The sequence below is a fragment of the Paenibacillus albiflavus genome (assembly GCF_004344915.1).
GTDB classification, from domain to species: Bacteria; Bacillota; Bacilli; order Paenibacillales; family NBRC-103111; genus Paenibacillus_AM; species Paenibacillus_AM albiflavus.
On the sequence record NZ_SKFG01000038.1, the window covers coordinates 1 to 49,426 of the forward strand.

Annotated in this window: 54 protein-coding genes, 4 tRNA genes and 1 other annotated feature; of the genes, 38 read left to right on the top strand and 20 right to left on the bottom strand. The window is 41.9% G+C overall.

Annotation, left to right across the window (positions count from 1 at the left end; translation table 11 throughout):
* The 6 genes from E0485_RS22075 to ftsZ form a co-directional block, all read left to right on the top strand.
* A partial coding sequence (locus tag E0485_RS22075; RefSeq protein WP_268957623.1) for a UDP-N-acetylglucosamine--N-acetylmuramyl-(pentapeptide) pyrophosphoryl-undecaprenol N-acetylglucosamine transferase occupies window positions 1-514 on the top strand: 514 nt, incomplete at its 5' end.
* A gap of 229 nt (window positions 515-743) precedes the next feature.
* The gene (gene murB, locus E0485_RS22080) at window positions 744-1,649 is read left to right on the top strand and encodes a UDP-N-acetylmuramate dehydrogenase (protein ID WP_132420232.1); all 906 of its coding nucleotides are present in this window, start codon (window positions 744-746) and stop codon (window positions 1,647-1,649) included.
* A gap of 15 nt (window positions 1,650-1,664) precedes the next feature.
* On the top strand, window positions 1,665-2,933 hold the full coding sequence (gene murA / locus E0485_RS22085; protein WP_132420233.1) for a UDP-N-acetylglucosamine 1-carboxyvinyltransferase: 1,269 nt from the start codon (window positions 1,665-1,667) through the stop codon (window positions 2,931-2,933).
* Between the two features lie 103 nt (window positions 2,934-3,036).
* Entirely contained in the window at window positions 3,037-3,825 is a 789-nt protein-coding gene (locus E0485_RS22090) for a cell division protein FtsQ/DivIB (RefSeq protein ID WP_165921263.1), read from the top strand.
* Between the two features lie 507 nt (window positions 3,826-4,332).
* A complete protein-coding gene (gene ftsA, locus E0485_RS22095; protein ID WP_132420235.1) occupies window positions 4,333-5,577 on the top strand; it encodes a cell division protein FtsA in 1,245 nt (414 codons plus the stop codon).
* Window positions 5,578-5,693: 116 nt separating this feature from the next.
* On the top strand, window positions 5,694-6,833 hold the full coding sequence (gene ftsZ, locus E0485_RS22100; protein WP_132420236.1) for a cell division protein FtsZ: 1,140 nt from the start codon (window positions 5,694-5,696) through the stop codon (window positions 6,831-6,833).
* A gap of 95 nt (window positions 6,834-6,928) precedes the next feature.
* On the opposite strand, the gene E0485_RS22105 is transcribed toward ftsZ, so the two are convergent.
* The 4 genes from E0485_RS22105 to E0485_RS22120 form a co-directional block, all read right to left on the bottom strand.
* On the bottom strand, window positions 6,929-7,720 hold the full coding sequence (locus tag E0485_RS22105) for an ABC transporter permease (protein ID WP_132420237.1): 792 nt from the start codon (window positions 7,718-7,720) through the stop codon (window positions 6,929-6,931).
* Window position 7,721: 1 nt separating this feature from the next.
* Window positions 7,722-8,501: an ABC transporter permease gene (locus E0485_RS22110; protein ID WP_132420238.1), complete on the bottom strand. Its 780-nt coding sequence runs from the start codon at window positions 8,499-8,501 to the stop codon at window positions 7,722-7,724.
* Window positions 8,498-9,484 (bottom strand): ABC transporter ATP-binding protein, encoded by a 987-nt coding sequence (locus E0485_RS22115; RefSeq protein WP_132420239.1) that lies wholly within the window; start codon window positions 9,482-9,484, stop codon window positions 8,498-8,500. Before E0485_RS22115 ends, E0485_RS22110 begins: the two co-directional genes overlap by 4 nt.
* A 244-nt stretch (window positions 9,485-9,728) precedes the next feature.
* Window positions 9,729-10,793, bottom strand: coding sequence for an ArsR/SmtB family transcription factor (locus tag E0485_RS22120; protein WP_132420240.1), 1,065 nt, complete (start codon window positions 10,791-10,793; stop codon window positions 9,729-9,731).
* A 181-nt stretch (window positions 10,794-10,974) separates the two neighbouring features.
* Here E0485_RS22120 and spoIIGA point away from each other — a divergent pair, with 181 nt between their 5' ends.
* The 11 genes from spoIIGA (at window position 10,975) to ileS (ending at window position 21,077) form a co-directional block, all read left to right on the top strand.
* The gene (gene spoIIGA, locus E0485_RS22125) at window positions 10,975-11,895 is read left to right on the top strand and encodes a sigma-E processing peptidase SpoIIGA (protein WP_132420241.1); all 921 of its coding nucleotides are present in this window, start codon (window positions 10,975-10,977) and stop codon (window positions 11,893-11,895) included.
* Between the two features lie 50 nt (window positions 11,896-11,945).
* The gene (sigE, locus tag E0485_RS22130) at window positions 11,946-12,668 is read left to right on the top strand and encodes an RNA polymerase sporulation sigma factor SigE (protein WP_132420242.1); all 723 of its coding nucleotides are present in this window, start codon (window positions 11,946-11,948) and stop codon (window positions 12,666-12,668) included.
* Window positions 12,669-12,809: 141 nt separating this feature from the next.
* Window positions 12,810-13,592, top strand: coding sequence for an RNA polymerase sporulation sigma factor SigG (gene sigG / locus E0485_RS22135; protein ID WP_132420243.1), 783 nt, complete (start codon window positions 12,810-12,812; stop codon window positions 13,590-13,592).
* 88 nt (window positions 13,593-13,680) lie between these two features.
* Entirely contained in the window at window positions 13,681-13,992 is a 312-nt protein-coding gene (locus tag E0485_RS22140) for a YlmC/YmxH family sporulation protein (RefSeq protein WP_132420244.1), read from the top strand.
* Window positions 13,993-14,111: 119 nt separating this feature from the next.
* Window positions 14,112-14,942: a peptidoglycan editing factor PgeF gene (gene pgeF / locus E0485_RS22145; RefSeq protein WP_132420245.1), complete on the top strand. Its 831-nt coding sequence runs from the start codon at window positions 14,112-14,114 to the stop codon at window positions 14,940-14,942.
* Between the two features lie 43 nt (window positions 14,943-14,985).
* Window positions 14,986-15,660, top strand: coding sequence for a YggS family pyridoxal phosphate-dependent enzyme (locus E0485_RS22150; RefSeq protein ID WP_132420246.1), 675 nt, complete (start codon window positions 14,986-14,988; stop codon window positions 15,658-15,660).
* A gap of 19 nt (window positions 15,661-15,679) precedes the next feature.
* Entirely contained in the window at window positions 15,680-16,153 is a 474-nt protein-coding gene (locus tag E0485_RS22155) for a cell division protein SepF (RefSeq protein WP_132420247.1), read from the top strand.
* 23 nt (window positions 16,154-16,176) lie between these two features.
* Window positions 16,177-16,437, top strand: coding sequence for a YggT family protein (locus tag E0485_RS22160; RefSeq protein WP_235857671.1), 261 nt, complete (start codon window positions 16,177-16,179; stop codon window positions 16,435-16,437).
* 10 nt (window positions 16,438-16,447) lie between these two features.
* Window positions 16,448-17,233, top strand: coding sequence for a YlmH family RNA-binding protein (locus tag E0485_RS22165; RefSeq protein ID WP_132420248.1), 786 nt, complete (start codon window positions 16,448-16,450; stop codon window positions 17,231-17,233).
* Between the two features lie 223 nt (window positions 17,234-17,456).
* Complete coding sequence (locus E0485_RS22170) at window positions 17,457-17,942, top strand: DivIVA domain-containing protein (protein WP_132420249.1); 486 nt, start codon at window positions 17,457-17,459, stop codon at window positions 17,940-17,942.
* 54 nt (window positions 17,943-17,996) lie between these two features.
* Window positions 17,997-18,251: a binding site (T-box leader), on the top strand.
* A 57-nt stretch (window positions 18,252-18,308) separates the two neighbouring features.
* Window positions 18,309-21,077 carry an isoleucine--tRNA ligase gene (ileS, locus tag E0485_RS22175; RefSeq protein ID WP_132420250.1) on the top strand — a complete coding sequence of 923 codons (2,769 nt, stop codon included), beginning with the start codon at window positions 18,309-18,311 and terminating at the stop codon, window positions 21,075-21,077.
* 152 nt (window positions 21,078-21,229) lie between these two features.
* Here the strand turns inward: ileS and E0485_RS22180 are convergent, their stop codons facing one another.
* Window positions 21,230-21,958: a TraR/DksA C4-type zinc finger protein gene (locus tag E0485_RS22180; RefSeq protein WP_132420251.1), complete on the bottom strand. Its 729-nt coding sequence runs from the start codon at window positions 21,956-21,958 to the stop codon at window positions 21,230-21,232.
* A gap of 96 nt (window positions 21,959-22,054) precedes the next feature.
* Here E0485_RS22180 and lspA point away from each other — a divergent pair, with 96 nt between their 5' ends.
* The gene (gene lspA / locus E0485_RS22185; protein ID WP_235857672.1) at window positions 22,055-22,585 is read left to right on the top strand and encodes a signal peptidase II; all 531 of its coding nucleotides are present in this window, start codon (window positions 22,055-22,057) and stop codon (window positions 22,583-22,585) included.
* The gene (locus tag E0485_RS22190; RefSeq protein ID WP_132420253.1) at window positions 22,578-23,558 is read left to right on the top strand and encodes an RluA family pseudouridine synthase; all 981 of its coding nucleotides are present in this window, start codon (window positions 22,578-22,580) and stop codon (window positions 23,556-23,558) included. Before lspA ends, E0485_RS22190 begins: the two co-directional genes overlap by 8 nt.
* A 1-nt stretch (window position 23,559) precedes the next feature.
* On the opposite strand, the gene E0485_RS22195 is transcribed toward E0485_RS22190, so the two are convergent.
* On the bottom strand, window positions 23,560-23,772 hold the full coding sequence (locus E0485_RS22195) for a hypothetical protein (RefSeq protein WP_132420254.1): 213 nt from the start codon (window positions 23,770-23,772) through the stop codon (window positions 23,560-23,562).
* A 56-nt stretch (window positions 23,773-23,828) separates the two neighbouring features.
* Here E0485_RS22195 and pyrR point away from each other — a divergent pair, with 56 nt between their 5' ends.
* The 8 genes from pyrR (at window position 23,829) to E0485_RS22235 (ending at window position 33,877) form a co-directional block, all read left to right on the top strand.
* Window positions 23,829-24,374, top strand: coding sequence for a bifunctional pyr operon transcriptional regulator/uracil phosphoribosyltransferase PyrR (gene pyrR / locus E0485_RS22200; protein ID WP_132420255.1), 546 nt, complete (start codon window positions 23,829-23,831; stop codon window positions 24,372-24,374).
* A 2-nt stretch (window positions 24,375-24,376) separates the two neighbouring features.
* Entirely contained in the window at window positions 24,377-25,294 is a 918-nt protein-coding gene (locus E0485_RS22205; RefSeq protein WP_207911037.1) for an aspartate carbamoyltransferase catalytic subunit, read from the top strand.
* Between the two features lie 22 nt (window positions 25,295-25,316).
* The gene (locus E0485_RS22210) at window positions 25,317-26,603 is read left to right on the top strand and encodes a dihydroorotase (RefSeq protein ID WP_132420256.1); all 1,287 of its coding nucleotides are present in this window, start codon (window positions 25,317-25,319) and stop codon (window positions 26,601-26,603) included.
* A gap of 35 nt (window positions 26,604-26,638) precedes the next feature.
* Entirely contained in the window at window positions 26,639-27,811 is a 1,173-nt protein-coding gene (gene carA / locus E0485_RS22215; RefSeq protein ID WP_132420257.1) for a glutamine-hydrolyzing carbamoyl-phosphate synthase small subunit, read from the top strand.
* Entirely contained in the window at window positions 27,798-31,010 is a 3,213-nt protein-coding gene (carB, locus tag E0485_RS22220; protein WP_132420258.1) for a carbamoyl-phosphate synthase large subunit, read from the top strand. Before carA ends, carB begins: the two co-directional genes overlap by 14 nt.
* Before the next feature lie 126 nt (window positions 31,011-31,136).
* Window positions 31,137-31,874, top strand: a complete 738-nt coding sequence (pyrF, locus tag E0485_RS22225) for an orotidine-5'-phosphate decarboxylase (protein ID WP_132420280.1) — start codon at window positions 31,137-31,139, stop codon at window positions 31,872-31,874.
* Between the two features lie 29 nt (window positions 31,875-31,903).
* A complete protein-coding gene (gene pyrE / locus E0485_RS22230; RefSeq protein ID WP_132420259.1) occupies window positions 31,904-32,548 on the top strand; it encodes an orotate phosphoribosyltransferase in 645 nt (214 codons plus the stop codon).
* 144 nt (window positions 32,549-32,692) lie between these two features.
* Entirely contained in the window at window positions 32,693-33,877 is a 1,185-nt protein-coding gene (locus tag E0485_RS22235; RefSeq protein ID WP_132420260.1) for an S-layer homology domain-containing protein, read from the top strand.
* Window positions 33,878-33,944: 67 nt separating this feature from the next.
* Here E0485_RS22235 and E0485_RS22240 read toward each other — a convergent pair whose 3' ends face one another.
* The 3 genes from E0485_RS22240 to E0485_RS22250 form a co-directional block, all read right to left on the bottom strand.
* A complete protein-coding gene (locus E0485_RS22240; protein WP_132420261.1) occupies window positions 33,945-34,196 on the bottom strand; it encodes a hypothetical protein in 252 nt (83 codons plus the stop codon).
* 18 nt (window positions 34,197-34,214) lie between these two features.
* On the bottom strand, window positions 34,215-35,591 hold the full coding sequence (locus E0485_RS22245; protein WP_132420262.1) for a dipeptidase: 1,377 nt from the start codon (window positions 35,589-35,591) through the stop codon (window positions 34,215-34,217).
* A gap of 95 nt (window positions 35,592-35,686) precedes the next feature.
* A complete protein-coding gene (locus E0485_RS22250) occupies window positions 35,687-36,202 on the bottom strand; it encodes a 2'-5' RNA ligase family protein (RefSeq protein ID WP_132420263.1) in 516 nt (171 codons plus the stop codon).
* 180 nt (window positions 36,203-36,382) lie between these two features.
* Between E0485_RS22250 and E0485_RS25250 the strand changes: the two genes are divergently transcribed.
* The 4 genes from E0485_RS25250 to E0485_RS22265 all read left to right on the top strand — a co-directional run bounded on the left by E0485_RS25250 (window position 36,383) and on the right by E0485_RS22265 (window position 36,915).
* A complete protein-coding gene (locus E0485_RS25250) occupies window positions 36,383-36,547 on the top strand; it encodes a hypothetical protein (protein ID WP_165921264.1) in 165 nt (54 codons plus the stop codon).
* A gap of 74 nt (window positions 36,548-36,621) precedes the next feature.
* Window positions 36,622-36,698, top strand: a tRNA-Met gene (locus tag E0485_RS22255).
* 53 nt (window positions 36,699-36,751) lie between these two features.
* Window positions 36,752-36,828 (top strand) — tRNA-Ile (locus tag E0485_RS22260).
* Window position 36,829: 1 nt separating this feature from the next.
* A tRNA-Leu gene (locus E0485_RS22265) sits at window positions 36,830-36,915 on the top strand.
* A 178-nt stretch (window positions 36,916-37,093) separates the two neighbouring features.
* Here E0485_RS22265 and E0485_RS22270 read toward each other — a convergent pair.
* Window positions 37,094-38,266 (bottom strand): hypothetical protein, encoded by a 1,173-nt coding sequence (locus E0485_RS22270; RefSeq protein WP_132420264.1) that lies wholly within the window; start codon window positions 38,264-38,266, stop codon window positions 37,094-37,096.
* Window positions 38,267-38,390: 124 nt separating this feature from the next.
* On the opposite strand from E0485_RS22270, the gene E0485_RS22275 reads away from it, so the two are divergent.
* Complete coding sequence (locus E0485_RS22275; RefSeq protein ID WP_132420265.1) at window positions 38,391-39,743, top strand: Na+/H+ antiporter NhaC family protein; 1,353 nt, start codon at window positions 38,391-38,393, stop codon at window positions 39,741-39,743.
* Between the two features lie 28 nt (window positions 39,744-39,771).
* Here E0485_RS22275 and E0485_RS22280 read toward each other — a convergent pair whose 3' ends face one another.
* The 8 genes from E0485_RS22280 to E0485_RS22315 all read right to left on the bottom strand — a co-directional run bounded on the left by E0485_RS22280 (window position 39,772) and on the right by E0485_RS22315 (window position 42,787).
* Window positions 39,772-40,029, bottom strand: coding sequence for a phosphatidylinositol kinase (locus E0485_RS22280; protein WP_235857673.1), 258 nt, complete (start codon window positions 40,027-40,029; stop codon window positions 39,772-39,774).
* 221 nt (window positions 40,030-40,250) lie between these two features.
* On the bottom strand, window positions 40,251-40,493 hold the full coding sequence (locus tag E0485_RS22285) for a 3-dehydroquinate dehydratase (protein WP_132420267.1): 243 nt from the start codon (window positions 40,491-40,493) through the stop codon (window positions 40,251-40,253).
* 214 nt (window positions 40,494-40,707) lie between these two features.
* Window positions 40,708-40,893 carry a cysteine-rich KTR domain-containing protein gene (locus E0485_RS22290; RefSeq protein ID WP_456238551.1) on the bottom strand — a complete coding sequence of 62 codons (186 nt, stop codon included), beginning with the start codon at window positions 40,891-40,893 and terminating at the stop codon, window positions 40,708-40,710.
* Window positions 40,894-40,927: 34 nt separating this feature from the next.
* Window positions 40,928-41,170: a hypothetical protein gene (locus tag E0485_RS22295; RefSeq protein ID WP_132420269.1), complete on the bottom strand. Its 243-nt coding sequence runs from the start codon at window positions 41,168-41,170 to the stop codon at window positions 40,928-40,930.
* A 10-nt stretch (window positions 41,171-41,180) separates the two neighbouring features.
* A complete protein-coding gene (locus E0485_RS22300) occupies window positions 41,181-41,417 on the bottom strand; it encodes a hypothetical protein (RefSeq protein ID WP_132420270.1) in 237 nt (78 codons plus the stop codon).
* 53 nt (window positions 41,418-41,470) lie between these two features.
* Entirely contained in the window at window positions 41,471-42,058 is a 588-nt protein-coding gene (locus E0485_RS22305; RefSeq protein ID WP_132420271.1) for a TetR/AcrR family transcriptional regulator, read from the bottom strand.
* A 259-nt stretch (window positions 42,059-42,317) separates the two neighbouring features.
* On the bottom strand, window positions 42,318-42,509 hold the full coding sequence (locus E0485_RS25825) for a DUF6199 family natural product biosynthesis protein (protein ID WP_132420272.1): 192 nt from the start codon (window positions 42,507-42,509) through the stop codon (window positions 42,318-42,320).
* Window positions 42,510-42,715: 206 nt separating this feature from the next.
* Window positions 42,716-42,787, bottom strand: a tRNA-Val gene (locus E0485_RS22315).
* Between the two features lie 120 nt (window positions 42,788-42,907).
* Here E0485_RS22315 and E0485_RS22320 point away from each other — a divergent pair.
* The 4 genes from E0485_RS22320 to E0485_RS22335 all read left to right on the top strand — a co-directional run bounded on the left by E0485_RS22320 (window position 42,908) and on the right by E0485_RS22335 (window position 45,284).
* Entirely contained in the window at window positions 42,908-43,468 is a 561-nt protein-coding gene (locus tag E0485_RS22320) for a superoxide dismutase family protein (RefSeq protein WP_235857674.1), read from the top strand.
* A 195-nt stretch (window positions 43,469-43,663) separates the two neighbouring features.
* Entirely contained in the window at window positions 43,664-44,110 is a 447-nt protein-coding gene (locus E0485_RS22325) for a GNAT family N-acetyltransferase (RefSeq protein ID WP_407944872.1), read from the top strand.
* Window positions 44,111-44,224: 114 nt separating this feature from the next.
* The gene (locus E0485_RS22330; RefSeq protein WP_132420274.1) at window positions 44,225-44,878 is read left to right on the top strand and encodes a stalk domain-containing protein; all 654 of its coding nucleotides are present in this window, start codon (window positions 44,225-44,227) and stop codon (window positions 44,876-44,878) included.
* 100 nt (window positions 44,879-44,978) lie between these two features.
* Window positions 44,979-45,284, top strand: a complete 306-nt coding sequence (locus E0485_RS22335) for a DUF1292 domain-containing protein (RefSeq protein WP_132420275.1) — start codon at window positions 44,979-44,981, stop codon at window positions 45,282-45,284.
* A gap of 54 nt (window positions 45,285-45,338) precedes the next feature.
* Here E0485_RS22335 and E0485_RS22340 read toward each other — a convergent pair whose 3' ends face one another.
* The gene (locus tag E0485_RS22340; protein WP_132420276.1) at window positions 45,339-45,758 is read right to left on the bottom strand and encodes a DUF1885 family protein; all 420 of its coding nucleotides are present in this window, start codon (window positions 45,756-45,758) and stop codon (window positions 45,339-45,341) included.
* Between the two features lie 133 nt (window positions 45,759-45,891).
* A complete protein-coding gene (locus E0485_RS22345; protein ID WP_132420282.1) occupies window positions 45,892-47,361 on the bottom strand; it encodes an aminotransferase class I/II-fold pyridoxal phosphate-dependent enzyme in 1,470 nt (489 codons plus the stop codon).
* 232 nt (window positions 47,362-47,593) lie between these two features.
* Between E0485_RS22345 and E0485_RS22350 the strand changes: the two genes are divergently transcribed.
* Window positions 47,594-48,616: an IS1595 family transposase gene (locus E0485_RS22350; protein WP_132420277.1), complete on the top strand. Its 1,023-nt coding sequence runs from the start codon at window positions 47,594-47,596 to the stop codon at window positions 48,614-48,616.
* Window positions 48,617-48,891: 275 nt separating this feature from the next.
* Window positions 48,892-49,338 carry a GNAT family N-acetyltransferase gene (locus tag E0485_RS22355; RefSeq protein ID WP_132417142.1) on the top strand — a complete coding sequence of 149 codons (447 nt, stop codon included), beginning with the start codon at window positions 48,892-48,894 and terminating at the stop codon, window positions 49,336-49,338.
* Window positions 49,339-49,426 lie beyond the last annotated feature (88 nt).

Below are 49,426 nucleotides of genomic sequence, written 5' to 3' on the forward strand. Positions count from 1 at the left end.
AGCGAAGGCGCTTAGCGAGGCGATGCAAGGCCTCGCGAGGCAAGTGCAGAAACTGCCGCAGCTGCAGTTTCTGTTCATCACGGGCGCCCCGTACTACGAGGCGACCGTTAGCGCAATCGAAGCGCTCCCAAGCGAGGAGCGCACGAATTTGCATGTTGTGCCATATGTGCACAACATGCCGGAGGTGCTCGCGGCGACGAAGCTAATCGTCTCGCGAGCAGGAGCATCCTTCATTGCGGAAATTACCGCTCTCGGCATTCCATCGATTCTGATTCCATCACCTTATGTGACGAATAATCATCAAGAGCATAATGCACGTAGGTTGAAGGATGAAGGCGCAGCAGATATGCTGCTGGAGAAAGAGCTAAATGCGGAGAGCTTATTTGCTGCGATCCAGAAAATTATGGATGCTCCTATGCGATGGGAGAGCATGTCAAATAGCTCACGAAAGCTAGGGCAGCCAGATTCGGCAGCGCTTGTTGTTAATGAGATTAAAGCGATATTGAATAAATAAAACGTGACTTCTTCATGCGCCTTTTATAGGCATTTGTCACACTCTATCTGATTTCACATAAACTACACTATAACCGTGACAGACATTGAAGCCGGGCAAGAGGAACTGGTATTCCTGCTTAAGCACAGTGAAACTTTTTCTTCTTGAGTTAATCAAACAGATGTAGGGAAGCTTATCTGCTCTGATTAACGAATAACTCCCCTTGTGATCTGTAAAGGAGGTTTTTTCCATGCACTCGTTCATTGCTGAATTACAAGCCATCTCTAATCTTGAGATCCGATTTGACGAAATGATGTCAAACCATACCACATGGAAAATCGGCGGCCCCGCCGATATTATGATTATTCCGCAGAATAAGGAGCAGCTCATTCAAGCTGTTCGTGTGCTGCATAAGCATGAGATTCCATGGATCGTGCTTGGTAGAGGCTCGAATATGCTAGTGAGTGATAAGGGTATTCGCGGCGTAACGATTAAGCTCGGGGGCACGTTCGACGAGATTCATTTTGACGGGACGGAAGTTACGGCTGGCGGCGCGTATTCTTTTGTGAAGCTGGCAGTTCAGGCTGGTAAGAAAGGATTAACGGGACTTGAATTCGCGGGAGGAATCCCAGGATCGGTTGGAGGAGCCGTTTACATGAATGCGGGGGCTCTAGGCTCTGATGTGTCACGAATACTCAAACAGGCTGAAGTGCTCTTGAACACAGGTGAAGTCATCACCATGCAGAACAACGATTTACAATACGCATATCGGCATTCGCTCCTTCAGCAGGAGTCTGGTATCGTACTTGATGCTATTTTTCAACTGGCACCTGGCAATCGTGAGGAAATTACTGCTTCCATGGCAGCGAATAAAGATCGACGATTGCGCACACAGCCGCTCAAAATGGCTTCATGTGGATCTGTTTTTCGTAATCCCGAAGGTACCTTTGCAGCTAAGCTAATTGAAGAGGCTGGTCTTAAAGGATTGCGAGTAGGTGGCGCAGAAGTATCTACGATGCATGCTAACTTTATCGTGAATATCGGGAATGCAACAGCTGAAGATGTGCTCGCCCTCATAAAGAAGATACAAGATATTATCTTGGAGTCAAATGGCATTGTTCTTGTGCCAGAGGTTCTGGTTTTAGGGGAGCGGTAAATCGGAGGTGAAAAATTGGAGAAGTTGGTTATCGAAGGCGGGAGACCTCTATCGGGAGCCATCCGTATCCATGGCGCTAAGAACGCCGCGCTGCCTATCCTTGCAGCTAGCATCATGGCGGAAGGAACACATACGATACACAATGTTCCCGAACTGCTCGACATTGGGGTCATGCTTCAAATTCTGGGCCAAATCGGGTGTTCATCCGAACAATTTGGCAACATGATTACGATTGATACATCTACGATCCATACGACACATGTTCCTGAACAATTGATGCGGCAGATGAGGTCCTCCATTTTCCTAATGGGGCCGCTGCTGGCTAGATTTGGGACTGTACAATTGTATCAGCCTGGAGGCTGCGCAATTGGTGAACGGAAAATTGATTTGCATCTCAAAGGACTTGAAGCTTTAGGCGTAACGATTAAAGAATGCGGCAGTACGATTAACTGTTATACGGATGGTATGCGCGGAGCTGAGATTTATCTGGATTTTCCTAGTGTTGGGGCTACAGAAAATATCATGATGGCAGCTACGATGGCCGAAGGCGTCACGACATTAATTGGAGCTGCAAGAGAACCAGAAATTCAAGACTTGCAAAACTTCCTTAACAGCATGGGTGCTGACATAATCGGAGCAGGAACGGACACCATAACGATTCATGGCGTCAAAAAATTAAAACCTAGCAATTATCGCATTATCCCAGATCGGATTGTCGCGGGTACGTGTATGGTCGCTGCTGCAGCTACTCGCGGGGCCATAACGATTGAAGGCGCACATCCTACGCATCTTACATCGCTTATTCACGTGCTGAAGCGAGCAGGTGTGCAAATTCAAGTATCTGATGATATAATACATGTAAGTTGTTTGACGAGACCAAAGTCGATTGAACGAATCGTCACTGCGCCGCATCCAGCCTTTCCTACTGATTTGCAATCACAGGTAATGGTTCTGCTATCGCTAGCAGATGGACTTAGTATAATCAAGGAGACGATCTTTGAGGGAAGATTCAAGCACGTAGATGAGCTGTGTAGAATGGGTGCAGACATTCGTGTAGACTTGAATTCGGCAATTATTCGAGGTGTTCCTAGACTCTATGGGGCGACAGTAGAAGCGACGGATTTAAGAGCTGGTGCAGCACTTGTAATAGCTGGCTTAGCTGCACATGGCACGACAATTGTGGAAAATATCCATCATATTGATCGCGGATACGATCATATAGAAGTTATGCTATCTAAGCTTGGTGCTTCCATTCATCGAGATATCCCTGTTCCTAGTGAATAAGCGAATGATCATCATGTTCTATCATAATCCCTTTCTGCTCTAGCAGGAAGGGATTTAAGAATTTAGTAGGAAATTTCACATAGCTAAGTGGAGGTGCCGCTGCTTGCCCGAACAATTGAGAATACCCAAAATACCTGCTCCTAAGCCCAAGAAGAAGAAGGGACGTAAGCTCGTATTCTTTTTGTTTATTTTTTTTGTAGCGGTACTCATTGTACTTTTCTTCCGATCTTCCTTTAGTCGGATCACGCAGATTGAAGTAGCAGGCAACAAGCTTGTCACCTCAGAACAAATTGAACAAACCTCTGAGGTTTTGATTGGAGATCAGTTTTTTGGCGTTTCGACTGCTGATGTAATGGACAAGGTGAATCATATGAAAATGATTCTTTCTTCTGAAGTAACCAAGTCTTTTCCAGGCAAACTGAAAATAGTCGTACATGAACAACCGAAGGTTGCGTTTGAAGTGTCAGAGGATGGGCGACAGCAATATGTTCTGGCTGATGGCTCAACCTATCCTGTGCAGGGGTTATCCGTCATGATCGATAAACCGATACTGTCAGGTTGGTCTGCTTCTGATCCGAATAAAGCGGCGCTTGCCAAAACGATGGCAACTATTTCACAGGATTTGTTCGATGAAATATCCGAGATCAGGCCATTCCCTTCAGAGTCTTACAGCGATCGGATTAAGCTATACACACGGAGCGGCTTTGAAGTGATTACGACGATTGAGTATTTGCCCGATAAAATTTTATATCTTTCAGCCTATATTGAGAACCTCAAAGAGAACGATATCAACAATGGCGTATTGACCTTGCTTGAGGTTGACAGTCATCAGGCACTTAATGCAGATCCTGAAGGAGACGATACAGCCGCGAAGGATGAGCCAAAAGGGTAATTCTCATCGCCATAGAATATGCACAAGCCATAATGAATTGATCCTAACCCAGAGTATTGAGCTCTGGGTTTCTTCGTATATTTGACAACAAAAAATAGTTGCATTTACAATTAGATACAGGGGAAACAAACAATACAAAACTTTTCATTCTTTTTTTTGCCACAAATGACTAGGATAATTTCACTTAGTGTGTCTTAAGACTCATATGCTTCGATTCATTAAATTTAGTATAATTTGATTTGTATGTTTGATTGTGGATGGTTATATGAAAATACCGATTTTGCAGTTGAAATACTACTCATTCCTATGAAATAATGATAGAATGGGAATTATGGAATGTGTAAACTAACTTCTGGAATCCATATAACCGATTTGAGCCTCGAATCAACAAAAAAATTGTTGAAAAAAGAGGGAATGTAGTAAAAGTGTTGAATACATTAGTTAATGTAAACAGGAAAGATCTATTTTTAAAATTTTCACTTGTATAAGTGCAGGAGGTGCCAAGGCTTGAGCGGCAATGACATCATTGTGAGTTTGGACATCGGTACATCCAAAGTTCGTGCTATTATTGGGGAAGTTACTAACGGAGCCATTAATATAATAGGGGTAGGGTCAACCGATTCTGAAGGTATTCGTAAAGGAGCCATCGTTGATATAGACCAGACGATTCAATCAATTCGTAATGCGATCGAGCATGCTGAGCGAATGGTAGGTATCCAAATATCTGAGGTTTATGTTGGTATTACCGGTAGTCATATTTCTTTGCAGAGTTCTCATGGCGTAGTGGCTGTGCAGAAGGAAGACAGAGAGATCGGCGATGAAGATATCGAACGTGTAATTCAAGCTGCCAAAGTCATCGCTTTACCACCCGAGCGTGAAATTATTGGAGTCGTACCCAAGGAATTTGTAGTAGATGGTCAAGAAGGGATTTCAGATCCTCGCGGCATGATTGGTGTGAGACTTGAAGTTCATTCGACTATCATTACAGGTGCCAAGACGAGTATACATAATTTGATTCGTGTAGTTGAAAAATCCGAATTAAAAGTTGCGGGCCTCATCCTTATGCCAATTGCATCAGGATTTCTCGCTTTATCTAAGGATGAAAAGAGCATTGGAACAGTATTAGTTGATATTGGAGCAGGCGCTTCAACTATCTCTGTGTTTGAAGAGGGCAATATAGTTGCTACCTCAACTCTACCTATTGGTGGGGAATACGTCACAAGTGATATCTCAATCGGTCTTCGTACACAGATGGAAATAGCTGAGAAAATCAAGCTTAAGTACGGATGTGCTCTAATCGAAGATTCGGCTGCAGATCAAATATTTAAAGTGGCACGAATTGGTAGCAATGTGGATAAAGAGTTTTCTCAAATTGACCTAGCTAATATTATCGAGCCTCGCGCGCAAGAGATCTTCCAATTGATTCGTGCAGAGGTAGAGCGTATTGGTTATGGTCATTTAACGGGCGGTTATGTCTTGACTGGTGGTACGGTATCCATGCCAGGCATGCTGGCTGTTGCTCAGATGGAGCTTCCTTCATCAGTTCGTATTGCTACTCCTGACTTTATTGGTGTTCGTGATCCAAGCTATACCAATGGTGTTGGGATTATCCAGTATGTGCATAGGCACATGAAGAATCGCAATTCATCCTTTTCCAAGTCTGGCAATAAATCTACTAAAGTCCAGTCGACCAGTACGAAAAAAGCAGGTTGGTTTGATAAAGTGAAAGAGTGGATTAAGGAGCTTATTTAGTGAGATGGAATTTATAGTGTTCGGTCATAAATTCTAAGTATCACCTTACTTTTTGACTAAAATTAATATCCACATTTCGATGGATGAGCGAATGCTATGTTAGGGGGAATACACTGATGTTCGAATTTGATATGGAATTAGATCAACTCGCACAGATTAAAGTTATTGGTGTGGGCGGTGGCGGTAGTAATGCCGTTAATCGAATGATTGAAAATGGTGTACAGGGTGTCGAGTTTATTACAGTGAATACGGACGCTCAAGCTTTACATACGGCTAAATCAGAACACAGATTACAAATTGGGGATAAACTTACTCGTGGTTTAGGAGCAGGGGCTAATCCTGATGTAGGTAAGAAAGCTGCTGAAGAGTCACGCGAGTTGATAATGAATACACTTCGCGGTGCGGACATGGTGTTCGTTACTGCGGGTATGGGTGGCGGTACAGGTACGGGTGCAGCTCCTGTAATTGCAGAGATTGCTAAGGAATGTGGAGCGCTGACGGTTGGTGTTGTAACACGTCCGTTTACATTTGAAGGACGCAAACGTCAGCTTCATGCAGAGCAAGGAATTGCTGCACTTAAGGAAAAGGTTGATACGTTAATTGTAATTCCTAATGACAGATTGCTAGAGATTGTGGATAAGAAGACCCCAATGCTCGAAGCGTTCCGTCAAGCGGATAATGTATTACGTCAAGGTGTACAAGGAATTTCTGACTTAATCCAAGTTCCTGGTCTAATCAATCTTGACTTTGCTGACGTTAAGACGATTATGACAGAGCGTGGCTCTGCATTAATGGGGATCGGTGTTGCAACTGGTGAGAACCGTGCAGCAGAAGCAGCGAAGAAAGCGATCTGCTCCCCACTTCTTGAGACTTCAATCGAAGGTGCAAAAGGCGTGTTAATGAATATTACAGGTGGCAATAATTTATCCCTGTATGAAGTAAATGAAGCAGCAGATATCGTACACTCAGCTTCTGATCTTGAAGTGAACATGATCTTTGGTGCTGTGATTAACGAGAATTTGAAGGATGAAATCATGGTAACGGTGATTGCAACTGGATTTGAAGACACACCTGCACCTAAGCAACCACAGCTTAATCGGCGTCCGGGCCAAGCTCAGCCTCAGGCATCAAGTCAACCTGAAGCTCAAGAGCCTCGTTTGAATAATTTGAAACCGTTTGGAGGCAATCAGCCTTCAAGTGATCAACTAGACATTCCAGCGTTCATGCGCAACAATCGCAATCGCACATTTGATTAATCATTGATGCATAGCGTACAAACTAAAAGGTGAATGAGGATTACCCTCATTCACCTTTTTTGGCATTCTAGAATTGATAACATTTGTTTCATAAATTAGCTCAAATCCATCGTACCTTTAACGCGTGCTAAATATTCAGCGTATCGGATAAAGAGCAGGCTGATGATGAAATAACCGCATCCAAGCAGCAATTCTTGTCCGAGATAAGGTAGGACATGATTATACTTGCCTTCGTTTAAGATTTCCTTCGTTAACTGCACACCTCTTGTTAACGGTAGAAATTGTGCCAATATACTGAATATCTCTGGCATCGCGGTTTTGGGATAACTCGCTCCACTCAGCAATAGTAAGGTGCTTGCAAGCACATTCGAAATGAGATGCATGGATGGCGTCCAAAGACATAAGCAGCCGACAATAAGCCCAAGTCCACAGGCAGAGAAGATGGATATGATCCAGATCAGCAGCAGGGGCAGAATTGCCTCTAGTGGAATGGCGATTTGGAACATGAGGATGCCGAATAAGAATCCAAGCAATGCAGTTACGACGCCATTTGCAACATGCGCTACGGATCTTGCGAGGAATAGCCCCATTTTATTGACAGGTGTCGTCATAACGATTTGCAGGGTGCCCATATAACGATCAGAAGTAATAACCGACATGATGCCAAAAACCGTATTCATCACGCATAACAGAAGCGCATTGGAACTCATGTAACCTGCTAGTCCGACTCCACCGTAAACATACTTGGCAAGCATAGTGAAAAATAGAAGCTGACTAAGTGGCTGTAACACCATTACGAGAAAATAGACTTTCGGGTCCAGCCAACCGAACAATGCTTTGTAGGATAGTAAGCTGTGCCGCCAAAATCGCATGAACACTTCTTTCATTCTAATACACCCCCAATTTGCCAATCACTCTGGCTTTTCTTAGAACTGCGCGATAACAAAGCATACCTAAAATGAAATAGATGACAGTTATGAGCAGTAAAGCATAAAGTGTCGTGTTAAAGGCTGCTGATACCTGCTCTGTTGCTGCTTGTCTCAATAATTCAATCGCCCATGTGGGAGGTAGTAGGTAGGAGAGAGGCTGAACCCAGTTAGGCAGGATTGTTACTGGGAACATAAATCCGCAAATGAGATAGATCGGGTATTCAATGAAATTCATGAGTGCTTCTGCTTGTCTAGATAAGGTAAACGCTAGTGATAGAAAGAAAGAGAACACGGATAATGCAACTAGAACGAGAATAAACGAACCGCCAAAGAGAAGCGGATGCTGAATCGTCAGATCAACGCCAAAGATTACGATCAAATAAACGCAGGATAAAAGCATAGAGAGAAGGCCCCATAGGGTATTGCCGCAAATTTTCCCCAACAAAGTAATGGCAAACGATGTTGGCGAGACAAAGATGATTTCTAAAGTGCCGTAATATCTTTCACGATTTACGTCACTGGCCGAAGAGTATACGATGGATGTCCATAGTGCCATGAATCCAGAACCGAGTACGACATAGTTGAATATGCGATCAGGTGCTGAAGCTCCATAAATAAAGATTGCAAGCGTTGACAGGAAAAATGGAGACAGCCAGATGACAAATTGGAACATCGGCCTTGCTATGGATAAGCCCATATGCACCTTGATGGTATGGATAAAAGCGCGAAACGACCTCATGCGTTCTTACCTCCTCCGATCACCTGAAGATAGACGTCCTCAAGTGTTGGTTTGGTAATGGCCAAATCTAGAACTTCTGCGCCTTGCAGGCTTTCAAAAATAGACGACACAGCAGCTTGTGGCGATAAGGTATGAATGCGAAGGAGTGAGAAGTAATCCTGTCGTTCGACTTGGATATGCTCAATAAAGGAAAGCTTGTGCAATGCATCTAGATTCAATGGATCTGGTCCTGCAAGCTTACATTCGATAATGGATAAATGGTTCGAACTTGCTTTCAAATTGTTTGGACTGTCAATGGATACCAGCTTGCCTTTGTCGATAAAAGCAATACGATCGCATAGCTCATCTGCCTCATACATGTAGTGGGTTGTTAATAGAATTGTTGTTCCAGTTTCCTTTAATTGACGTAGAATGTCGCGCAGCTTTCTAGCGCTATAAGGATCGAGTCCAATCGATGGTTCATCTAGGAATAAAATTTTCGGCTCATTAATCAGCCCTCTTGCGATTTGCAGACGCTGCTTCATTCCTTTCGAGAAGGTTTCCACTTTCTGATGAGCTGCATCCGTTAGTTCTACCAGATCTAGTAAATCGGCAATTCTCTTCTTTTGCTGTTGCCGAGGGATTTGGTACAAATCAGCGAAATAAGCCAAGTTCTGATAGGCGGTTAATCGCCAATAGAGGTTACGCTCACCGCCTAGAATAAAATTAATTTGCGGTCTAAGCTGAGCGTATTCGGTTACAGGGTTAAGTCCAAGAATCGATACCTTGCCTGAAGTTGGGATCAGCATCGTGGTCATAATTTTGATCATCGTTGTTTTGCCAGCGCCGTTCGGTCCTAAGAGTCCGAAGATTTCGCCTTCCTGTACGTTAAAGCTGATGCCTGATAACGCTTCAATTTCTTTTGTGGCTGATTTCCATAGACCTGTAGTCGTTTTGTACGTTCGTTTGACATCTACTACGTCAATGATTGGTTGGATCTTCATCGTATAACCTCCAATATTAGATGACTATCTTATAATATAATTATCTAATTATAGAGCATCTTTTCGTTTTGTCAAACAATTTTGAATAGAATCAATTTCATAATACCTTTAGCTGCTTCAATCAAGAGTATATATAGATCCAAACGGTTCAATTGGTCTATATATAGTTTCAATTACATTTGTTCAATCAGTTATGAAATTGATTCAATAAAATAAAAATCCAATCTACATCTAGTAGACTGGACTAAGGCTTGCGGATCAGAAAGTGCTGGGTTCGGTCTAACACCTGAGTTGTATGCTCCTGGTCGCAAGTAAAGTATTTAATCGTTCCTATTTTCTCTTCTTTGACAAAGCCGGCTTTTTTTAATAAATCGAGATGATGAGAGACGGTGGCCGTCGTAATTCCGAGGTATTCTGCTAGTTTGGCGCCGTATTCTCGCTTTCCACTGAGCATTCGAAGGATCATTAATCGATTCCGATCCGATAACGCTTTAAGCTCCAGCTCTAATTGAGCGCTCTCATCTCTCGTATCTGTTAAAGGGACTGCACAGCCATAAATGACGATACACATCTCGGTATCAAAAATTCGAACTTTAGCAGGTGTAATGTAATAGGATGGGATGAAGTAATAGGCTTTGTATGGACTAATCCGTCTAAACGTCTTGCCCATGACATACTGAGCTAGTGCCAGTGGTTCCATCGATACCGTTTGCAGCTTTGCAATTGCAGGATCGATAAGCGCTGTACTAGCTAAGATCCGCTGCTCTAGCTGAGTGGAACTAAACACTGTCTGCAATATATTCGAAATGATGGTCCGATATCGTGAAATGTCAGACAGGAATTGAATCATGTACGCTAGCTTTTCAGGATTTTCCCATAGAATATGTACGGGCATGGTAGACAGCTTCGTTGGTTGCTCCAATAGTTCCCGAATGATTTTGAGTTCGATTGCACCAGCCCAAAACTGGTATACATATTGATCATGGCTTAGCTGCTTGATTTGCGTCAGGAAAAGCTCGCTATCATAAAAGTTTGGATAAAGCAAAAGAAACTCCAGCGGATGGTAAAATTCCAAACCTGTTGTGGTAGCCCACTCATCTATGAATGCAAGTGCTTCACTTGATAATCCTTGTAGAATGGCATCGGCATCTTCCTGTGTTAATCGATCAGGTTTTGACTTGAAGAGGGCTGCTGTCAGCATGATGCCTTCTACTACAGGGGAATAGAAATGCTGAACAACGACCTCACTTCCAAGCTTTAATTCTCCATAGTCCAATGGCACATGACCACTCCTTATACTTCTGTACATTGGGATTATACTCCCTCGCGTCAATAGAACCACAATCCAAGTGATTGGTCAAGCATCTTCTAATAACGACAAAAATAGTGATGGACGACTCCTAAGTTTAGACAGACTTTGAAAATCGCATTCCTTATACTGAGATTATCTGTTTGGGAGCCTATGATCCTGTCACGCTGGAGGTATACAGATGATCGTATATGTAGATTTAATCTTTCTTTTTAACCTCCTAATGGATGGGGCTATGCTATATACCTGTGGGAAGATTCGCAAGATTAAGCTGCAGTGGTGGAGACTGCTATTATCGTCAAGCATAGGAGCTTCCTATGTCGTGATGCTGTTTTTCCCTCAGCTATCCTTCTTATTTACGTTTCTAGTGAAAATTGGCTTGTCGTTGCTGATGATTGCTGTTGCGTTCAGATATGTCAGCTTGCGTAATTATTTACTGAATCTTGGAGTCTTCTATGTCGTTAATTTTGTCGCTGCAGGCGGTATTCTTGGAATTAAATATTTACTGCAGAATTCAAGCGATGTCGTAAATGGCATACTCTACACACATGCTGGAGGATCAGGTTCAGCAATTCAGGTTGGGATTACGTTCGTCGTTATTGTCTCTTGCATCATGTTGATTCTAATTCGCAAATTATTTGCTAGTCAAAAGAAACAGGATCAGATCACAACCTATTTAGCAGAGGTAGAAGTTAAGATTGAACAATTTCGCAAGACTTGCACAGGCATGATTGATACAGGCAATCAATTGTATGATCCACTAACACGCACGCCAGTTATGATTATGGAAGCAGCTTTATTTGAAGGCGTTATTCCAGATGATTGGGTCCATCATATTCGGTCAGCCAAAGGAGATCAGTTAATTACGGATATGGCTCTGGAAGTCAACACTTGGCAGGATCGACTGAGATTCGTTCCATATAGGGGGGTGAATCGAAGTACGACTTTTATGCTGGCGATTAAACCTGACGAGGTCACGGTTTCTTATCATAATCGTGAATTAACAGCACATAAAGTTCTGATAGGTTTGGACGGTGGACAGTTAAGCCGTGATCGTACATATCAAGCTATCATTCACCCCGCAATGATAGCTGAGGAATAGTCATTATATGCCCAGAATTTAGCAAATAATGTATTCGGGAGGAGTGCAACATGCTTATTAAATGGAAATTATGGTTACAAATTCGATATTATCGCTTGTTGATCTTATTACGTATTCGTGGAGATGAAGTCTACTATATAGGTGGTAGTGAAGCATTGCCTCCTCCGCTAAGTAAAGAAGAAGAGGAATATCTTCTAGAAAAGCTGCCAACAGGTGATACTGCCATTCGCGCCATGCTAATTGAGCGTAATTTGCGTCTTGTTGTCTATATTGCTCGTAAGTTTGAGAACACGGGCATCAATATTGAAGATCTGGTCTCCATCGGAGCAATCGGTTTAATTAAAGCCGTGAATACGTTTGACCCGGAGAAGAAAATTAAGCTTGCCACATATGCGTCCAGATGTATTGAGAACGAAATTCTGATGTATTTGCGCCGCAATTCCAAAATACGGACGGAGGTTTCTTTTGACGAGCCTTTAAATATTGATTGGGATGGCAATGAGCTGCTGCTATCTGATGTGCTTGGAACGGAGAATGATACGATTTATCGCAATATCGAAGAGCAGGTGGATCGCAAGCTATTGCAAAAAGCACTTGATAAATTGACAGAGCGTGAGCGGGTCATTATGGAGCTGCGATTTGGTTTGCAGGATGGAGACGAGAAGACGCAGAAGGATGTTGCTGATCTTCTAGGGATATCGCAATCCTATATTTCGCGTCTGGAAAAAAGAATTATTAAGCGGCTGCGAAAAGAATTTAATAAAATGGTGTAAGCGAATCCAAGCAGGCCTTATAGAAAGGTAAGCGTTTGCAAACGGTTCATGAAGGAAGAAAAGTAGCCAGATATTTGCGCATAAAAAAAACCTCCTAGGAGATAATTAACATTAATGTTTCTCCTTGGGAGGTAGTTGCTTGTGACACGTAATAAAGTCGAGATCTGCGGTGTAGATACGGCCAAGCTGCCTGTACTAACAAATGCTGAAATGCGCGTATTATTCACCGACCTACAAACGAAACATGATCGAAGTGCAAGGGAGAAATTAGTTAACGGTAATCTGAGATTGGTGCTTAGCGTTATCCAGCGCTTTAATAACCGTGGCGAATTTGTTGATGATTTATTTCAGGTAGGTTGTATTGGACTTATGAAGGCAATCGATAATTTTGATCTAAGCCAGAATGTAAAATTCTCGACGTATGCAGTCCCGATGATTATCGGTGAGATTCGACGCTACTTAAGGGACAATAATCCGATCCGAGTTTCCCGCTCTCTTCGCGATATTGCTTATAAAGCACTGCAGGTCCGTGATTCGCTCACGAACATGAATTCTCGTGAACCAACGATATATGAAATATCTGAGGCACTTGGAGTACCAAAAGAGGATGTAGTTTTTGCGCTTGACGCGATTCAAGATCCTGTATCTTTGTTCGAACCGATTTATCATGACGGTGGTGATCCCATCTATGTGATGGATCAAATATCGGATGAACGAAATAAGGATATGTCTTGGATTGAGGGGATTGCACTCAGAGAAGCTTTGCATAAGCTTGGAGATCGTGAAAAGTTGATTTTATCGATGCGGTTCTTTGATGGCAAAACGCAAATGGAAGTTGCCGATGAAATTGGAATTTCTCAGGCGCAAGTATCCAGATTAGAGAAGTCAGCGATCTCGCAAATGCAAAAGCATGTGAAGACCTAACAAATATTAAGGCATTTTGCCTAATTTCCACATATACTAATAGAGAAGAGAAAAGCTTTCCAAATCTCTAGGATATGTGGTGAAAGCCTTGAAAATATCAGATTTTCAAACGAAGGATGTCATTAATATCATTGATGGTAAGAAGCTGGGTCAGGTCAGCGATTTGGAACTTGATCTAAGACTTGGGAGAATCGATGCCATTATTGTGCCTACGCAAGGAAAGTTTTTTGGCTTGTTCGGCAGTAGTGCAGACGTCATTATTCCATGGAAGAATATTGTGAAAATTGGACTCGATGTCGTTCTGGTCAAACTAGATGAGGGCAGACTAAACCGTTCGAATGAAGAGTCTGATTCAGTTTCTTCTAGTTATGATTACGATAACAAGAAGCAATATCGATAAGCATGGTATAAAGCACCTTAAGAGCAGGACTATTCTACTGCTCTCTCGTGTGCTTTTTTGTGTTACACTGTATATGTTAAAATAGTTGCAGTTAAGCATCTAGGAAATGGAGGACAAGCATGAGACAGGCAGAACCATTTGTTAGAACGGAACAATCCAATCATATAGCCTTGTTCCAGCTTCAAGCATGGATTCAGCAATTTCCATTTCTTACAGCTGGTATGACTTCAAGACACGGCGGTATCAGTAAAGCACCTTATGATTCACTAAATTTAGGATTGCATGTTGGCGATGCTGCAGAGGATGTTGTTGCGAATCGATCGGCGCTTGCAGCCGCGATAGGGTTGCCTTTTGAAGCATGTACATTTGCTGAGCAAGTGCATGGTAATGAAGTTTCCATGGTATCATCCGTTGAGCGAGGAAAGGGCAGAACGGATAAAGACGATTCCATACGTAACGTAGATGCTTTAATTACGGCTGAACCTGATACGTGTTTATGCTTGATGTATGCAGACTGTGTGCCATTATATTTTATCGATCCAATTCGTCAAGTGATTGCCGTATCCCATGCTGGATGGAAAGGGACTGCGCAGAATATTGTCGGAACTACCATCAATAAGATGGTTGAACATTACGGCTGCGACCCATCAGATATAAAGGCAGCAATCGGGCCATCTATAGGCGAATGCTGCTATGAAGTGAATCAAGAAGTTGTGGATAAGATGGCAGTTCATATTTCACCTGTTGTTCGGCCTTCGAGAAATCCAGATAAATATATGATGAATTTGCAAGAAATTAACCGCTTGTTTATGATAAAAGCAGGAATTCTGTCATCCAATATCGAAATATCTAAGTTATGTACCAGCTGCCATAAGGATGATTTCTATTCATATCGTGCTGAAGGTGGTACAACAGGTAGAATGATCGCCTGGCTCGCTATTAGAGGATGACGAATCAACAGGATGAAGTCAGTCTGATTGAGGAGTTGCAAGAATGGATTTACAGAATCGAATTAATCAAGTGAAAGAACGAATGAATGCTGCTTGCATAAGATCGGGCCGCAAGATGGATGATGTTCAACTTATTGCAGTTACGAAGTATGTAGGAGTAGAGGAAACAAGAGCTGTGATGGATCATGGACTTTTGCATATCGGTGAGAATCGGTGGCAGAATGCCAAAGAGAAATGGGAGCAATTACACAACAGGGGAACATGGCATTTTATCGGGCATTTACAGACGAACAAAGTGAAAGATGTCATTGGAAAGTTTACATACATTCATTCATTAGATCGAGTCGCATTAGCGGACGAAATTGAGAAGAAAGCAGCAGCTCTAGATATTACACAGCAATGCTTTATTCAATTAAACGTGGCTGGCGAGGAATCTAAATACGGACTAGATCCAGAGCAATTGTTTGAACTTGCTCGTCATGTAAGTCAATTGCCTCATCTCCAAATTGTTGGTCTTATGACAATGGCACCGCTTGAGACAGATGCAGAAGCAACGCGTCCTGTGTTTCGAGAGCTTCGGAGATTGCGTGATGAACTGAATGATTCGGGCATATTAAATTATGAAGTCCTGCACCTTTCTATGGGGATGTCTGGCGATTATGAAGTGGCGATTGAGGAAGGAGCAACTTGGATACGAGTAGGCAGCGCTATATTATAGGCAAGGGAGAGATTAATTTATGGGCGTTTTCAAAAAGGTAATGAATTATTTGGGACTACAGGAAGAAGAAGAGGAGTTTGTGGAACAAGAGACTAAACGACCTGTACAACAAAACCAATTTCAAGCTAGAGCTGATCAATTAATTGAGGAAGAATATGAAACCCAGCAATTTGAACCACGTACTACTAAGAATAAAAACAATGTGGTTTCTATTCATTCACAGAAGAATTCAAGAGTAATCTTATTCGAACCGCGTTCATTCGATGATGCGCAGGAATTAGCGGATCATTTGCGCTCAAGACGTGCGGTTGTAGTCAATATGCAGCGGATTCGTCCTGAAGTTGCTATTCGCATTGTGGACTTTTTGAGTGGGACTGTGTATGCTTTGAATGGTTCAATTTCCAAGCTTGGGCCAAGTATTTATCTGTGTACACCTGATTCTATGGAAATTCAAGGCTCAATCTCAGAGATCATGAGTGATTTGCAAAACTAAAGACATAAATTTGAGGTGAGTATGTGGGATTAATTGAACAAGTAGTCTTGCTTCTGTTAGACATTTACAACTATCTGATTATTGCCTATGTCTTAATGTCATGGGTACCTAATGCAAGGGATAGTTATATCGGTGAATTATTAGGTAAATTGGTTGAACCCTATTTATCGATTTTCCGCAAAATCATTCCCCCTCTAGGGATGATTGATATATCTCCAATTGTTGCGTTTGTAGCACTTAGGTTTATCAGAATCGGTGTCGTACAAGTGCTTTCGTACTTCTAGGTGGGACCCTGTGAATAACGATATCTACAATCATTTCCATCCGGATGAGCGGCATTTTGTTGATCGTGCGGCAGATTTAGTCGCGCAAGCTGCTTATGGTCACGCAGTCAAAAAAACGGATTTTCTCGATCCAAGACAAGCCTTCATTCTAACGACGCTTGTTAATCGAGAGCCTGATGTTCAGTGCCGATTTGATGGAGGCTATGCAGAAGCAGAACGTAAACGGGCGATCATTGCTCCTGATTATGCCTATTTGGACGATGAAGACATCGGAATTGAAGTTCTGTCGATTACATCAGCTGACAGTAAATTTGATAGCCTTGCGCATGGTGATTTCTTAGGAGCATTACTTGGTCTTGGCATGAAGAGAGATAAGGTAGGCGATATTCACGTTGGTGATTCGACCTGCCATGTTCTCATTGCATCTGAGGCTATCAATTACATGCATCTGCAATTATCACAGGTACATAGAGCACATGTGCAGACGGAAGTCTTGCCGCTATCTATGCTTCAATGTGTTAGTCCTAAGCTGGAAGAGTCCAGCTTTACTGTCGCTTCACTTCGTCTGGATGGTATCGTTGGCGATGCTTTTCGCTTATCAAGAGCGAAAGCACTTATTCCGATTCAAGCAGGTCGTTGCCGTGTTAATTGGAAGCCAGAGCTAAGTCCAAGCAAGGAGCTCAAAGCTGGGGATGTCGTATCCATGCAAGGATTTGGTCGATTCAAGCTGCTAGAAGTAGAGGGATTGACGAAAAAAGGAAGAATTCGCGTGACAATAGGGAAGTATTCGTCTTAATTTATTTTAATTCTGGTTATATAAAAGGATTTTATTCATTTCTGTCGAATTTTTAACCGATAGATATTATACTGTTTCTTCTAAATGTATTACAGAATTTATAACATGCGTGTCATGAAATTCTGAGTAATACCTTAAGAAACGCATCCGTCCTTTTAGACGGTGAAACCGTTTCTTCTCGGAATAGTTAATTTGGGAGTTTTATTATGCAGGAGGTGCACCGATGTCGTTAACACCATTAGATATTCATAATAAAGAATTTGCAAGATCCTTTAGAGGCTATGATGAAGATGAAGTTAATGAATTTCTGGATCAGGTTATTAAGGATTATGAAACACTAATTCGAGAAAATAAAGAATTGCAGACGCAGCTCATCTCAGTAGAAGAGCGTCTTGGACATTTTGCTAACATTGAAGAGACGTTAAGCAAAACCATTATTGTCGCTCAAGAAGCAGCGGATGAAGTAAAAAACAATTCGAAGAAGGAAGCGCAGCTTATCATTAAAGAAGCCGAGAAGAACGCTGATCGTATCATTAATGATGCTTTAGCTAAATCACGTAAGGTTGCAGTTGAGACGGAGGAACTGAAGAAGCAAGCATCCATCTTCCGTATGAGATTCCGTACGCTGCTAGAAGCTCAGATGGAGATTATCGGAAGCGAAAGCTGGAATTCTTTTGAAGAAGCTGCAGCAACACGTGAGGAAATCTAGTCTTTATTGACTATGCATGTGTAATTCGTTATACTCCTGTTTAGTTGAACTTCTCACAAAGCGTTGACTGGAACGAGTATTCTGTATCAAGCAATGTCAGCGAGTTAGGATATTGGTGTGAGCCTAACCTTTGCCTCAGATGAAAATCCTCCAGGAGCATCTCTTGAAACGTACAGTAGGGAGAATCGGGTAATTCCGTTATCAATTATGAGGTGGAAACGAAATTTAGCTGCTGTTCTGATCAAGGACTGCAAAGCTTTATCGTTTTTTAACTAGGGTGGTACCGCGAGCTAACTTCTCGTCCCTTTGGGATGTAGAAGTTTTTTTGTTTTTGTAAAAGCTTATTGATTAAGGAGTGGACGAGTAATGGAGTATGGTAAAACACTGAACCTGCCTGTAACAGATTTCCCGATGCGTGGTAATTTGCCGCAGGCTGAGCCCAAAATGCAAGCATGGTGGGATGAAATCGACATTTATAAGCTTGTACAGGAAAGTCGTAAAGGCAAACCTAAATACATCTTGCATGATGGTCCTCCATATGCGAATGGGAACATTCATATCGGTCATGCGATGAACAAAATTTTGAAGGATTTTATCGTTCGCTATAAATCCATGATGGGTTATGATGCACCGTATATTCCAGGCTGGGATACGCATGGTTTGCCAATTGAACAAGCGATTGCGAATTCAGGCAAAGTGGATCGCAAGCAAATGAGTGTTGCTGAATTCCGTGAATATTGCAAAGCGTATGCACTAGATTGGATTGCCAAGCAGAAGGAGCAATTCCAGCGTCTTAGTGTTCGTGGAGATTGGGAGAATCCTTATATCACCCTTCTACCAGAGTACGAAGCACAGCAAGTGCGCGTATTTGGTGAAATGGTACGCAAAGGATACATTTACAAAGGTCTTAAGCCTGTATATTGGTCACCTTCATCTGAAAGTGCGCTTGCAGAAGCTGAAATCGAATATCGTGAGAAAACATCCTCATCTATTTATGTTGCGTTTGATGTACGCGATGGTAAAGGCAAGCTTCCAGAAGATGCTGCAATTATTATCTGGACAACGACACCTTGGACATTGCCAGCTAACTTAGGCATCTCGGTACACCCTGAATTTGACTATGTGGTTGCTCAGGTCGGAGCTAAGAAATTTGTTGTAGCAGAAGGCTTATTAGCCGCTGTGACGAAACAATTGAATTGGGAAGACGTGACAGTCTTATCGAAGGTTAAGGGAGCGGAGCTGGAGTATATCACTTGTAAACACCCGTTCTATGATCGTGATTCGCTAGTGATGACTGGTGAGCATGTAACGCTTGATGCAGGTACGGGTTGTGTTCATACTGCACCTGGTCATGGTGAAGATGACTTTGTGATCGGGCAGCGCTATAAATTAGGCGTATTATGTCCTGTTGATGACCAAGGTCATATGACAAGTGAAGCACCTGGATTTGAAGGTGTGTTCTACGAGAAAGCGAATAAACAAATTATTGAAGCATTGACTGAGTCGGGGCACTTGCTTGCTCTTTCACAAATGCAGCACCAATATCCGCATGACTGGAGAACGAAGAAGCCTGTTATTTATCGTGCAACTGAACAATGGTTTGCTTCCATTGATAAGTTCCGCGGCCAAATGCTTGAGCAAATCAAGGAAGTCAAGTGGACACCTGAATGGGGCGAAACGCGTCTACACAACATGATTGCCGACCGTGGAGATTGGTGTATTTCAAGACAACGTGTATGGGGTGTACCGATTCCAATTGTGTATTGCAGAAAATGTAATCACCCGCTCGTTAATGAAGCAACGATTGAGCATACTGCTAACTTGTTTGCTGAAGAGGGCTCTAACGCTTGGTTCATCCGTAATGAGAAGGATTTATTGCCAGAAGGAACAGTGTGCTCGGAATGTGGTCACGACGAGTTCCGCAAGGAAACGGATATTATGGACGTTTGGTTCGATTCTGGTTCCTCGCATTATGGCGTACTGAAGGCTCACCCAGAATTGCAATGGCCTGCAGATTTATATCTGGAAGGTTCTGACCAATACCGTGGTTGGTTTAATTCATCGTTAATTACAGGTGTAGCTGTAGAAGGCTCAGCTCCTTATAAAGCGGTTCTGTCACATGGCTTCACACTCGATGGAGAAGGCAATAAAATGTCCAAGTCAATCGGTAATACGGTTGACCCGATTAAGGTATGCGGCAATTTAGGTGCTGATATTTTACGATTATGGGTATCCTCAGTAGACTATCAGTCAGATGTTCGGATCTCAGATAATATCTTGAATCAGATTAGTGAAGGTTATCGTAAAATCCGTAATACGCTACGCTTCTTGTTAGGTAACTTAACTGGATTCAATGCGGAGACGGACAGAGTTCCTTTTGAACAAATGAATGAACTTGAGCGCTACACGACGATCCGATTGCATAAAATGACGGAGAAAGTTCTTCGTGCGTATGAGAATTATGAATTCCACGTCGTTTATCAAGAAATTCATCGTTTCTGTGCAATTGAGATGAGCTCACTTTATATGAACGTACGTAAAGATTGTTTATATGCTGAAGGTACGAATGATGCGTCCCGTAAAGCAGCACAAACTGTTCTATACGATGTACTTTATATGATCACGCGTCTAATTGCTCCAATTCTGCCACATACAGCAGATGAAGTATGGAAATACATTCCTGGTATCGAGCTACTTAGTGTACAATTAAGTGAAATGCCGAAGCCGGAAACTGCGCTTTACGATAAACAGCTTGAAGAGAAGTGGGATCAGTTCTTAGAGGTACGTGACGAAGTGCTTAAAGCATTGGAAGAAGCGCGTAAAACGAAAGTGATAGGGGATTCGCTGCAAGCATCCGTGTGTCTATATCCAGATGCCAAGAATGCTGAATTGTTATCACAAATGGATCGACTTGATCTCCTGTTTATTGTATCCAAAGTTCATGTTCACGCGGCTGGTGACGCTGTACCTGAGAGTGCATGGAAGTCTCCTGGCATCGCAGTTGAGGTTAAAATTGCCAAAGGCGATAAATGCGAACGCTGCTGGATAGTAACTCCTGAAGTTGGACAAAATGAACAATATCCAACGCTTTGTGCAAGATGCTCGGAAGTCATTGCACATAACTATCAGGAATAGGGAACAAGAGAAGCGGATTCTCCATCATTAAGGACGGATGCGTTTCTCAAGGTATTACTTAGAATTTATGACATAAAAAATATAAATTCTATAATACAAATAAAAAACGAGCTATACCTTAGGGAATAGCTCGTTTCCTAATTAAACTAATCTTATTCCATTTCCATTTGATCTGGTTCGAGGAGCGGGTCGCCTTCTCCGTTATGCATATAATCATAATATTTCTTGTTGCGGATGACGGTTAATTGTTTACCGTACATATCGGTTGCAAGGAAGCTTTCGAAGGATTCGACGAAACCGTCATTCTCATCCGCCTCAGTAGACATTTCGTCGTAGCTAGTAACTTCACGATTATCTGACATAGCAGGGGTGTTCGATGTGCCCCAGCTTTCAACAATCTGCCAGGTGTCCTCACTGTCAAAGGCATTCAGCTCTGGCGATTCATCCAAACCAACTCTTCCATAAGAAATACCTGTCACTTGTTCTTCAACGGGTCTTCGATCAGAAGTTATTCGGCTTAGGGTATGTTCCTTACAATATAATGTGGTTGGGATTGCTTGCAATCGTTCAAAGGAGATTGGTTTCTTGCAGGTTAAACAAATTCCATAAGTTCCTTGATTTATGGCTGAAAGTGCTTTATCAATTTCTTCCATATGCATCTCAGCATTCTCATTCAAAGCAATATCTTTCTCACGTTCGTAAGTTTCGGTGGCGATATCGCCCGGATGATTATCGTATGCAGAAAGTTCACCTATATTATCACGTAGTGAGGTGGATAATCCAAATGATTGATTATTGCGAGCGCGATTTTCAAAATCTTGTTGTTCATTTAAGAGCCAATTGCGCAGCTCTAGGAGCTCTTGATCCGTTAAATGTTGCATAATATTGTTGTGCAGCTCCCTTCTTTTGATGTAACCTTATAAGTATTGTGGTCTTCACCGTTTCATTTTAGTATGGTAAATAAGGGGGCGCCTATTTTGCTTATTTATTTCGTGATCGCAGCCATTGTCATTATTATTGACCAGCTATCCAAGTGGTTAGTGCGTGAATATATGACATTGGATGAATCCATTTCCGTTCTGGGTGATCAGTTCTTTCAATTGACTTCCCATCGTAATCGCGGGGCTGCATTTGGCATATTGCAGGATCAACGCTGGTTTTTTATCACGATTACAATTGTTGTAATCGTTGGGATCATTATTTTCCTGTACCGAACAATACGATCAGGCAAGCGCTTGCTCCCTATTGCCTTAAGCTTGATTCTTGGTGGAGCAAGTGGGAACTTTATCGATCGATTGCTAGCAGGAGAGGTTACTGATTTTTTCCATTTCACGTTTATTTTTGATTTGCTTGGCAAGCATGTGAATTATGAATTTGCGATTTTTAATGTCGCGGACTGTGCAATTGTGGTGGGTGGTATCCTGTTTGTGCTGGATACGCTGCTCGCATGGAGGCAAGAAAGTAAAGAAAACAGACAGCAAGAAGCTAGAAGGAGCGAGAATGAATAATTCAATCAATCCAGATATTCATGATGATATGTATGAAGAAGTGAATGAAGAGTCATCGCAGCAATGGATCATTGAAGAGTCAGCGGCAGGAGAACGGATGGACAAGTTCTTGGCTGAAAGCTTGGATGATGTGTCCAGAACTCAGGTTCAGCTATGGATAAAAGACGGGCATGTGAAGGTTAACGGGAAAGTGGTTAAGCCTAATCTTAAGTTAGCCGAAGGTGATCAGGTTGCACTCCGTATTCCTGATCCTGAGCCTACGGATATTAGGCCTGAAGCAATTCCAATTGAAGTCGTCTACGAGGATGAAGATGTGATTGTTGTCAATAAACAACGTGGTCTAGTTGTGCACCCGGCAGTTGGTCATCACAGTGGAACGTTAGTGAATGCTCTGTTATATCATTGTAAAGATTTATCAGGAATTAATGGTATTATGCGACCTGGAATTGTGCATCGTATTGACAAGGATACTTCGGGTCTCATAATTGCCGCGAAGAATGACAAGGCGCATGCTCATTTAGCAGCGCAGTTCAAGGATCATTCGATTACACGCAAGTATATTGCGCTTGTTCAGGGGAATCTTGCCCATGAGCAGGGGACCATAGATGCGCCTATCGGTCGCGATCCGAATGATCGCAAGCTATTTATGGTTACAGAGCGAAATGCCAAACATGCAGTGACCCATTTTTCTGTGATTGAGCGATTTGGAGATTGTACGCTTGTAGAGCTTAAGCTTGAGACTGGACGTACGCACCAAATTCGTGTGCACATGAAATTCATCGGGCATGCTTTAGTTGGGGACCCATCCTATGGTCGTACCAAGAGTGTTCAGCGCATAACGATGGAAGGCGGACAAGCTCTGCATGCGGCTGTTCTAGGATTTATTCATCCGCGTACTGAAGAATACATGCATTTTGAAGCTCCTATTCCTGAAGACATGGATAAGCTGCTCGAGTCTTTAAGATTACGATGATTTAAATGTTGACATTTGTCGCTTCAAGTGCGATAATCTTTAACAAATCGAATAGTACCTTTAAATTCAGTCCAGAGAGGCTGGCAAGGTAAACGATCAGAACAGATGGAATGTCCACTCTCCATGCTCGCGAGCAGGAAGTAGGCAACCAATGAAGCTTTGTGCCAATCAATATCTTCACATAGTTGATGAACACAAGTCTATATCTGTACATGACCAGCCCTTGCCTCTGAATGGCAAGGGCTTTTCTTATTCAAGGAGGAGAAATCTTTGGCAGAAAGCAAACATGCATTAATGGATCAAATGGCAATTCGTAGAGCACTGACTCGTATTTCTCACGAAATCTTGGAAAAGAACAAAGGCGTTGATGATTGTATTCTAATCGGCATACGCACTCGCGGGATCTACTTAGCAAGAAGAATTGCGGCCTTAATCGCGGAAATCGAAGGCGTATCACTTCCGGTGGGAGAGATCGATATTACTTCTTATCGCGATGATCGTGTGAAGGTGGACTCTGTTGAGGAAGTTTATCATGGGGGTTCCTTACAGATCGAGCAAAAGAAAATAATACTAGTCGATGATGTGCTGTACACAGGGAGAACCGTCAGAGCAGCAATGGATGCGCTGATTGATTTGGGAAGACCTGAAATGATACAGCTTGCAGTGCTAGTCGATCGAGGACATCGCGAGCTTCCGATTCGTCCGGATTATGTAGGGAAGAACGTGCCTACTTCCAAGACGGAGAAAATTGAAGTATTGCTATCTGAAATCGATGAACAAGATGCAGTTATGATACAACAGCTTAGGGGGAATTAACGATGAGTATCGTAGAGGCGAAGTTAGGAACAGGACAGCATCTGCTAGGATTAAGAGGAATGAGTGCAGAAGAGATAACGAGCATCTTGGATCGTGCAGCATATTGGGAGAACTATCCTGAGAAGGTTGCTAAAGTGCTTAACGGAAAATTTGTAGCAAACTTATTTTTTGAGAACTCCACTCGTACACGCACATCATTCGAAATCGCAGAGAAAAGATTAGGTACGGAAGTGATTAACTTCTCAGCGGCAGAATCATCTGTTCAGAAAGGCGAATCCATCTACGATACAGTTCGAACGGTAGAATCGATGGGCATCGATGCAGCGGTTATCAGGCTGAAGCCAATTGGTCTACTTGCCGAAATGGCAAACAAAATCAAAGTTCCACTCATTAATGCAGGAGATGGCAATAATGAGCACCCAACGCAAGCATTGCTAGACTTATATACAATGCGCAAGCATTTTGGACACATCAAAGGACTTACCGTCTCCATCGTAGGAGATATTCAGCACAGTCGCGTAGCAAGATCTAACTTGTGGGCGCTTCAAGCGATGGGTGCACAAGTACGTCTATGCGCACCAGAAAATATGCGTGCCAAAGAATTAGAAGCTTTTGCACCCTATGTAACGATTGAAGAAGCACTTCGCTCAGATGTCGTCATGATGCTCCGCGTACAGCTTGAACGTCATGATCAAGGTATGATCCGCTCTGCTGAAGAATATCGTGCACAGTACGGTATGACGGTAGAACGAGCAGCAAAGATGGCACCGCATGCGATTATCATGCATCCTGCACCAGTGAACCGCAATGTAGAGATTGATGATGAGCTAGTTGAGCATCCCAAGTCACATATCTTTGCTCAAATGAGTCACGGTGTACCAATTCGAATGGCTGTAGTAGAACGCGCACTTCATAACTAAGACATACAAACGGAGGGTAAGCATGGGTACTTGGATCGTAAATGGAATGGTAGTCGAAGCTGATAATAAGCAAGTTATGAAACATATTTTGGTAGATGATGGAAAAATTACTGCAATAACTTCAGATGATCGTCAATCACTTGATACAGATGGTCATGAAATTATTGACGCTGCAGGTAAGCTAGTATCGTCAGGCTTAATCGATATGCACGTACATTTGCGAGAGCCTGGCTTTGAATATAAAGAAACAATTGCAACAGGAACAAGATCCGCAGCACGCGGAGGATTTACAACAATCGCTTGTATGCCGAATACAAGACCGATTCTGGGCACACCAGAAACGATACAATTAGTTCTAGATAAAGCAGAGACAGAAGGCAACGGCGTACGTGTTCTACCATACGGAAGCATTACAGTGAATGAGCTTGGTCGCGAGCTTACAGATTTTATAGCGATGAAGCAAGCTGGAGCAATCGGCTTTACAGACGATGGCGTAGGTGTGCAGAACGCCCAGATGATGAAAAATGCGATGAGCTTAGCGAAATCGCTGGACATGCCTATCATCGCACACTGTGAAGATGAGTCGCTTGTTGTAGGCGCACCTGTCGCTGAGGGGTCTTTTGCTACCAAGCATGGTCTTAAAGGGATTCCAAATGAGTCCGAGGCAATTCATGTGGGACGTGACGTTCTACTAGCTGAAGCAACAGGCGTTCACTACCATGTGTGTCATGTATCAACTGAGCAATCGGTACGACTGATTAGACAAGGTAAGGCAGTTGGTGTTCATGTGACTGGCGAAGTTTGCCCACATCACTTGATACTATCTGAGGAAGATATTCCTGAGATGGATGCTAATTGGAAAATGAATCCACCTCTTCGCTCCGCAAAAGACGTAGAAGCCATGATTCAAGCAGTAGAGGATGGAACGATTGACATCATCGTAACGGATCATGCGCCACACAGTGAGGAAGAGAAAGCCAAAGGCATGCAGGCTGCTCCATTTGGAATCGTGGGACTTGAAACTGCTTTTCCACTGATGTATACGAAGTTCGTTGCGACAGGTCGATGGACGCTTGCTTTCTTGCTCGATAAAATGACGGTCAAGCCTGCTGAAGTGTTCGGCTTACCTTGGGGCAAGCTTGCTGAAGGTCAAGAAGCAGATCTGACAATTATCGATTTAGAAACAGAAAAAGCCGTTCAACCAGATGAGTTCTTAAGTAAAGGACGCAATACACCATTCACAGGTTGGAAGCTCAAAGGTTGGCCTGCTATGACGATGGTGGGCGGTAAGGTAGTTTGGTCCGAATAAGTTAGGGTAGATATATAAAAGGAGCTGAAGCGAAAATGCAGGCAAAATTACTACTTGAAGACGGCACTCTATTTGTCGGAAAATCATTCGGCGCAGAAGGCAATTCTGTCGGTGAGGTTGTATTCAATACTGGAATTACTGGATACCAAGAGGTACTTTCAGATCCTTCTTACTGTGGGCAAATCGTAACAATGACTTATCCACTAATCGGAAACTACGGGATCACACGTGATGATTTTGAATCGATTCGTCCATTCATCCACGGGTTCGTTGTTAGACAGCATGAGGAATCCCCAAGTAACTGGAGATCTCAGTTTACGCTGGATTATCTGCTTAAAGAATATGGTATTCTAGGTATTTCAGATATAGATACAAGAATGTTGACTCGTAAAATCCGCCAGCATGGGGTAATGAAAGGCTTGCTATCGACTGAGGATTGCTCAGTAGAAGAGCTGAAGCAAATGCTGAATAAAGATAACTTGATGACGGATCAAGTATCACGCGTATCGACTAAAAATGTATTCAGCGCACCAGGTTCCAATGAGCGTATCGTGCTAGTGGACTACGGTGCAAAGAGCGGAATTGTCCGTGATCTGTCTAAGCGTGGCTGTGATGTAGTGGTTGTTCCACATGACACGACTGCAGATGAAATTCGTCGCTTATCGCCAGATGGCATTCTACTATCGAATGGCCCTGGGGACCCGAAAGATGTTCCGCATGGCGTTAAAATGATTCAGGATCTTCTAGGCGAGTACCCGATCTTCGGTATCTGCTTAGGACATCAACTATTCGCACTTTCATGTGGTGCTGATACAGAGAAGCTTAAGTTTGGTCATCGTGGTGGCAACCATCCAGTCAAAGATCTGGAATCAGGTCGCTGCTACATCACATCGCAAAACCATGGCTACACCGTAAATGAAGATTCGGTTAAAGGTACTGAATTAGTTGTTACTCATATCAACAACAATGATAAAACGATTGAAGGTCTGCGTCATAGCAAGCATGCAGCATTCTCCGTGCAATATCACCCAGAGGCTGCACCAGGGCCATTCGATTCATCCTATCTGTTCGATGATTTCATCAAGATGATTCGTGAGTTCAAGAAGCAGCATCCTGAAGCACCTCGCCAATCGCAAATGCTGGCAGCTTGGCAAGCAAACAATAAAACACAAACTGCAAAAGGAGAACTTCACTATGCCCAAAAATAATGAACTGAAAAAAATACTAGTGATCGGCTCTGGTCCAATTGTAATTGGTCAGGCTGCAGAATTCGACTATGCGGGAACACAGGCCTGTCAAGCATTAAAAGAAGAAGGGATGGAAGTTGTCCTAATCAACTCCAATCCTGCAACCATCATGACAGATACGAATATGGCTGATAAGGTTTATATCGAACCGATTACGCTTGATTTCGTAACTCAAATCATTCGTCAAGAGCGTCCTGACGGCTTACTTCCAACTCTAGGAGGTCAAACAGGACTGAACATGGCAGTTGAGCTAGCGCGTGCAGGCGTGCTTGAAGCTGAGAACGTGAAATTGCTTGGAACACAATTGATGGCAATTGAGAAAGCAGAGGATCGCGATTTATTCCGTGATCTGATGCGAGAGCTTGAGCAACCAGTTCCAGATAGCACGATTGTAACTACTGTAGAAGAAGCGGTTGATTTTGCAAATGAGATTGGTTTCCCAATCATCGTACGTCCTGCATATACACTTGGTGGTACTGGTGGCGGTATCTGTGACAACATGGATGAGCTTGTTGAAATTGTGAAGTCAGGTATCCGTTACTCCCCAATTGGACAATGTTTGATTGAGAGAAGTATCGCAGGTATGAAGGAAGTTGAGTACGAGGTTATGCGTGATGCGAACGACAACTGTATTGTTGTCTGCAACATGGAGAACTTCGATCCTGTAGGAGTGCACACAGGCGATTCTATCGTAGTAGCGCCTAGCCAAACGCTTTCTGATCGTGAATACCAGATGCTGCGCGCAGCATCACTCAAAATTATTCGTGCGCTAAACATTGAAGGTGGATGCAACGTACAGTTTGCGCTTGATCCGCAATCATTCCAATATTATGTAATCGAAGTGAATCCACGTGTGAGTCGTTCATCTGCACTTGCATCAAAAGCAACTGGTTACCCAATTGCGAAGATGGCTGCCAAGATTGCAATCGGCTATACACTGGATGAAATTGTTAACCCTGTTACAGGACAAACCTATGCATGCTTTGAGCCAACACTGGATTATATCGTTTCCAAAATTCCTCGCTGGCCATTCGATAAATTTACATCTGCGAATCGTAAGCTAGGTACACAGATGAAAGCAACTGGTGAAGTCATGGCGATCGGTCGTACATTCGAAGAATCGATACACAAAGCGATTCGTTCACTCGAAATCGGCGTACACCGTCTGTTCTTGAAGGAAACCGATCTAATTGATCAAGAAACACTTGAATCTAGATTGCAAAAGCCAGATGATGAGCGCTTGTTCCTGATTGCAGAGGCTTATCGTCGTGGCTATACGATTGAACAATTGCATGATTTAACGAACATTGACTGGTGGTTCTTGCAGAAGCTATACTCCATGATTCAGTTCGAGGAGCAGCTTAAAGCTGATGAGCTGTCACCTGAGCTGCTTCTGCAAGCTAAACGTATGGGCTTCACTGATCGTGCGATCGCAGAAATCCGTACTCTTGCGGGACTTCACTCGAATACGAACGAGGCAGACATTCGTACGGGACGCATTGCTCAAGGCATCAAGCCAGTATACAAGATGGTTGATACTTGCGCAGCTGAGTTTGAAGCTACAACACCATACTATTACTCCACATATGAACAAGAAGATGAAGTAATGGAATCAGCCAAACAGAAAGTAATCGTGCTTGGTTCTGGACCTATTCGGATCGGACAAGGGATCGAGTTTGACTACTCCACTGTACATGCTGTATGGGCTATTCAAGCAGCAGGCTATGAAGCAGTAATTATTAACAATAATCCTGAGACCGTATCGACGGACTTTAATACATCAGATAGACTCTACTTCGAACCGTTATTCTTTGAAGATGTCATGAACATCATCGAGCGTGAACAGCCAATTGGGGTAATCGTTCAGTTCGGTGGTCAAACGGCAATTAACTTAGCTGCACCATTATCTAAAGCGGGTGTGAGAATTCTAGGTTCTGATTTAGAAAGTATCGATACAGCTGAAGATCGTAAGAGATTCGAAGCATTGCTTACGAACCTGAATATTGCTCAACCACCAGGTGGAACCGTAACATCGGTTGATCAAGCAGTTGGTACAGCTTCTCAGTTTGGCTATCCGGTGCTTGTGCGTCCTTCCTACGTACTAGGTGGACGTGCCATGGAGATCGTTTACTCCGACGAAGAGTTGCTAAGCTACATGGAATATGCTGTAAAAATTAATCCTGAGCATCCTGTCCTCATTGACCGCTATATGCTGGGTAAAGAGGTAGAAGTAGATGCCATCTGCGATTTGGATACGGTATTAATCCCAGGTATCATGGAACATATTGAGCGCGCAGGTGTTCACTCTGGTGACTCTATCGCCGTATATCCTCCACAATCTCTAAGCGAGGATATCAAACAGAAGATTATCGATATCACAGTCAAAATTTCACGCGAGCTGAAAGTAATCGGTCTTGTTAACATTCAATTCGTTATCTACAACGATGAAGTGTATGTGATCGAAGTTAACCCGCGTTCATCCAGAACCGTTCCTTTCTTATCGAAAGTTACGAATATCCCTATGGCAAATGTAGCAACTCGTGTTATCATGGGTCAGAAGCTATCTGACATGGGCTACTCAACAGGTTTATGGCCTGAAGATGATTGTGTATCTGTCAAGGTTCCTGTGTTCTCATTCGCTAAGCTGCGTCGTGTAGATACAACACTAGGACCTGAAATGAAATCAACTGGTGAAGTAATGGGCCGCGACGCAAACTTTGCGAAGGCACTTTACAAAGGCTTAATTGGCTCTGGTATGAAAATACCTCCAACAGGCAATATCATCGCGACTATCGCAGATAAAGATAAAGAAGAAGCAATTGAGATCTTCCGTGGCTTCCAAAGCTTGGGCTACAAACTTATCGCTACTGGCGGTACAGCTCAAGCGTTCGAAGAAGCAGGCTTGCGTGTAGCGACTGTTAATAAGCTAAGCGAAGGCTCTCCTAACATTCTAGATTTGATTCGCAGCGGTCAAGCGCATTTTGTAGTAAACACACTAACGAAGGGCAAGACACCTCAGCGTGATGGCTTTAGAATTCGCCGCGAGGCTGCTGAGAACGGCGTTGTATGCTTGACTTCCTTAGATACCTTCAGAGCACTACTACACATGCTTGAAGCGATTAATTTTACTTCCAAAGCAATGCCAGTACATCAGAAATAATCTTGATGCAAGAACAATAATAAGAGCGGGATACATGGCGAACAAGAACAAGTGTTATCACTTGGCGGCCTAGTAACCCGCTCCTGTTATGAACATAACTAAGGAGGAGTACTTACAATGTCAAAGATGAACTTAACTGCGAATGAAGTTGCTGGTCGAATCATGGTTGCGCTTGACTATCCAACAGCTGCTGAAGCAGAGCGATTAATTGACCAGCTCAGCGGAATACCTTGTTACATGAAGGTCGGCATGCAGCTCTTCTATGCAGCAGGACCAAGTTTCATTCATAAGCTGAAAGAACGCGGCTATAAAGTTTTCTTGGATGTGAAGATGCATGATATTCCGAACACAGTTATGTGTGGATCAGAGAGCATCGCTAGACTAGGTGTGGATATGTTCAATATTCACGCAGCAGGCGGTAAAATGATGATGGAATATGCACTTGAAGGCGTGGATAAAGCGATGACAGGTGCTGCCAATCATGTGAAACCTATTGTGATCGCAGTGACTCAGCTTACTTCCACTAGCCAAGCTGTACTAAATGAGGAGATTGGTATAGCAGGCTCTGTTGAAGATGCGGTTGTACGTTATGCCAAGCTGACACAGCAGGCAGGACTTGATGGTGTTGTGGCATCACCGCTTGAAGTGAACTCCATTAAATCAGCATGCGGCAGCAACTTTATTACGGTAACACCAGGAATTAGACCAGCTGGCTTAGATGCAGGGGATCAAACACGCATTATGACGCCTCCACAAGCATTTGCAGAAGGAACGGATTATGTCGTGATCGGCAGACCAATTACGGCAGCTTCAGATTCAAGACAAGCTTTGGAATCCATTATTGATTCGGTAGTAAACGCATAATCAGAAAATAATAAGGAGAGATACTCGTTATGACAAGTGAACTCAATGAACTAGCTAAGCAAATTGCAGCATCCCTACTTAAAATTGAAGCTGTGGCTTTAAGACCACATCAGCCTTTTACATGGACTTCTGGTATTAAGTCCCCTATCTATTGCGACAATCGACTTACCATGTCTTACCCTGAGATTCGTGATCTTATCGCCTCAGGATTCGCAACACTTGTTCAAGAATTGTATCCAGATGCTGAAGTGATTGCAGGGACAGCGACTGCAGGTATTCCGCATGCTGCATGGGTTGCCGATAAGTTAGGCTTGCCGATGATTTACATCCGTGATAAAGCGAAGGGACATGGCAAAGAGAACCTAATCGAAGGCGTTCTTCGTCCGGGTCAGAAAGTTGTTGTCATTGAAGATCTAATTTCAACAGGCGGCTCATCTCTTAAAGCAGCTCTTGCTGTGAATGAAGCAGGCGGACAAGCTTTAGGCGTACTAGCGATCTTCTCTTACCAGCTTGAGAAGGGGATCCAAGCCTTTAAAGAAGCAAGTATGCCGCTTCACACCTTGTCCAATTACACAGCGCTAATTGAAGAAGCTGTAGAGCTTGGCAAAATTCAAGCATCCGATATTGAAATTCTTCAATCTTGGAGAGCGAATCCATCTACATTTGGCGTGTAAAATAAATTGGATCTATGTACTCCGCACGATCATTAGTGCGGAGTTTTGTTGTTTTAATAGATGATTGTATAGTCAAACTTTGAGGTAATGTGCTAAAATGAATTAAATTTCTGAATATAAGGTTAAATCGGGAGAGGTGTATATATGATCCGAATAAAGTCTTCCCCTTTCATTCTAGCATTGATCCTTTGTATCAGTATTCTCCTTCCACCTAGTATCGTTGAAGCAAAGACAACGGGACTTACCCGTGGTGAGTTTTTTAAGCTTTTGGCTGAGCATATGACGTTAAAGCCAGAAGATACAGCAGTGAAGCTGCCTGTGGATGTAAAAGAGAAATCTGATGAGGCTGAGGCCATACGCACATTATTAGAACGCAAAATTATATTCGGTTATCCAGATGGAACCATTCGTCTGAATGAGCTCATCAAGCCTCTTGATGTTGAATATATCATCGCTCGTTTTCTTGGTATAACTGATGATAAGGCGATTCACCAGATGAAAACTGAGTTTCAAGTTTCATTAGGGGACGATAACCTGATAACTAAAGAACAAGCTGAATCCTTAATCGAGAAAATTCTTTTAAATGATCGAACTCTTATGAGTAATTTAACTGAAGTTATGGAACAGATGAAAGCGATTACTTCAGTTACGGTTAATACTAGCCAGACTAAACAAATCAAGCTCACTCAGAGTCAGTCATCCAAAGAAATAACCAGAAGCATTGAAACAAGCTCGGAAGTGTACATTCATAAGCAATCTGGTTATCAATTGAAATCGTTCATCCAGAGCTCAGATGGGACAATCGATCAGGGAAGTGTTCTGGAACAATACGTTGTTCCAGAAGGGTTGTTTAATCGCCGCTATAATGCTGATCTTAGCGACAAGGGAGATCTACCTAAGTGGATCAAAGGGGTGGGCTCAACACCATTTGATTATGGTCAGATGCTAGCAGCTCAAATAGAAACTTCCATTCCGAAGAAGTTAATGAATGATCGCTATTATTTTTACAGAAGTTTAGGCGTAGAAGAGATTGACGGAAAAAAGATTCATAAGATTCAAGTATTTGGTTCAATGCCAATCGCTACTACGATGAATCAGTTAATTCCAGAGCTTGATAAATCAGAGAAGCCTTTGAAGCTAATCCAAACGATTAGTGGAACGATTTATGTAGATATTCAGACCAATTTATTGACAGAGCTCGAATGGGTACAGACCATACGCAATGATGTTGATGATTCATTACCTTTTAAGCTAATCGAGGTCGAAACGAAAATCCAATATTCCGATTACAATCAAGTAAAGCCGATTCAATTACCTGAAAACAAGTAATCAAATCATAGTAAAAGCCGTTCCTTAGACAAATCGTTGTCTGAAGGAACGGCTTTTTACTTATTGATTATACTTCGGTTTTTTTCTTCTCACGCCAGTAACGCCAGCTCCATTCGATCGCTAACGCTATGGCAAAAGGGTAGAACATTTTGTCTGCTCCGAGCAGCTGATAGCCAAGGAATGACAGAATGGCAATAAACCCGATTACGAGAGCAATTTTGTTAGTCGGTGGTGAGGCTAGCTTGCCAATTAGAATCGGTACGCCAACGATAAGCACGATTAGTACGATGATTGTGATAATATCCAAATAAGGCTGCACGGAATCTTCTCCTTTAATTTACGCCTTCAACGACGCTATATTTTCCCAATATTTACATGTTGTTACAATGCCTTTGTCAAAGTTTCTTAGATCAAAGTGCTCATTAGGGGCATGGAGATTCTCATCAGGTAATCCAAAGCCCATTAAGACAACAGCAGCACCTAGAACGCGCGAGAACACCTCTACAATCGGAATTGAGCCGCCACCACGAGTGTATAAAGCTGGCTTGCTGTATGTGTACTCATAAGCCTCTGAAGCAGCTTGAATCGCAGGGTGATCAATTGGTGTAATATAAGGGTTGCCACGAAGCAGCTTATCGACTGTTACAGTTACACCAACAGGGCACACTTTAATCACGTGAGCTTCTAACTTGTCAAGAATATCGCTTGGGACTTGCGGTGGAACTAAGCGACATGCAATTTTGGCAGATGCTTTGCTCGGAATAATCGGTTTAATTCCTTCTCCTTGGAAACCACCAGTTACAGATGTAACCTCCACCGTTGGTCTTGAGGTTGTGCGTTCATAATAGGAATACCCTTCTTCGCCATATAAGGAAGATAGACCTAAACCTTGACGAATTTGATCCTCATTAATAGGCAGCTTGCTTGAAGCTTCACGCTCCTGTTCTGTAAATGGAGCAATTCCATCATAGAAGCCATCAATCGCTACAGCACCATTGGCATTATGGAAGGAGCTTAGGATATCGGATAACGCATGAATAGCATTAGGTACACCGCCGCCAAATAAGCCTGAATGCAGGTCTGTGTTCGACGCTTGAACCTTGATTTCACATCCAGCCATACCACGTAAACCGTATTCAATGGAAGGTTGACCTTCCGCAATAATAGGACCGTCGGAGATCAGTACGATATCCGCACTTAATTTATCTTGATACTGCTCAATAAATGGAGCCAGGTTAGGTGAAGTAATCTCTTCTTCTCCTTCAATGCAGAACTTGATGTTCACAGGTAGAGTTCCGTATGTTTGCAGCCAAGCTTCTACTGCCTTAACATGGATGAACAGCTGACCCTTGTCATCTGTCGCACCACGTGCATATAGTTTGTCGCCGCGAGTTTCCGGCTCAAAGGGATCTGAGTTCCATAATTCTAGCGGCTCTGCAGGCTGCACATCATAATGTCCATAGACCAGAATAGTAGGCTTGCCTTCTGCATGCAACCATTCACCGTAAATAATTGGATGTCCCGGTGTTTGCATAACTTCGACTTTTTCTAAACCAGCTTTGGTAAGAGAATCCGCCATCCACTGTGAGCAGGCATGCATATCATCTTTATGCTTGGAGAGTGCACTTACACTTGGAATTCGAATTAAGTTTTTGAGTTGTTCGATATGTTCATCACGATGCTCAGCTAAATATGTAAGTAGTTTGTTGTCCATGTAAGATTAATCTCCTTTAATAAAATCATCCATTATTATATCCCTAAATAGTTCCAATAAGCAAAACAAGAAACATATAGCCAACAATAGATGGGCTAGCCTTTGAATTTAAAGGTTTGATACGTTGTCCATGCACCATTCTCTGTTTGGTAGAGTAGATGAATACGATCTATCTCGGATGTGTAATTCACTGGGATTTTGGATAGTGAAGCCAGCACGTCATGAAGCTCGTCGTTACTCATCTGTTGTCCAATAGCTAAATAAGGATGGTATAGATGCTTCATGGAATCTTCAATACATAATGATTCAGAGCATACAGCATCGTGCAACTGATCCAAAGACTTGCGATCTTCTAATCCGATAATAATGGTATTGGTGGATGGATATAGACTTGTAAAGCGATTGAAATGTAAGGTAAAAGGTGAAAAACTGGCAGCAACAATCTCCAGATGATTGACCGCCGCAGCTAGCTGCTCATCCGTCCAGTCTTCTTTGTCTCGAATCGTAAGATGTGGGTTAATTAAACTATAATGCGGGTCAAAACGTTTGCGATAACTATTCGCAAAATCTTGTACTTCTTTCGTTGGAAAAACAGCAATTCCGCAATTCATCGTTAATCCCCTCCTACACAATTAAACATATCCATATTATAGCTAATAATTAATATATCGACAATTTCATCTTTTCGCACTTTTGCCGAATAAAATGTAGATATTGGATGTATTCAATAAGATTTTGGAAATTAGGTTAATCTAAGTACATCATCGAATAGTAATATGGAGTGAGGATAAATGGATTGGGTTTATTGGGCAAAGTTATATGATAGTAAATTTCAAGCAGGCTGTTTGGCCAAAAGGATGGAAGAGGACTGGTGGATCTATGGCTATGCATGCCCACATGAAGTGGAAGTGTATAAATCCAAAAAGGGCAGGTTTGGTGTGCGATTTAGTTTGTAAATAAATTTTACTTGACATTAATTCGGCATCTTGGTATATTTATTTGCGTCGCTATTAATTGCAAGAGAAAATGTCGCGGGGTGGAGCAGCTCGGTAGCTCGTCGGGCTCATAACCCGAAGGCCGCAGGTTCAAATCCTGCCCCCGCAACCAACATATCTTGCATCCGAATTGTTAAATCCCTTTACATATGGATTTAAACATTTGGGCCCTTAGCTCAGTTGGTTAGAGCGGTCGGCTCATAACCGATTGGTCGGGGGTTCGAGTCCCTCAGGGCCCACCATGCCGGGGTGGCGGAACTGGCAGACGCACAGGACTTAAAATCCTGCGGTAGGTGACTACCGTACCGGTTCGATTCCGGTCCTCGGCATTATATGATTGCGAATAACCTATCAGAATGATAAGGTCAAGTCTCCCTGTTTATAATGGGAGGCTTTTTTCGTTTCTGTAAAGCTACTAGATTAGTAGAAGGTAGAATAAGGCTCCGAGGTCATTGCCTGCATGCAGAAAAGAACCTTGCACAATGATTCGAGCAAGGTTGATTAACTTTATTTCTCAATTTGATAAATGACCCAACGATCCATGGGTGATGTTCGCACCATTCGGAGATAAATTGTACCTCTCACATGTTTGTGGTTAGGCAAGGTGTAGTTCGATGTAACCGGCACTAATGCAATTAAATTTGAATGAGTGGCTCTTATAATTGGTGTTGATTTCTGTTTAGGTTTGTTACGCTTTTGCTTTTTGGTCTTTTTAGCTCGTTTAGGTGCGGAAGCTGCATCACTATCAGGACGTTCATCCAGTTCATAAACGGGATTACCCAGCCATGTAATCGCCTTTAGAATAGCTTGATCTTGCTTGTTAGATGCGAACTTCCATAGCTCAGCAATCTGCTCAGGTGTTAAGTTCTGCACGAATTCTTCCAATTTGCCAGCGGCCTTGTAATTCATAACCTGATGGGCGAGATCGAGGTGGTTGTTCTTATGAGTTCGGCTGCCCTTAAAATGGATGCAAAAATGTCCTTTGAAATCATTGCTTGGTATGCCGTCACCTCCATGCGGCATTCCGTTAATGGAGCCTGCCCATGAATGGTCCTTATATTGAATGAGAACAGCGCGACGATCCCAACTCCACTTGTCGTTATAGATTTTTTTCATGGTATTGCTATCTTTACTTGTTAATGGTTGAGCATCAATATGTGAGCTGCCCGCTCTTCGCTGTACCTGATAGGTAAGTCCTGTTTCTAAATCCGTTATACTGAATTTAGCAAACTTTGGAATTTGTGTTCTAAGATCATCCCAAGAAATGAGTTCACCGTAATGTTGATTTCGTATTTTCTGAACTTCCGCTTGTAATTGATCGGCTGTTTTCTTCGAAAGAGGTAGGATCTGATGCTTTGTTCTGTCAAAAACAATCCCATTGCTGGTAACGTCATACTCAATAATTTGATTCTGATGATGAAAGTGAATGACAGTATCTGCGATCAGGGTTAATGGAGCAATTGGCCCCGAAGCAGTCTGTTTTAATTCTTTAAGTAGATTTGCACTTCGGAACTGTGTCTGCGTCGTGAAGTTAGCGTCTGGCGATGATTTAACAATCAGATAGATCGTAGGGTCACTTCGGCTTTGTATGACTTGAGCAGCGAGCGTCATGTTAGGCACAAGAAAACTTAGCATACCAAGTATTGTGATGGCAGCTAACATTTTATGGAATTTTTTCATTCGTGGCTCCTATTAAGATACATCCATTCATAGTAATTATGTATCTGATTCGTTTTGTCTTTCAGTTTTTGTTAATATCGACTAAAATATTTGTATTATTTCACTTGTTTAGGGGTCTTATCCGATGTCTTCTTTACGTCTGTTTTTGGTTGTTATGATCACGGTTTCGGGTCTGCTTGGGGCATATGCCTGTGGAATTTCTTTATCTCTGGGTTTTATTATTGGATTGCTTGCTCTGATTGGGTTAGCTATTCAACAAGGTGTAGGAGCCAAAAAATTAATTCATGCAATGAAGCAAGGCATTCTGCATACAAAAGAAGTTATTTGGATCCTTGTGCTCATTGGGATATTGATCCCATCATGGACGGCGTCAGGAACGATTCCATTCCTGATTGATGCAGGGCTTGATTGGCTTAATCCTGCTTATTATGTCACATTTGCTTTTGTGTTCTCGAGTCTGATTTCAATGATCTTAGGAACGTCTTCCGGAACGTTAAGCGCAGTTGGCATCCCTTTGATCGGGATAGCTGGTTACTTGGATATTCCGTTAGCCTTGGTTGCTGGTGCACTCGTGTCAGGTGCATTTGTTGGGGATCGGACTTCACCATTCTCATCCGCGCATCGATTGGTGGCCTCTTCAACCGGTATGTCTGTAAAGCAGCAGTATAAGTATTTGCTTCCAACAACGGTGCTTGCTTATCTGATTTCCGTGATATTTTACGGAGCTAGCGATGTATTAGGTAAATGGGCGTCAGTTCATGAATTAGTGGTTGGAAAGAGTGTGTACGAGGGATTATTTCATTATAGTCCATGGTTATGGATACCGCTTATTCTACTACTAGGCACAATCCTGCTGCGTATTCCCATTAAATACGGCTTTCTCATGTCTACAACAGTGGCAGTCGTGTTAGGTACTTATTGGCAGGGGATTGGATTCTTTAGCTGGCTGCAAATACTTTGGAGTGGCTATTCATCCTCTGATATCCTATCGCTGCATACAAAGGGCTTGTCCGATATGATCGATTTAGTCATTCTAATCGCTCTAGCTGGAGCCTATAATGGAATATTGGAAGAAACGAAAATGATCGAAGCCTACATGGGAAAATTGTTAGGCGAGCGGGGTTCAATGCTTCATGCCACTTGGCGGATCTCCATTTTTGGATTCATTACCGCGATGCTTTCGTGCACACAAACATTGCCTATCATGATGACAGGTCGTAATTTATTGCCTTTGTGGGAGAAACGATATCCGAAAGGACATCTTTCCCGAATCGTTGCAGATGGCCCCTTAGTGTTCGCTCCTCTTGTACCTTGGAATCTCATTACCATTCTGTGTGCGACCATTCTGGGAGTTCCTTGGGAACAATATATCGTATTCACAGTATTTCTATGGAGCTTACCGCTGCTCACGCTCCTTGTATCCTGGTATAAGGGGCATAGTCATACAACCACTAAGCAAATGAATCAAAGCGTATAAGGGTGGCTTATACGCTTTGTGTTTATATTTAAAGAAAGAAAGGGAGAAGGAATAAGTCGGTAACACCAAATAGCGGTAACGGTGTGCGGAAGAAGCGTCTTGGAAAAAAACCCGGATTAAAACCAAATTGACGAGCAGTTGTTCCATCTTGCGCTGGCCTCCCGCACATGCAGCTCATCATTTCCTCAGTAGGAACTGCCAGTGTTACATTCTGACCATCCACTTCAGCAATAAAACCATCATATACTTGACCATCAGCCATTCGAATTCCAACATATCGATTCATACACATATTGCACATATGATACGTACTTTGTGGGTGCGCTCTGATACCTCCAAACGTGATTGATGAGTAGGATACAATAGTCTATGGTTACGCACCTAGAATGGACGCGGCGTTTGCCTAATGAATTTCGGGTCATGGCACAAGAAAATACCCCTTGAAGAATAAGTCGATGGATGGCTTATTTCTCAAGGGGTTGTATTTGGTTTGCTGAATTTGAGAGTTTAGTAGAGCGAGATTGCTAAAGAATCGAATTCTCTTTTGCTATGAAGAATAGCTTCACATCCAACAATCTCAATAGATACTAGAGTTTCGAGACATTTTTTGATGGCTTTCTTACCTGATACAAATTTTCTATTCAATGTCTCAACTAAAAGAGATACAGCATTTGATTTAGTAGTTACAGAAGGTTCAATATAAACAGGAATTGATTTGTTCTGAAATTTAATTGAAGTCGAAGTTTTCATATGTACCTCCAATACTTAAGATTAATGAGAATAGTGTAACATGCCTACATTAAAATAAGCTTAAGGAATTATAAAGAAAAGTTAAAGTGTAGCAAAAATAAGAGAACTTCGGCGAATACAAGCAGAAATACAAAATCCCCTACATTTTGAAAGTAGGGGATATAGGAGAGGGGGGGCGAAAAAGAGCCGATGATTCGTGATTATTACTCACATTTCATCGGCTCTGCGTCTTAGCGTCTGGCTCTTTAATAACTGATATATTGAGTTGTCGTACTGTGATGATTGTTTCTTGTTTGCACTTCGGACAGAATAGAGGGAAGTTGTATAGTATTGTATCTTCTCGTACTTTAAGCCGAGTTTTATTCGCACAAACAGGACATAATATCCATCCTACTTCCACCAATATCCCCCATTATATTTGTCATCTGACTTTTTTATTTCGTTTGACGAAACACGATAAAACTGTTTATAAGACCTAAAGCTCCTAATAGTATTATCCATTTATAGGGTGATAAAACACCGAATAATGTAAAGCCTACGCCTACTAATCCATTCGTTAATGCACTGATTTGTAATGCGCGTTTACTTGGTCTTGGAAATTTAATCGATTTACCTGTAACATTGCTTGCTTTTTCACATGCTGAATCCATAACGCCATACATTTTATCAACCATCATTTTCACCACCTCAGAATATTACATACGAGAAAATCCAATTCGATACAGCCCCAACAAATGCTAGAATGGAAGTGGACACACAAACCCATCCACCAATTTTCTTCGCATTAGTTTGTTGTTGCTTTTTCGACAATAATACAAGTCCTACAATGATCAATATTACACAAATTGCTATATTTGAAACGATTGTTATTGGCGCTGTACTTTTTAAAAAGTCGATAATTTTTCCAAATAGTTCACCTATCATTTTTAATTAACTCCTTCACTTTTTCATATTTACGTTTGAGTATTGCAATCGTACTATTCAAACAGTTCATCAATGACACTATTTAAGAGAAATTCAAATATCTCAAAACGGTCATAAGTAAATCTTTCTTTTAAAGTCACTGTCAATAACAAGGTGCTTATTACAGCGTAAGCTTTCTCTTTATCAGCTTTTAGAGTAAGGTCAGCAAGCCCAATCGTATCGTAGAAAAAAGATGCACTATCAAACTTTAATTTTTCTATACGGTCTTTAGGCAGCTTATTCAAAAAAGCCAAGAAGTCAGGAGTAGCCGAATTGTATAAAAAGGGGTATTTATCATATTCTTGAAAATGCCATACCATAGCTTTTATAAATCCTGCTTTTCCTTTTTCACCACCAACAATTTCCCATAATCCATTTTTCAATCTGTCCTGTACGCGTTCCAAAGTTTCACAAAATAAATCTTCTTTTGAAGAATACAGTAAGTAAAATGCGCCTGTTGATATTCCAATCTTTGCGGTCAATTCGCCGATACTTGTTTTCTTGTATCCATGTAATGCCCAACTATGTTCACATTCCAAACATAGCTTAATCCTCAGTTCGTCTTTTTCTGTATCTGAAAAACCTTTTGGACCCTTAGCCATTAGTCACAATCTCCTTTTTTTTCGTATACTGTGAATATTTTTATGAATTGGTTCACAATATAATTATAATACATATCCTTGATTTGGCAAGTAGTTTAATAACCATTTTTGCAAAACTTCAAAAGTAGTGTGCTTCATGAGGTTATACCAAAAGAAAAGAACCCTTGCTACGCAAGGGCTCTCAGCGATAATCTGTAGTGGGCTCCACAAGGCCATAACCAGGGGAGATAAAGAGGGTAGGGAGGTTAGCACCACCTCGTTACCAACTCGAAATAATTATTATGAATATAACTAAAACAACAGCCGATGTAATACGTGTCATAAGTAGGTAAGCATCGCTAGGTTCAACATTACCTTTAAAGGTCCATCCATAGCGCATATACCATCCAGCTTTCGGAAAGATGATATTAAGCAAGCTTAAAGCAACAAACAGAAATATAAAAAAGCCCATGATATCAACTCCTTAGTGCTATATACGCGGTATTGAAGGGGAATGTTTCAAACTAAGTAGAGGCTAAGACCTCTCCTATATTAGGAGCGCTTAGCTATGAATCTATCGCAAGTAACTAATTTCGTATAGCAAGGGCTGAAAGGGATATATACATTTAATTGTTTACACAAAAAAAGAAGCCCTTAATAAACAAGGCTTCTTCGGTATAGGACGAGCGGGGATCGAACCCGCGACTTCTACCCTGTCAAGGTAGCACTCTCCCGCTGAGTTATCATCCTTCAGTTTTTCCAATATATCATATAGTAGATAGTATTTCAAGCTTGTTCAACAATAATTTGGATAAATTTACGTGTGATCGGATATGCTACTTGTGATTTTTATTGTGAACAAGGAGGCATATGATGCGAAGTAAATGGTTCAGTGCTTGTAAGTTATTTGTGGTGCTTTCACTTGTATTCATGGGGAGCGGGTTCCAGCAAGCTGATGCTAAGGATGAATCTGCGTCTAGAACTAAGGTAGTTAAAGTCCCAATCAAGGATGCCAAGGGTAAACAAATTGGCGAGGCTGCATTATCCCAACTTGATTACGGTGTTCAGATCAAGATCGAAGTGAAGGGCTTAACCCCTGGCTTACACGGCATACATTTTCATGAGAACGGTAAATGCGAACCACCTGAATTCAAGACGGCTGGCGATCATTTCAATCCTGGTCACAAGCATCATGGTTTATTAAATCCAGAAGGTCCGCATGTTGGTGATTTACCGAATCTAGTTGTGGACTCTAAAGGATATGCAGTGATGCAAGTGATTAGCAAGTTAGTCACCTTGAATCCGAATGAGCCTAATTCACTTTTAAAGCCTGGTGGAACGTCTATGGTCATACATGCGCAGGAAGATGATGAGAAGACAGACCCTTCGGGAAATTCGGGTGCACGTATCGCTTGTGGCGTGATCAATTAATTGCAGCCATTTGAATAGAAGTATTTTACTGTGATCCGCACTGCATGTAACATGCGATGCGGATTTTATTTTTTCAAGGAGGTACCTTATGATCCATATGAATTTTTAAAAAGCGTATCTAGACGATAATCCACTACTTAAGCTATCATTATGATTTAGTACAAGAAAAGATATCTAGACATGCTTGAAGGAGGAATAGGGATGCAAATGATTCATGTCACAAATGCAGAAGATTTGCAGAAGTGTTTTCATATTCGTAAGGAAGTGTTTGTTAATGAGCAAGGTGTAGCAGAAGATTTGGAATGGGACGAGAAGGATCAGACACCAGATGCGTGTCGTCACATGCTGCTTATGAAGGATGATGTGCCAGTAGGTACTGCGAGATGGTATGGCTATGATGCGGATACGGCTAAATTACAGCGGGTAGCTGTGCTTAAGGAGTATCGCGGGACTGGTGCTGGCAAGCAGCTTATTCTGGGAATGGAAGAGGATGCCCGCAAGTTTGGCTATACTTTCTCCATGCTGGATGGTCAATGTCAGGCGGAACAATTCTATGCTAAGCTTGGCTATGAGGTAATTTCGGATGAACCGTTCTTTGATGCGGGAATTCTGCATGTGAGAATGAGAAAATCTCTAACTTGATCTAAGATGGATCATATTTTTTAGGCTTTAGCCTATTTTGAGCGCAACTCTTTGCAATACTTCGAGTATAAATATGCGAATACATACTTTGAGATTGAGCGGAGGGAATTGTGCATGAAGGCTCGGAGAATAATGGCCCTAGTGCTTAGTATTTTCGTTGTTGGCGCGACTAGTGCTGTAGCAGGTACGCAATGGGGATCCTATGGCAATTATGCGAAAGTAAAAGTTGTCGTTAATGGCGAAGAGAAGACATCTAGAAATTGGGAGGTTCCGCCTATATTCATGGACGGCTCAACGATGCTGCCTGCTAAACTGGTGATTGATACCTTCGGTATGTTAATGCACTGGGATCAGGCTAAACAAACGCTTGAGCTTAGCAAGCCAGATGTAAGTGTAACCATGTGGAAAGAACTTACACAATCCAAAAGCGGTGAATATGTGTTTAAGTCGCCTTTTGGCAAGGTTACGAAAGGAGAATCTGCTGACTTTGCTGTGTTCGTCCAGGTGGAGAACATGAAAGCTGCTTGGTCTAATGTAGAAATTGCCTTGTATTCGCCAAGCGGTGACAAGGTGGATAATGCTTTTGTGAATAGTGAGATACAAAAGGGTATGGAAGAAGCGTTCTGGCTGCCTGTTGATATGAAAAATGTTACTTTTTCCGAGAGTGGCAATTATACCGTTCGGGTATCTTTTAAGACACCAGATAGCGATAAATATACAGTAGTTGCACAGAAAAAAATCGTATCCAATTCAGTTGCACAAAAATAGAATAAATTTACCTAATTGTGAACGAATTGTGGTTTGACCTGTTGATTTGAAAGTGATACGATACAGCTAAACACTACATAATAATGAAAAGAGGTATATTATGAGCGATCATAACCACGAACACGTACATGGTCCAGACTGCGACCACGAACATGATGAAGATATTTTTATTGTAACTGATGAAGAAGGCAAAGAGCATGAGATGGTCATGGTCTACACGCTAGAGAGCCAAGAGAAGACTTATGCAGTTCTTCTTGATCGCAATGATCCTGAGGCTGATGGCGTCATTTTCCGTATTGAAGAAGAAGGCGACGATGCTTTCCTTGTGAATATTGAAGATGAAGAAGAGTGGAATCGTGTAGTAGCTCTTTACGAACAAGCGGTTGCTGAGAGCGAAGAAGACTAATACAATTGTTAAACCCCCTGATCTTTCCAATAGGAAGGATAGGGGGTTTTGTTTTTATTTACGAGGATTGAAGTACATGACACGCCCATTAAAAAGCTGGAGTTCTGCTTTCAGATGCTTAGCCAGGTATTTGCACAGCTCGTTGCCTTTGTTCTTGTCACCATGCGTATGCCCCTCAGGTAAAACGACTTGAACATAATGGCGTTCATCTTCGCCTACCTGCTCTTTGTCGACTCCGAACACAATGGATTCATAATGGCGGTATTTACCTTTAAGATAGAACCATCTACCCTCGCCTTCAGGCTTCGTTTCAATCGTGTAAGGGAAGCAAACATCTTCGTATTGCCAGTCTAATTGCTTACCTGTTAAAGCTAGCTGATCACGGTAGTTTATCAGTTGGTCTTTCAATTCATCTAATGTTAGTGAAGGGACTGTAGATCCTTGAACAAATCGGATAAAGGCGCTTTGACCCATTAGAAGTAGACACCTGCCTATGAAATGAATTTAGAATATGCTTCCAATAATACTTGTATGATAGCACTATTATGGATGCTTTGACAACGATTCCAACGCAAATAGCCTGAATATTTATCTAATTTGAAAAGTTTTAGTCAATTGCTTGTGTTTCTACAATGACCTTAACGAATTCACAGGAACGATCCTCTGGACCTTTAACAGGCAGACCAACTTCAACATGGTCCACAATATAATCAATGTTGGATTGTGTAATAACTTCACCTGGCAATAGAATCGGAATTCCTGGCGGATATACATAGATGAACTCTGCTATAATTCGTCCTGCTGATTCTTTGAATGGAACAATCTCGGTTTCTCCATAGAAAGCATCGCGTGGCGTAAGAGATAGCTGAGGAATATCTGGAATTTCGATAATTAATTCTTTGGCATTATTAACTTGATAATAGGCAGCTGCAAGCTCCTGTAATGCTTTGATTAAGGTTTCGATATTGTCTGCTGTGTCACCAGGCGTTACAAGACAAAGGATATTGTACATATCGCTCATCTCAACCTCGATATTGTAGTGATCGCGCAACCAGTTCTCCGCATCATAGCCTGTAATTCCAAGATGTCGGATATGAACAGTTACTTTGGATGGATCATAGGCATACGTAGCCTCGGTACCGAGAATTTCTTTTCCGAAGCAGTAGAGTCCAGGAATTTTATTAATCTCTGTACGCGCATGCTCGGCAAGCTTAAGCGCAGCTTCGGCCATCTCTGCTCCCTTGATTGCAAGCTGTCTGCGAGACGTGTCCAGAGAGGCTAATAGGATATACGAGGTTGAAGTAGTTGTAAGCATACTCATTATCGTCTGGATTCTTTTGGTATTAATGCGTGGCCCTTGTACATTTAAGACAGAGCTTTGCGTTAAAGATCCCCCTAGCTTATGGACGCTCGTAGCAGCCATATCGGCGCCAGCTTCCATAGCGGACATTGGCAATTGCTCGTGAAAATGGATAAGCACACCGTGGGCTTCATCCACTAGCACAGGAATATCGTAAGAATGAACAAGCTCTACGATTTCTTTAAGATTTGTACAAACCCCATAGTAAGTAGGGTTGATTACAAGTACAGCTTTCGCATCCGAATGACGCTTTAGCGCTTTACGTACTGCACTTATTGTGATGCCATGATCGATCCCCAGATTGCGATCACGTACGGGTGAGATGAATACAGGCTTGGCCCCTGCAAAAATGATAGCTGCCATAATCGATTTATGCACATTTCGTGGAACGATAATTTTATCGCCCTCAGAGCAAACCGACATAATCATCGTAATAATGGCTCCGCTTGTTCCTTGCACAGAGAAGAAGGTATGATCTGCACCGAATGCATGAGCTGCTAATGCTTGCGCTTCTTGAATAACGCCTGTTGGCTGATGCAGGTCATCAAGTGGTGCTATATTAATCAAATCTATTGATAGAGCGTTATCTCCGATGAACGATCTAAATTCAGGATCCATCCCGACCCCTTTCTTGTGGCCTGGAATATGGAATTGCAACGGATTACTCTCAGCATGCTGCTTGAGCGCTGTGAATAGGGGGGTACGGTTGTGGTCCATCATATCAACTTCCTTTCGCTTAGCATATAAGTAATTTTAAAAAAACAAACAAATTGAGTATAGCAAAATAGTGCTATCTTTCAAATTGTTTTTTTACTAGTGGAAAAATTAAGAGAAGAAATGTCAACTTTTCTTAAAAGAATTGGCTATGTTAAAGTTATTGGTTGATTTTGAATAAAGCATAATCTTTTGTGCTATCCTTACTGTATAATTTACTAAAGGGGCAATTCAAATGACTTTAACGAACATACTTGCTGATATTTCTTCTTTAAACGATAAGGATAAAAAATCTATTTTAAATTATCTAACTCACCATTTCTCGGTTTCGCCTTCCCAACAAGAACCTTTAATTGGTGAATTGAGAGAGAGAAAATTTTCACGTGGATTTCATTGTCGTCATTGTGGAAGTACCTCAGTAGTTCGTTATGGCAAACGAGATGGTCGCCAACGTTATAAGTGTAAAGACTGTCATAAATTAAGCAATGATTTGACCAATTCCCCTATGTATCGTTCGAAAAAGACAGACAAATGGATTCCATTTATTGAGTGTATGTTGAACGGTCTATCGCTTCGTGAAACAGCTTTTAAAATTGGTATCACTCACGTAACCGCTTTTTACTGGAGGCATAAAGTGTTGTCTGCTCTCGCAAAAGAAAGTGTCGGAATATTTGAAGGACTAGTAGAAGTAGATGAAACATACTTCTTAGAAAGCCATAAAGGACGAAGAATTATTCCGAATCGCAAACCAAGAAAACGGGGCGGCTCTGCTACCAAAAGAGGTATTTCCAATGAACAAGTCTGTGTCTTAGTCGCTAGAGACCGAAACAAAACAACCCTTTCAAAGCGAGTGGGTTCAGGTAGAATTCTAATGGAACAAATTGATACCACCCTTACCTCACATTTTAAGAGTGATACGGTGCTTATTTCCGATGCTCACAATTCTTACAAGTCTTATACGTCAAATAACGATGTGGAACACGTTATCATAAACGGAAGTAATAAAGAATATATAAAGAAAGGCATCTTTCACCTCAATAATATTAATAATTACCATTCCCGTTTAAAGAAATGGATAAGTCGTTTTAATGGTGTTTCTACGAAATATTTACAACTTTATTTAGTGTGGTTTCAATTCCTCGACAATAGAAAAATGGAAAGCGATTTGAGCAAGAAAAAGCAAATGCTTATCTTGGCAAGTGTTTATGGAACTTGGGAAACGGCAGATAAGTTGCGACTGAGAAACTTTGCATTCTAAGAGCCAAGATTATTCGTTTTTTATAAGAAATTAATAATGCAATCCCTTAGTACAATAAGGAGTCCTGTCAAATATATACGGATTTAAAAAATACTGGGGCAATGGCATTTTATAATGTTACCAAACGACGCTTTGGGGACATTTTAATTAATAGAAAAAGGACAATACCTTACTCTGTTCAAATGCTATAATAATAAAGTGGTGCAATGCGCCTATAAAGATTTATTTGTTAATTCCACTTTTTAGAATAACTATATTTGGAAGGTGATATTTCTATGGTAGAGTTAAGAAAAATTAATAAGGACAATTATGTAGAATGTTTAAACTTGCATACAACTGAAAGCAATGTGGACTTTGTAGACCCTGTAGCGTGGTCTTTGGCTGAAGCCTGGGTGTCGTATGATGATTCACGCCCCTTTGCAATTTATGCCGATAATGTGATGGTAGGCTATGTTTCAATGTATATTGGCGATAATAACCCCCAAATCATAAATTTTATGATAGATAACCGTTTTCAAAAAAGAGGCTATGGAACAGCAGCAGCTAGGCTTTGTATTGAATATTTGCAGAAAGAATACAATGCAAGTAGAATTTCCGTACCAGTTCATCTAGAACATATATCCGCACAAAAATTTTGGAGTAACATAGGATTTGAAATATCAGACACCATAGAGAATGATTATCTTTTCATGCGGTTGTACATACCTGAAAAATGTGTCTGAGTATATAAAAATGGAGCTTATTTCTATAAAAGGGCGCGATTGTTTCATAAGCGTTCTTGTTTTACTAACGGGGTGCTTTAGTGAAATA

What these genes read in the sequence shown, in the direction of transcription:
- E0485_RS22205 (WP_207911037.1), top strand. Translation starts at nt 24,377, where the DNA reads ATGAGTATCGTAGAGGCGAAGTTAGGAACAGGACAGCATCTGCTAGGA.
- E0485_RS22120 (WP_132420240.1), bottom strand. Translation starts at nt 10,793, where the DNA reads ATGTACAGAAGTATAAGGAGTGGTCATGTGCCATTGGACTATGGAGAA.
- E0485_RS22170 (WP_132420249.1), top strand. Translation starts at nt 17,457, where the DNA reads ATGTCGTTAACACCATTAGATATTCATAATAAAGAATTTGCAAGATCC.
- E0485_RS22320 (WP_235857674.1), top strand. Translation starts at nt 42,908, where the DNA reads ATGATGCGAAGTAAATGGTTCAGTGCTTGTAAGTTATTTGTGGTGCTT.
- E0485_RS22335 (WP_132420275.1), top strand. Translation starts at nt 44,979, where the DNA reads ATGAGCGATCATAACCACGAACACGTACATGGTCCAGACTGCGACCAC.
- E0485_RS22340 (WP_132420276.1), bottom strand. Translation starts at nt 45,758, where the DNA reads ATGGGTCAAAGCGCCTTTATCCGATTTGTTCAAGGATCTACAGTCCCT.
- E0485_RS22300 (WP_132420270.1), bottom strand. Translation starts at nt 41,417, where the DNA reads ATGATAGGTGAACTATTTGGAAAAATTATCGACTTTTTAAAAAGTACA.
- ftsZ (WP_132420236.1), top strand. Translation starts at nt 5,694, where the DNA reads ATGTTCGAATTTGATATGGAATTAGATCAACTCGCACAGATTAAAGTT.
- E0485_RS22270 (WP_132420264.1), bottom strand. Translation starts at nt 38,266, where the DNA reads ATGAAAAAATTCCATAAAATGTTAGCTGCCATCACAATACTTGGTATG.
- pyrE (WP_132420259.1), top strand. Translation starts at nt 31,904, where the DNA reads ATGACAAGTGAACTCAATGAACTAGCTAAGCAAATTGCAGCATCCCTA.
- murB (WP_132420232.1), top strand. Translation starts at nt 744, where the DNA reads ATGCACTCGTTCATTGCTGAATTACAAGCCATCTCTAATCTTGAGATC.
- E0485_RS22350 (WP_132420277.1), top strand. Translation starts at nt 47,594, where the DNA reads ATGACTTTAACGAACATACTTGCTGATATTTCTTCTTTAAACGATAAG.
- pyrF (WP_132420280.1), top strand. Translation starts at nt 31,137, where the DNA reads ATGAACTTAACTGCGAATGAAGTTGCTGGTCGAATCATGGTTGCGCTT.
- sigE (WP_132420242.1), top strand. Translation starts at nt 11,946, where the DNA reads ATGCTTATTAAATGGAAATTATGGTTACAAATTCGATATTATCGCTTG.
- E0485_RS22180 (WP_132420251.1), bottom strand. Translation starts at nt 21,958, where the DNA reads ATGCAACATTTAACGGATCAAGAGCTCCTAGAGCTGCGCAATTGGCTC.
- E0485_RS22195 (WP_132420254.1), bottom strand. Translation starts at nt 23,772, where the DNA reads ATGTACAGATATAGACTTGTGTTCATCAACTATGTGAAGATATTGATT.
- E0485_RS22280 (WP_235857673.1), bottom strand. Translation starts at nt 40,029, where the DNA reads ATGAATCGATATGTTGGAATTCGAATGGCTGATGGTCAAGTATATGAT.
- E0485_RS22155 (WP_132420247.1), top strand. Translation starts at nt 15,680, where the DNA reads ATGGGCGTTTTCAAAAAGGTAATGAATTATTTGGGACTACAGGAAGAA.
- E0485_RS25250 (WP_165921264.1), top strand. Translation starts at nt 36,383, where the DNA reads ATGGATTGGGTTTATTGGGCAAAGTTATATGATAGTAAATTTCAAGCA.
- carA (WP_132420257.1), top strand. Translation starts at nt 26,639, where the DNA reads ATGCAGGCAAAATTACTACTTGAAGACGGCACTCTATTTGTCGGAAAA.
- E0485_RS22355 (WP_132417142.1), top strand. Translation starts at nt 48,892, where the DNA reads ATGGTAGAGTTAAGAAAAATTAATAAGGACAATTATGTAGAATGTTTA.
- E0485_RS22295 (WP_132420269.1), bottom strand. Translation starts at nt 41,170, where the DNA reads ATGATGGTTGATAAAATGTATGGCGTTATGGATTCAGCATGTGAAAAA.
- pgeF (WP_132420245.1), top strand. Translation starts at nt 14,112, where the DNA reads ATGAGACAGGCAGAACCATTTGTTAGAACGGAACAATCCAATCATATA.
- E0485_RS25825 (WP_132420272.1), bottom strand. Translation starts at nt 42,509, where the DNA reads ATGGGCTTTTTTATATTTCTGTTTGTTGCTTTAAGCTTGCTTAATATC.
- E0485_RS22330 (WP_132420274.1), top strand. Translation starts at nt 44,225, where the DNA reads ATGAAGGCTCGGAGAATAATGGCCCTAGTGCTTAGTATTTTCGTTGTT.
- E0485_RS22245 (WP_132420262.1), bottom strand. Translation starts at nt 35,591, where the DNA reads ATGGACAACAAACTACTTACATATTTAGCTGAGCATCGTGATGAACAT.
- E0485_RS22110 (WP_132420238.1), bottom strand. Translation starts at nt 8,501, where the DNA reads ATGAGGTCGTTTCGCGCTTTTATCCATACCATCAAGGTGCATATGGGC.
- E0485_RS22115 (WP_132420239.1), bottom strand. Translation starts at nt 9,484, where the DNA reads ATGAAGATCCAACCAATCATTGACGTAGTAGATGTCAAACGAACGTAC.
- E0485_RS22235 (WP_132420260.1), top strand. Translation starts at nt 32,693, where the DNA reads ATGATCCGAATAAAGTCTTCCCCTTTCATTCTAGCATTGATCCTTTGT.
- spoIIGA (WP_132420241.1), top strand. Translation starts at nt 10,975, where the DNA reads ATGATCGTATATGTAGATTTAATCTTTCTTTTTAACCTCCTAATGGAT.
- E0485_RS22190 (WP_132420253.1), top strand. Translation starts at nt 22,578, where the DNA reads ATGAATAATTCAATCAATCCAGATATTCATGATGATATGTATGAAGAA.
- E0485_RS22250 (WP_132420263.1), bottom strand. Translation starts at nt 36,202, where the DNA reads ATGAATTGCGGAATTGCTGTTTTTCCAACGAAAGAAGTACAAGATTTT.
- ileS (WP_132420250.1), top strand. Translation starts at nt 18,309, where the DNA reads ATGGAGTATGGTAAAACACTGAACCTGCCTGTAACAGATTTCCCGATG.
- E0485_RS22210 (WP_132420256.1), top strand. Translation starts at nt 25,317, where the DNA reads ATGGGTACTTGGATCGTAAATGGAATGGTAGTCGAAGCTGATAATAAG.
- carB (WP_132420258.1), top strand. Translation starts at nt 27,798, where the DNA reads ATGCCCAAAAATAATGAACTGAAAAAAATACTAGTGATCGGCTCTGGT.
- E0485_RS22285 (WP_132420267.1), bottom strand. Translation starts at nt 40,493, where the DNA reads ATGAAAACTTCGACTTCAATTAAATTTCAGAACAAATCAATTCCTGTT.
- E0485_RS22105 (WP_132420237.1), bottom strand. Translation starts at nt 7,720, where the DNA reads ATGAAAGAAGTGTTCATGCGATTTTGGCGGCACAGCTTACTATCCTAC.
- E0485_RS22305 (WP_132420271.1), bottom strand. Translation starts at nt 42,058, where the DNA reads ATGGCTAAGGGTCCAAAAGGTTTTTCAGATACAGAAAAAGACGAACTG.
- E0485_RS22275 (WP_132420265.1), top strand. Translation starts at nt 38,391, where the DNA reads ATGTCTTCTTTACGTCTGTTTTTGGTTGTTATGATCACGGTTTCGGGT.
- E0485_RS22150 (WP_132420246.1), top strand. Translation starts at nt 14,986, where the DNA reads ATGGATTTACAGAATCGAATTAATCAAGTGAAAGAACGAATGAATGCT.
- E0485_RS22345 (WP_132420282.1), bottom strand. Translation starts at nt 47,361, where the DNA reads ATGGACCACAACCGTACCCCCCTATTCACAGCGCTCAAGCAGCATGCT.